Below are 57,671 nucleotides of genomic sequence, written 5' to 3' on the forward strand. Positions count from 1 at the left end.
CCCCAGTAGTTCAGTTGGTAGAACGGCGGACTGTTAATCCGTATGTCACTGGTTCGAGTCCAGTCTGGGGAGCCATTATTATTGGCAATATTTTATTCTGTTAAATCCTCGCGTTTGTTAAGCTACTCTTTACTTTCAATATCATAACCTTCCAAATTGCTTCATTTATCTTAGTTATCATCATTTATTTAAGACTGTTTCTTAGTGAAATATCGTTGATTTTTCTATATGAAATAATACCTTAGATTAATAATTAACTAATCTCATTTCTGCTATGATAATATTGATTATAATATACACTATTTAGATCATTATATTTTTGGTTAACATCTTGTTCGAACCTCTTCAGTACAAAGCTTGTGCCGGACTGAACAAATTTAGCCAAAAACACTCATGGGAATGGATGTTTTATGGGCTTATCGAAATCCTTTCAGCTGGTTCTTTTCCTTGTGTTCGGATTATTAATCTTCCAAATTTACACGGTCGAAAATAACCAAGTACAGGAACAAGGTGAAGTTGCGCGCGCAAGTTATCAACAAAATGTACAAACCATTGATGACTGGCATGGCAGCGGAGAAGCGTTATACCAACGCATGTCTAAAGACTTTTCTTTTCAGTTTTTTCAATATATCCATAATACCGACAGTAATAATAATTTTACCTATGGCAGTTTACTTCGCCCTTCAGACGATTTTGCCAGCCAAGTTTTTGATATTGAATTAGGTCACGTTCAAAACTTTGCCGACGGTCGCTTACAAGTGAGATTAGACACTGCCAGTGTGTTGTCACCTAGCTTTAATGACTTAAGGCAAACCGCGACCTTATTAATCGCGGCATATATCATTCTGATGCTGTTATTTGCCGCACTTGTGCAGTTACATCGTCGTAGAATCAACTATGCCGCTGAATACATTGCTCATATCCCTGACTTATCATTCCTCGCCATTGAAAAATCACGCTTCCCAGGCGTACTGAAACCATTGGGTAACGCAATAGAAACTTGCCGTGGTCAATTAAAGCTCAGCCTAGATCGGGTAAGTAAAGAAAATGAATTGTTAACCAAAGCCGCTTACCAAGATCCCGTCAGTGGCTTTTCAACGCGCCAACGCTTTACCCAGCATATTGAAGCGATAAGTAAAACGGATAAACAGCAATATGGTGTACTGGTTGTGGTTAAGGCGGCTGAACTTGCAAGCGTCAACCAATTACATGGCCGCGCTGCTGGTGATGATTATTTAGCAAAACTGGCAAGCTGCATTCGTAAATCGGCATCAAAGCTTGGCGCGAATAAGTGCTTTAGGGTTTCCAGTGGTGATTTTGCTGTTTTCATTGACAGTATTTCCCTAAAAGAGGGTGAGCGATTTTTAGAGCAACTTAAACGTTATCTTGACGAATATGCCCAAAGCACAAAAAGTGACTCTATAGCGCATGCGGGTATGGTGCCCTATCAGCAAGGAAACGAGCCATTAGCATTGATGGCATTAGCTGATACCGCTGTCAGCGTGGCACAAACTCTGGGGCCTAATCGTTACTATCAATTAGAGAAGCTATCGGGTGATGAGCAAGTCGGAACAGACCATTGGAAAATCACCATCGGCGACTTGATTAATCGTCGAAGCGTAAAATTTTATCAGCAACCTATTCAACCCTGTAACAATGCTACTGAAGTTTACCGCGAGTTACTGGCTCGCTTTTATAACGGCGAAGGTAGACATTTACCAACAACCACAGTGATTGCGATGGCTGAACGTTATGGGATGAGTATTGAATTAGATAAAATGATTGTCACACAAACCATTAAAATCTTGAGTGAAAACCCGAGTATTTCAGGTCATATGGGAGTGAATATCAGTGCGTCCTCAGCGCTTCAAGGCAGTTTTACGGTTTGGTTAAAAGATATATTGTCTAAACATCGTGGCACCGCTGCTCGATTAGTGTTTGAACTTAATGAATCAGGAATGCAGACCAATTTAGAGTCTAGCCATCAATTTGTTACCGAGATACACAAAGTAGGAGCAAAAATCGCTATCGAGCGCTTTGGTTTAGGCTTTACCTCATTTAAATTTTTCCGTGAGGTACGTCCTGACTTTATCAAGTTAGACAGCAGTTACAGTGACAATATAGAACAAGATAATAATAATAAGTTTTTTATTAGGATGATCGTTGATATCGCAAAACGCATCAGTATCCGCGTCATAGCCACGGGTGTTGAAAAACAGGATGAAAAGCTCACCCTAGAAAAACTCTTAGTGGACGGACTACAAGGATATTATATTGCTAAACCTGAATTGTTGTTGCTTAAACAGTAACAACAAGGTTAATAAAGGGTAAAAAAGGGTAAAAAAACACGCTTTTATTCTAAGGTTAAACATTTTATGTTTAACCTTATTTTTTATCCGTTGTTTATCGGCGTCAAACCTAAGATAATACTAACAACTATTGGTCAAAAAATTGTAGCAATGACAGATTACCTTCTCCTGTTAATCGGCACAGTGCTGGTAAACAACTTTGTTCTGGTAAAATTCTTAGGTCTATGCCCTTTTATGGGGGTGTCGAGCAAATTAGCGTCAGCAATTGGGATGTCGATGGCAACCACGTTTGTGTTGACCCTAGCGTCTATTTTGAGTTATTTAATTAATGAATTTCTGTTACAACCATTTGATCTCAGTTATTTACGCACCATGAGCTTTATTTTAGTGATTGCCGTCGTGGTGCAATTTACTGAAATGGTAGTGCAAAAAACCAGTGCCTCCTTACATCGCGCGCTGGGCATTTATTTACCATTAATCACCACCAATTGTGCCGTATTAGGCGTCGCTTTACTTAACGTCAATGAAGACCATAATTTTATTCAATCGGCTATATATGGTTTTGGTGCTGCGGTTGGCTTCTCATTAGTGTTAATTTTATTTTCTGCCATGCGTGAGCGATTAGCGGCCGCCGATGTGCCCTTACCTTTTAAAGGTGGTGCAATTGCCATGATCACTGCCGGGTTAATGTCATTAGCCTTTATGGGGTTTGCGGGGCTGGTTACTTAATGATTTCGAGTATATTAATTGCCGTCGCCATACTAACCGCCTTAGCATTGGTGTTTGGTGTCATTTTGGGTTTTGCGTCGAAAAAATTTAAAGTCGAAGGCAACCCTATTGTTGATCAAGTAGAAACCTTGCTACCGCAAACTCAATGTGGTCAATGTGGTTTCCCTGGTTGTCGACCCTATGCAGAAGCCATCGCCAATGGTGAGAAAATCAATAAATGCCCTCCAGGCGGTACCGCTACCATGGAAAAAATTGCTGAGCTCATGGGGGTAGAACCTGAAGCGTTAGGCGAAGAGGCTCAAGCTAATGTGAAAAAAGTGGCTTACATCCGCGAAGATGAATGCATTGGTTGCACTAAGTGTATCCAAGCCTGCCCAGTTGACGCTATTTTAGGTGCTGGTAAATTAATGCATACCGTTATTGTCAAAGATTGTACTGGCTGTGACTTATGTGTTGAACCTTGCCCTGTCGATTGTATAGATATGATCCCCGTTGCAACCACAATACAAAATTGGGACTGGAAGTTACACGCTATCCCAGTAAACGTGATCGATCCTGAGCAAGAGGAAAAACGGTGCTAACGTTATTAGAGCAATTAGATAAAGGTACTTTGTGGCGCTCTCCTGGCGGGATCCATCCACCTGAACTTAAATCATTATCCAATCAACGCACAATTTTACCTTTACCACTGTCATCGCGATTTGTGGTACCGGTTCCCCTTGTCGGTCAACAGGCCGCACTTAGCATTCGTGTTGGTGACAAGGTATTAAGAGGACAATCAATCACTGAAGGTGCTGGTTTTACCTATTTACCGGTTCACGCGCCTACCTCTGGGACGGTTGTGGCAATAGAAGAACACCATAGTAACCATCCCTCTTTATTACCTGTGTTGAGTTGCATCATCGAAGCTGATGGTCAAGATACTTGGTGTGAACTGGTACCAGGTCAGATTGAACAACTGTCAAAACCGGCTATTCTAGACAAAATCAAACACGCAGGGATTGCAGGCATGGGCGGCGCGGCGTTTCCTAGCCATGTCAAACTCAACCCCGCCAGCGAAATCGATTTAGTCATCATTAATGGTGTGGAATGTGAACCCTATATCAGTGCTGATGATCGATTAATGCGTGAATACAGTGATGAAATCTTAACTGGCATAAGTATTATTGATCATTTACTTAATCCACAGCGCATTATCATCGCCATTGAAGACAACAAACCTGAAGCCGCGCAGGCTATGGAATCGGCTATTCATCGCAGCTCATTGCCCAACGACATGATCCGCGTCACCGTTATTCCAACAAAGTACCCTTCTGGCGGTGAAAAACAACTTATTCAAATTATTACCGGTAAAGAAGTGCCAAGTGGCGCGATTCCAGCCCAACTCGGTATTGTTATGCATAACGTCGGTACCGCCTATGCAATACAAGATGCGGTATTACAAGGTAAACCACTCATTGAACGCGTGGTGACATTAACGGGTGAAAGCATCGGTAAACCCGGAAACTATTGGCTTAGAATAGGCACAACCGTAGCCGATGCCCTCAGTCAAGTTAGTTTCAAACCAGAGCGCGCGCAAAAAATCATTGTAGGCGGCCCAATGATGGGATATGCAATAGCCGAACTTGATGTGCCAATATTAAAAGGCACCAACTGTTTGCTAACACCAAGCCAAACAGAAATAGCACCCGATTCAGATGAGAAAGCCTGTATTCGATGTGGTGAGTGCGCTGTCGTTTGCCCGGCATTATTGTTACCACAACAGTTATTCTGGCACGCAAAAGCTGAAGAATACGATAAAGCAGCGAGTTTTAATTTAAAAGACTGCATTGAATGTGGTTGTTGTAGCTATGTCTGTCCAAGTGATATCCCCTTAGTTGAATACTATCGTATCGCTAAGTCGGCGCTGAAAAATACCGCTGAAGAAAAACTTCAAGCTGAAAAAGCTAAACTTCGTTTTGAAGCTCGCTTACAACGTCTTGAAGATGAAAAAAATGCGCGCGAAGAAAAATCAAAGCAAGCTGCCGCCAAGCGCCAAGCAAATATGAAATCGAGTGATAAAGATGCTGTTGCCGCCGCGATGGCACGTATCGCCGCGAAAAAAGCTCAAGCAACAGACTCAGTAACGCAAGGTTCCGCTGCCACAAGCCTTGCATCTTCGAGCAATGTAGCAATCGATACCACCGACGTAAATAAAACAGTCATTAACGCCGCCATTGAACGTGCTAAAGCTAAAAAAGCTGCATTAGCCAATGAGTCAACGCAAACAAACGCCCTCAACACACCCAGTGGAGCTGAAGTTATCAATGAGTCAGCCCAACCACTAGATGACAAAAAAGCTAAAATTGCCGCGGCGGTTGCACGTGCTAAAGCCAAAAAAGCTGCATTAGCCAATGGCTCCGCGACAACAAGTACTACCGATACAAAAAGCACTGCGGTGACTGAACATGCTGTCGTTAGCAAAAAGGAGACTATTACCGATAATGACAACAACACTGCGAGCGAAGCTGAAGTAACTCATTCAGCCACCACCCAAGCTGTAGATGACAAAAAAGCTAAAATTGCCGCGGCGGTTGCACGTGCTAAAGCCAAAAAAGCCGCATTAGCCAATAGCTCCGCGACAACAAGTACTGCCGATACAAAAAGCACTGTGGTGACTGAACATGCTGTCGTTAGCAAAAATGAGACTATTACCGATAATGACAGCAACAATGCGAGCGAAGCTGAAGTAACTCATTCAGCCACCACTCAAGCTGTAGATGACAAAAAAGCTAAAATTGCTGCGGCAGTTGCACGTGCTAAAGCCAAAAAAGCTGCATCAGCCAATGGCTCCGCGACAACAAGTGCTGCCGATACAAAAAGCACTGCGGTGACTGAACATGCTGTCGTTAGCAAAAATGAATCTATTACCGATAATGACAACAACAATGCAAGCGAAGCTGAAGCTGAAGTAACTCATTCAGCCACCACCCAAGCTGTAGATAACAAAAAAGCCAAAATTGCTGCCGCTGTCGCCAAAGCGAAAGCGAAAGCGAAAAAGCTCGCTAACAGTGCTAAGTAAGAGGAACAATAACTATGGCATTTAAAATTGCCTCATCTCCACATGTCAGCACAACATTGCACACCAATAAAGTGATGAAACGTGTCGCGCTATGCCTAATACCGGGTATTGCAGTACAAAGCTATTATTTCGGTTATGGTACTCTTGTACAGTTATTACTTGCCATTACAGTGGCTTATTTAGCTGAATCTGCCGTAATGAAGTTACGAAACAAAAATATTACCGCCACGTTATCTGATAATAGTGCATTGGTTACTGCAAGCTTACTTGCGGTTGCGATTCCGCCTTTAGCACCTTGGTGGCTCATTGTAATAGGCACAGTATTTGCCATTGTCATCGTTAAGCAGCTTTACGGCGGGCTGGGTAATAACGTCTTTAACCCGGCTATGGCCGCTTACGTTCTATTGTTGATTTCATTCCCAGTGCAAATGACATCATGGGTCGCACCGCAAACGCTCACGCTCAATAGCGCAGATTTAAGCAATACTATTAACAGTATTTTTCAATTAAACAGCGTCTATTCGGCAGATTTTTTTCGGCTTGCGATTGACGGCACCACAATGGCAACACCACTGGACACACTTAAGACCGATCTTTCAATGGGCATGACCACGACAGAAAGTTTGGCTAAAATCATCTTCAATGGCAGTGTCGGTGTCGGTTGGTTTTGGGTGAATTTGGCTTACCTTGTAGGTGGGCTAATCATGCTCAAGCTTCATGTTATACGCTGGCACATCAGCGTCTCTATTTTACTGACATTATTTATTTGCGCCAGTGGCGGATTTTTAATCAGTCCGGATACCTTCGTCAGTCCAATGATGCATTTATTTTCCGGTGGTACCATGTTGGCGGCATTTTTTATTGCCACCGACCCTGTCACTGCAGCAGCGAGTCCTCGCGGTCGACTGATATTTGGCGCCATGATAGGCTTACTCATTTACTTAATACGCACCTTTGGTGGCTACCCTGATGCCGTCGCATTTGCCGTATTGTTAGCTAACATGTGCGCACCTTTTATTGATTATTATGTTCGTCCGCGTAGCTATGGTCATCGAGCAGGAAATTAATTATGTCTATTTTAACAACTAACCCGATGATTAAAAATGGCCTGTTACTCGGCCTATTTGCCTTATGTTGCACCGGCCTCGTCGCTTTTGTGAATGCCTTAACCAGTGACACAATATTATTGCAACAGCAAAAACAATTAACCCTAACGCTTAACCAAATTATTCCGACCGAATTACACGACAATGTACTCAGTGAACAATGTATTTTGGTTAATTCTCCGCAGCTATTAGGCACTAAAGCCGATTTGCCGGCCTATCTTGCTTATAAAGGTGAACAACCTGTTGCCATCGCGATTGAAGCCATTGCTCCAGATGGTTATAACGGAGCAATAAAACTCATTATTGGCGTTGATAACACCGGGACAATATTGGGTGTTCGTACCCTTTTCCATCAAGAAACGCCTGGCTTAGGCGATAAAATTGATTTACGAAAGTCTGATTGGGTCACTCATTTCAGCGGCAAACGTTTTACTGGAAATTTAAGCGACTGGAAAGTGAAAAAAGATGGCGGACAATTTGATCAATTTACCGGTGCGACCATTACTCCGCGCGCTTATGTTAAAGCCATTGCAAATGCGATGACATTTGTTGAACAACATCGCCAAGCGCTCTACCAAAGTCATTATGCCTGTGAGGCCAACCATGAGTAATTATCGTGCAATCGCGGCTCAAGGGTTATGGAAGAATAACCCCGGATTAGTCCAACTATTAGGTTTATGTCCGCTGCTTGCTGTGACAGCAACAATCACAAATGCATTAGGTTTGGGGGTTGCCACTTTGTTGGTACTAATTGGATCCAATGTCTTAGTTTCCTTGGTACGCGATATTGTTCCTAAAGAAATTCGTATCCCAGTATTTGTTATGATCATTGCCGCACTTGTCACTTGCGTACAATTACTGATCAACGCTTATGCCTATAATCTATATTTGTCGTTAGGCATTTTTTTACCACTGATTGTGACCAACTGCGTCATCATCGGCCGCGCTGAAGCATTTGCCTCTCGTAACTCTGTAGCCCACTCGGCCTTTGATGGATTAATGATGGGGTTAGGTTTTACTGCTGTACTGGTTGTTTTAGGTGCCAGCCGAGAATTACTCGGTCAAGGGACCCTATTTGGTGGTGCTGATTTATTATTAGGTGATTGGGCGAGTGTGTTAACGATTCATGTGTGGCATGTGGACACACCATTTTTATTGGCGATGTTGCCGCCGGGAGCATTTATAGCGATGGGATTATTAATTGCCCTTAAAAATGTCATCGATAGCCGAGTAAAAGCACAGCAGCCTAAAGCTGAAAGTGTTGGCGTGACGCGTGCTCGGATCACTAAAGTCAACTAACAAGACTCCGCGGTTACTCTAAAACGGCCGTTAACTTAACGATGAATTGACTGATTAATATGAATAAAGATAAACGTATCCAAATTCTCAACCGATTAAGAGACAATAACCCTAAACCTGAAACTGAATTGAACTTTTCAAGTCCATTTGAGTTATTAGTTGCTGTGACATTATCAGCACAAGCGACCGATGTCAGTGTCAATAAAGCGACCAATAAGCTGTTTCCTGTTGCCAATACGCCTCAAGCCATATTTGACTTAGGGGTTGACGGGCTTAAGCAATACATTAAAACCATTGGCCTATACAATAACAAAGCTATTAATGTGATTAACGCCTGTAAAATGCTGCTGGATTTGCATAATGGTGCGGTACCAGAAAACAGAGACGCACTAGAAGCTTTACCTGGCGTGGGTCGAAAAACAGCAAACGTCGTTCTCAATACGGCATTTGGCTGGCTAAAAGATAATGAAGGTAGATACTTTATTGCTGTTGATACACATATTCAACGAGTAGCTAATCGCACAGGCTACGCTAAAGGTAAGACTGTTGAAGAAACCGAACAAGCCATCATTAAGAACACCCCTAACAAAACTGAATTTATGTATGATCTACATCACTGGTTAATTTTGCATGGTAGATACACGTGCATAGCACGAAAGCCTCGCTGCGGTTCTTGTATTATCGAAGACTTGTGTGACTTTAAAGAGAAGACTGAAGACTAAAGATTTACTTAACCCATTTATAATCTCATCGTCAGCTATGGTAGGTAATCATTATCATAGCTTGATCTATCTTCACTCTTGCCACGAAGAGTAAGTGGTTCTGTTATTACTTATTTAGTATTTTCCTGACACTGAAATGAACTTTCGAGATATCCAGAAAAATATTGAAAGTTTGAATTTATCGAATAAAAAGTTAAGGTTAGTAGCTGCCAAAGAGGAGACTCTTGCCTGAATGTAAAACGGATTCAAAATAGACTGTTTACATACTAAAGCTGACGTATCGAGTTCTGTTTAAATTTATATTGCAGCCCAGTTTTATTATGCCACTATAATTTTCTACTTATATAAGCACCGATAGGTATGCCAATTAATCTGCCCGCCTCTAAACCAAAAGTAGCACCAACATGACCTCGTGTTCCTGCACCTATTAAGCCCGATTTTTCTGCAGTTTTCCCCAAGCTATTGCGGTCATATGATCACCTGTATGTTAAGCAAATCAAAATTAGACAAAGTAAAAACATTGAACTATTTTTATATCACTGTGAACACTCATGTTCACGAGTCATTAGGAAATACAAAAAATGAAAACAAATTCAATCCAAGGATTATTGTTTTGTGTATTAAGCTTATTCGCTATTCAAAATGTATATGCAGCAGAAGAACCACCTTTTATTGGTGGTGAGTATTGGGAAGTTACAGGTATAAAAATATCCGATGGTGCTGGCCTTAAATATTCGACGTGGCTTGCGGGCGAATGGCGTAAAAACAGCGATTATGCCAAATCTCAAGGCTGGCTAATAGATGCTAAAGTTATTAGTAATGTACACCCAAGAATGGATGAGCCTGACCTTTACTTGGTTCGTGTATTCGAAAACATGGCATCCGTTGCTGAAAATGAAAAGCGTCGTACCACGTATATGGCGTGGGCAAAGAAAAGTATGGAAAAGATGGAATCTGAAAGCGGTAACCGTGCTGAGTTTCGAACCATCATGAGTACTTCATTGCTGCAAGAGATGAAATATCGAGATTAAGACTTAACTGTTACCAAAAAAGTAGGGGGAGCTTCATTACCCTACTTTTTTTATCGAGAAAACAACACTCACACATCACTCATTCACAACAGCAAACAAACCGTCAGCATCTATAAGGCCAAACAAGCTGCACATACCCAAATCTCCACCATAGAACATCGCCAACTAAACAAAAGGCCTACCGACTATCGTCAATAGAAAGCTTGCCCACTTAATGTTTGCTCTACGCCACAAAACGGATAGTTTCTGATACTAAAAATCTGCTTTTGAAAGAACTATTTAGATAGGATAAGAGAAGCTTTGGTGTTGCTACTAGTCACTTTCGCAATGAGCATGTTTGTCAGTTTTTTAGAGAGTTAACAACATTTCATTCCAAGATATGATGCTAAGCGTCACGATGACCTCAAAGCGGTCGATTTTTGTTATTCGACATAACCTCACCCAACGCTAACATAGAGACGAAAGTGGGCGTTAAAATATTGAGTTGGTAGTTTGGACTTAAGTAGTTTGATCTATTGATATATATAGGTAAGCAAGAGCAATAGAGCATTTTTCATTTCATTAAGTACAGCAGATAGATGTGGCTCGCTGTGATAACGGCTAGTGAATTTAACGGACAATTAGCATCTGAAATCGAGAGTGTAGTGACATCGTTAATTTGACATAGTTTGGTAGGCTTTTAAGTCGCAATGAGAGTGATGAGAGTGATGAGAGTTAGACTCGCGCTTACAACAAAAATCAGCAATTAAAATTACAGTATCAATAACTGTTTTAGCGATAAACGGAAGTTTTGATATTGCTGCTGTTAACTTCCGTTAAGCACAAAACAACCCAATAGTGTATTCTTTCCATATAAAATATATGCAATAATTAACACCACTTAAAGTTGGCCCACGATTGCGGTCGACACTCATATTTTTAGGTTAGCGAATCGCACTAAGTTTACTCTTGGCAAAAATGTTGACCAAGTTGAACTGAATATGCTTAAAGTGGTGCCAAGTGAGTTTAAAGTGGATGTAAATCATTGGTTTAATCTACATGGGCGTTACACTTGTTTAGAGCGAAAACCACGTTGTGGCAGCTGTATTATTGAAGACTTATGGCTATTTTTAGTGGATATAATGGCAATTTAAAGACAAGGTCTATCCAGAAGAATAACCCCAAATCACCTAGGGTGTTTTGGGGTATTTATATCAATGTATTGAATGTTAACTCATCAATTAACATGCAATACATTTATTTAGCGGTGGTTCAAATGGGGCTATCTATTTTATGATGGTGCTTAAAACATCGACACAAAAAACGCGCTAAAACAAATTGCGATTACGACAGTCGTGCCTAAGGCCATTTTTAATTCTGTATTCATTGTCTTGCCTCCATATGTGTATAACGAAATAATAACGCTTTTAGGCCAAATGCCCAAAAGATAACATCATAAATGTGAGCCAAAGCAAAATATGATTATTGTCTATTCGAGAACAACTGGCTATCCACTCGAGTAAAACAATGCAACCTCACCTTGTTCGTTTTAAGTTTTAATCAATCAGAACTGCAAAACTTTTCATTGTCATCTGAGCTTGTTAAAGTCAGATAAATTTTATAAGAGAGCATATCATGTCGCAATTACTTCATACGATGATCCGAGTAGGCAACCTTGAACGTAGCATTCAATTTTATACCCAAGTCATGGGAATGAAACTACTACGCCAATCTGAAAACCCAGAGTACAAATACACCCTCGCTTTTGTTGGTTTTGGTGAGGAAACAACAGGCCAAGCCGTTATAGAGTTAACTTATAATTGGGGTGTCGATACATATAATTTGGGTAATGGCTTTGGGCATTTAGCCATAGGCGAAGACGATATTTATGCCCGTTGCGAGACGATTGCTGCCGCTGGCGGTAACATTACTCGAGCACCGGGTCCGGTTGCCGGCGGCAAAACTGAAATTGCCTTTGTTGAAGATCCTGACGGATACAAAATTGAGTTAATTCAAAAGAGTTCGGCGACTGAAGCGTTAGGTTAGATCCATCCTTATCACCACAAGTTAAATAGCTAGGCCTGATCATATATCGCTCACCTAGTAAGATTAAAACCAGCGAAAGCTGGTTTTTTTATCTAAAACGATATTGGTCTAATTGCGTATGTTCACTAAAGCAAGTGGATAAGATTGGGCTTATTCGGGCTTAACAAGACTAAAATGATCATAAGCTCTTTGACTCGCAATACGGCCTCTTGGTGTGCGCTGAATAAAGCCTTGCTGAATTAAAAAAGGCTCCAGTACGTCTTCAATCGTTTCTCTATCTTCACCGATGGCCGCCGCGAGGTTATCTAATCCTACAGGGCCACCCATAAATTTATCAATAATGGCAAGCAAGAGTTTACGATCTAAGTAATCAAAACCTTGCTCATCAACATCGAGTAAATCGAGGGCATATTCGGCCACTTTTTGGGTCACTTTGCCATCATGTTTGACTTCAGCATAATCGCGAACCCGGCGTAATAAACGGTTGGCAATTCGCGGGGTGCCGCGTGAGCGCTTGGCTATTTCAATCGCGCCTTGACCATCTATCTCAAGTTCCATCACCTTAGCTGAACGGATCACTATGGTGGTAAGATCTTTCACATTGTAAAATTCTAACCGTAATGGAATACCAAAACGAGCCCGCAATGGTGAGGTTAATGCACCGGCACGCGTGGTAGCGCCAATAAGTGTAAATGGCGGCAAATCTAATTTAATCGAACGCGCAGCAGGACCTTCACCAATCATAATATCAAGTTGGTAGTCTTCCATCGCCGGATAAAGGATCTCTTCGACTACAGGGCTTAGACGATGAATTTCATCGATAAACAGCACATCCCCCTCTTCAAGGTTAGTCAGTAAAGCCGCTAAATCCCCCGCTTTTTCAAGTACAGGGCCAGAAGTGGATTTGATATTCACTCCCATTTCATTGGCTACAATCATCGCCAAGGTTGTTTTACCTAAACCTGGAGGACCAAAAATTAGCATGTGATCAAGTGCTTCGCGACGATTTATCGCTGCTTGAATAAAAATCTTAAGCTGGGCTCGAGTATCATCTTGACCTGTATACTCATCCAACATTTTAGGGCGCATAGCACGATCAATAAGTTCATCTTGACCTTGTTCCTGTGGCTGGATTAGACGATCAGCTTCAATCATTTTTACGTACCCTGTTTATGCATATCATCATATTTATAACATTGATTTTAATGCAGCTTTAATTAACGTTTCAGAACTCATACCTTGTTTAAAAGCCGCAGAAACTGATTTACTGGCTTGTGCAGGTTTATAGCCTAACGATAATAACGCGGAAATGGCATCTTCCTCTGCACTGTCTGCTGTCGGAGCCGGTGTATAATTACTCTGCAACATAAATTCGCGCTCAGAACCCGCTGATGCTTCAAGCAAGCTTTTAAGCTTATCACGCATTTCAATGACTAAGCGTTCAGCGGTTTTCTTACCCACGCCAGGTAACTTGACTAAGGTGGCAATGTCGTCACGTTCGACACATGAAACAAACTCCGATGCTGTCATACCCGATAAAATGGTTAACGCTAACTTAGGGCCAACGCCGTTGGTTTTAATCAATAAACGAAATAATGCCCGCTCTTGTTTAGTGATAAAGCCATAAAGTAACTGCGCATCTTCACGCACCACAAAATGGGTAAATAACATCGCAGCATGATTTAACGCTGGCAACTCATAAAAGCTGGTCATGGGCACTTGCAACTCATAACCGACACCATTGACATCGAGCACCACTTCAGGCGCGTGTTTTTCAACTAAAATACCACTTAGACGACCTATCATTTGTATCTTCCATATGTTCTGCTGCTAGCTTTACCACCCATAGCGATAAGGCTTTGATAAGTATGAAAATGGCATATTGCTACCCCTAACGCATCCGCCGCATCGGCTTGTGGTGAAGCAGGTAGTTTAAGTAATTGCTTAATCATATGTTGAACTTGTGTTTTTTGGGCTCGACCCGTCCCTACGACTGCACTTTTTATCTGTGTCGCGCTATATTCAGCAACAGGCAGTCCGGCACATGTTGCCGCGACAATCGCCGCGCCTCTTGCTTGACCCAGTTTTAGGGCAGAGTCGGCATTTTTTGCCATAAAAACCCGTTCAATGGCAAACTCATCAGGCTGATATTGAGTAATAATTTCGCATAGACCCGCATAAATTTGTTGTAATCGTTGGGGTAAATCATCGGCAGATGTTCGGATACAGCCGCTGCCAAGGTAAATCTGTTGACGGCCTTGGCATTGGATCACACCATAGCCTGTAATACGGGAGCCGGGATCAACCCCTAAAATAATGGCCATTGATGCCTCATGCGTTGTCTAATACTTGCATAACGTCATCTGAAATATCAGCATTATGATATACCTCTTGTACATCATCATTATCTTCTAAGTTATCGATTAAACGTAAAAACTTTTCAGCAGTGTTAGCATCAAGTTCAGCTTTTAATGACGCAACCATGGTCACTTCAGCATGAACAGAGTCAAAGGACGCGCTATCAAGTGCATCTTTGACTTTGCCAAAGGTATCTGGAGTGGTAAACACATCGATAGAACCATCGTCATGAGTGACAACATCTTCAGCACCCGCCTCTAACGCACTGTCTATTAAGCTATCTTCATCAATATCAGTGTCATAAGAAATAATGCCAGATTTAGTAAACAGATACGCCACTGAACCGTCGGTACCTAAGTTGCCACCAGACTTATTAAACGCATTTCGCACGCCAGAAACAGTACGATTACGATTATCCGTCATTGTTTCAACCATCACAGCAGTCCCTCCGGGACCATAGCCTTCATAAATAATGGTTTCTAATTGCTGACCATCCATTTCACCGGCACCACGTTTGATTGCGCGTTCAACGGTATCTCGGGTCATATTATTGGATAAGGCTTTATCGACTGCAGCGCGTAATCTGGGATTAGCATCAATATCAGAACCGCCTTCGCGGGCCGCCACATTGAGCTCGCGAATAAATTTGGTGAATAACTTACCGCGTTTAGCATCTTGTGCCGCTTTACGGTGTTTAATATTGTCCCATTTACTGTGTCCTGCCATTATATCTCCTTACTATTTAATAGAATTTTTCAAGTGAAACAGTCTACTTGTCAAAAACGTACCGAGGCAAAAGCCTCGGTATATAGTGCCCATTTAAGAGCGAGCAAATGGCTAACGTTAGCGTTTTACTCTTCTGTTTTAACCTTTTCAACCACAGCAATGCCTAACTCAGCGAGTTGAACTGGGTTAGCAAATCCTGGCGCATTGGTTAACGGACACGCCGCTGTGGTGGTTTTAGGGAAAGCCATCACGTCACGAATTGAGCTTGCCCCTGTCATTAACATAATAATACGATCTAATCCGAAGGCTAAACCAGCATGAGGTGGGGTACCATAACGTAATGCTTCAAGTAAGAATCCGAATTTTTCATTCGCTTCTTCTGCTTCAATGCCTAAAATGCCAAATACTGTGCTTTGCATTTCTGCGTTGTGGATACGTACTGAACCACCCCCTAACTCACAACCATTTAACACCATGTCGTAGGCATCTGAAATTGCCACCGCGGGATCGGCGGCCAATTGTTCAGCACTAATCCCACGAGGGGCGGTAAATGGATGGTGAACGGCGTGGAAACCACCATTAATTTGTTCAAACATTGGGAAGTCAACCACCCATAATGGGCGCCATTCACCTTCAAGTAGCTTGAAATCTTCACCTGCTTTTAAGCGCAGCGCGCCCATGGCTTCTTCCACGACGGTCGCTTTGTCTGCACCAAATAGAATGATATCACCGGTTTGTGCGCCAGTACGGCTAATAATGTCGTTAACGATAGCTTCGGTTAAAAACTTAAGTACTGGAGATTGAATACCTTCGATACCTGCTGCTAAGTCATTTATCTTCATCCACGCTAAGCCTTTAGCGCCATAAATACCAGCATACTTAGTGTAGTCATCAATTTGCTTACGTGATAATGATGCGCCCGTTGGAATACGTAACGCTGCTACGCGGCCTTCTACATCGTTTGCCGGGCCATTAAAAACGGCAAACTCGACATTGTTAACTAAATCGGCAATATCAACTAACTCAAGCGGGTTACGCAAATCGGGTTTATCAGAACCGTAACGCTTCATTGCTTCTGCGTATGACATGCGTGGAAAATCGCCTAAATCAACATTCAATAAATCTTGGAATAAACCGCGCATCATTTGCTCAGTTTTTTCCATGACTTGTTCAGAAGACATAAACGAAGTTTCAATATCGATTTGAGTAAATTCAGGCTGGCGATCTGCCCGTAAATCTTCATCACGGAAACATTTTACAATTTGGTAATAGCGATCAAAACCAGACATCATTAGCAGCTGTTTGAACAGCTGTGGTGATTGAGGTAAAGCAAAAAACTGACCTTTATAAGTCCGGCTAGGAACTAAATAGTCACGCGCACCTTCTGGGGTGGCTTTAGTCAAAATAGGCGTTTCGATATCTAAAAAGCCATTGCTGTCTAAAAAGCGACGCACTGAGCTGGTCACTTTTGCACGAAAAATAAGACGCTCGGCCATCTCTGGACGACGTAAATCTAAATAACGGTATTTTAAACGTTGTTCTTCGCTGTTATTTTGGTAATTATCCATGCTCAATGGCAACGGAGCAGAAGCATTAATAATGGTCAATTGCTTACCCAAAATTTCAATTTCGCCAGTCTTCATGTTTGAATTGACTTGGCTTTCTGGACGGGCACTAACAACCCCTTTGACCTGAACACAAAATTCACTGCGCAACGTGCTTGCTATATCAAAAACATCTTTTAGATCTGGGTCATAAACAACCTGCACTAGCCCTTCTCTATCGCGTAAGTCTAAAAATACGACTCCGCCTAAATCTCGACTACGGTTTACCCAACCGACTAAAGTTACTTCTTGACCTAGATGAGACTTATTAACGTCTCCACAATAATGACTGCGCATTGAACTCTATCCTTTATCCACAAAGCGGTATTTTGGAAATCGAAAACCACAAAAACGGCATTATATACCGTGACTCAAACTTATGCATTGAAGTATCAATCAGATTGGGTGAATTAACTAGACCTAGAGCAAATAATCTCGACCGATTGACTGAAAAACCATCAAGGTAAACTAATTCATTTTGTATTGATGACCGCCGACTTTTTTAGCCTGATACATTAGCTGATCTGATTTCTTCAATAATAAAGCCCCACTATCGGCATCATCAGGGAAGATAGCCACACCGATACTGGCCGAAATAGTGACACTGATATCATCGATTAATAACGGCTTCTTTAATGCGATTAAGATGTTATCAGCCACTTGACGGGCATTTTCTTTAGCTTCTATGTGATTTAATAACACCACAAACTCATCACCACCAAAACGAGCCACAGTGTCTGATTCTCTTACATGTCGAGTTAATAACACGGCTATGCGTTGTAGTAACTTATCACCCATATGATGACCGTGCTGATCATTTATCGCTTTAAAGCCATCTAAATCAATAAACAACAATGCAAATTTTAATTTATCTCTATGATGAGTCAGTGTTGCTTGCGTTAATCTATCATCAAGTAAACTGCGATTAGGCAGTGCGGTAACATTGTCATGATCTGCCATATACTTAAGCGTTTCTTCAGCTTTAAAGCGCTTTTGGATTTCGACATTTAAGCGTCGATTTGACATCAATATCACGATGGCGATCAGAGTGATAATTAACAAACCGATCACCAATAATTTAAGCCAACGCTGGTAACGTAATGTGTCACTATTGAGATCTAATGATACCCATTTTTGATACATGTTTTGTTGTTCTGTTTCATCTATAGTCGCAATCGCTCTATCAATCAAAGGAACTAAATTTTTGAGCCCGGGGAATAGACCAATGTGGCTATGCTGCTCAGTAAACTCGGTTAACAACGACATTTTTAAACTCGGATATTGACCACCTTTTAAAGTAGTCGCCAATGTCGCCACTTGTTCAACAAACATATCCGCGCTGCCATTAATCACCGCTTCCGTACCCTGCTTGGTATCTGACACAACCACTAACTTTATTTCTGGGTATTGTTGACGAAGCTGATCCACAATATGGTAGCCATCAACAACAGCCAGTCGTTTACCCGCAATTTGTGAGACATTAAAAATGGGAGGTTGAGTTAATGAAGTGATTATCGCCCAAGGTGACGGCCAATATGCTAATGAGAATGCAAGAGTGTTTGCCCGATCCGATGTTTTAGCCATGCTGGCAACTAAATGAATTTCTCCTTTAACAAGGTCACTGACCATTTTACCAAAATCATCATAAGCCACTGGGATAATGGTTAAATTGAGTTGTTTAACCAGTAAATTTTTAATGTCTGCATTCACCCCTAAAAATTCACCATTTTTCCCTTGAAATTCCATAGGAGCCCAATTTTTTAGGTAACCCATTTTGATAGCACCTAAGGTACTTATATATTGCTTTTGTTGAGTTGTTAGTTTTATTTTATTGGCAGAACCTGCAAAATAACGATCGTCTGGATTAATTAACCATTTACGTTCGATTTGAATTTGTTCCTCGACAGAAATTAAACTAAATCCTGCTTGAATTCGATCCGCTAATCCACTGTCGTCAACACGTGTTAACGCATACATATCTGTCGAAAATTCGATATCAGTATATTGTCGAAACTCTGCCCATAATTTATTAGCCAACAAATAATGTGACGTCATGGCGGCAGACGACACAAAACCGCTAATTTCGTCATTGCGACCCGCTTTCACCATACTTTCTAAGGTGTCATAAAAACGTAACTGTGCCTTAGGAAACGTTTTTTTTATATCACTAATATACGGTGCTGTAGGAAACACCCCGATGCGCATGGCAATATCTTCAATATGAGTTAATTTCGGGTTTGAACTAAAAAAACGACTTTTGACTGAAATAATATGCCAAGCTTGCTTGAGACCCGTTCGCATATCTTGGCTTTCAGGGTACCCAATGTGAACGTCTGCCACGCCACGTTTGACGTCATCAATACTGCTGTTCATGTCGCCTGCAACAAAATCAATTTTGATACCGGTTTTTTCTGACCATAATGTCCATAAGTCAACTAGCATGCCATGTGGAAAACCATCAGCATCGATATCTACGTAGGGTTCGACACCATTTTGCATCGCAATAATCACACCCGATGTTTGTCGATGATAACCTAACCAGTGACGCTCTATTTGCTGGATAACCTCGGCGGGTATTAATTCAAAACCATTATTTATTTTGTTAACAAGCGCTTGATCCCCTTTCACTACTGCCGGTGCAAGGTTGATTTTTTTAATTAAGATACGTGATGAGCTGTAAAAATTTGCCGCGATATCTTGCTCTAGTGCTAAGTTGCGTTGGTATCCTTCAATACCGGCGAAAACAAACAACTCTCCGTTAACCGCCGCTTGTAACAATTGTTCACGATTTTGATAACGCTTAAAACTAAGCTTAGGTTCTAACGCTGATAATGTTGCTTCATGGGATGAGCCCGTCACAATACCGACTTGATAGGGAATTAAATCGCTAATTTTCTTTTTACTATTTATCGACTTATGAATGTATAAATAGGTATTTAATGAGGTAAATGATTTAGCAAAATCAAACTTTTTTAACCGTGCTTGGTTTTGAGACATACCAATATGAACATCTGCTTTTTTCTGTTCGAGTTGATTCATTGACTGCTGCCAGTGCCGAGACACAAATTGCACTTTAGTGTCAGTGATGATTGACCACTCGCGCCATAAATCAACTAAAATACCGGCAGGAGTCCCCCTCTCATCTAAATATTCAAACGGATACGTATCTTCCCCCATAACAATGATCAAGGGTTTATTTTCAACGGGCTTATCGATTTTATCTGAGTGTAATGCTTGCGCAGGTATTGAAAAACACGCAAATACTAATGCTAATATCCAAGGTATAAATTTCAAGTTTTTTCCCTAATACTTTCACTTTTTATACTGTATTCACCGAATAAACGGGTTCATAGTAATTGACTGATAGAACAGCAGAATGTGGTAAAAGATCAATATTGATGATGTTAGCCAAAGATGGTTGAGAATGGTTTAGCAGACATCTATTGTTATTACTTTGTAACAAGGCTAAATAATATCATTTTTCCAGCTTGTGTCGTGCTAATTTTATGAATAGAAATTAATTTTTGAACATATTGTACATAATGCCAGCAAAAATAAGCAGTTTAAGCCTATCTTATTGACATCATCGTGATCTATTTGAAAAAAAACTCATAAATTGCCCGTTAGATACTTGCTGTGGTTCACCATGATTAGCTAAAATACAAACTTAATTTTTTCACATTGCAACTCATGAACTCTCAACAAGATACGATATACGCTAATGCAACAAACCAAATAGCAGATTTTCAATTTGATCAACGTGTTGCAGGTGTCTTTAATGACATGATCCGCCGCTCTGTTCCTGGCTATGCACAAATCATCAATACCATAGGTGATTTTGCTAATCGATTTGTCACACCTCAAAGCAATATATACGATCTTGGCAGTTCGTTAGGCTCGGCAACATTAAGTATTCGTCGCCAGATTGAAGGACGAGGATGCCAGATTTATGCGGTAGACAACAGCCAATCAATGATTGAACGTTGTACCGAAAATCTCGCGGCTTATGTGAGTGATATTCAAGTTAACCTGCTGTGCGCTGATATAAGAGATGTAGACATTAATAAAGCATCGATGGTAGTGCTAAACTTTACCCTACAATTTTTGCCTACTCACGATCGTGATGCCTTGATAAAACGCATTTATGACGGAATGTTGCCTGGTGGTATATTAGTCATTTCAGAGAAGTTGTTTTTTGAAGATAATCATATACATCAATTACTGGATCAACAGCATTTAGATTTTAAGCGTGCAAATGGGTATAGTGAACTCGAAATAAGTCAAAAACGCAGTGCGTTAGAAAACGTGATGCGCCCAGATAGCTTGAATGTACATGAACAGCGTTTTACTGAAAATGGTTTTTCGCACTTTTCAGTCTGGTTTCAATGTTTTAACTTTGCATCTATGGTAGCGATTAAATGATCAATTTTAGCTCTTTTTACAAAGATATTGCCGATTCAAACCTGCAACATTGGCTGGAAACATTACCGGCAATTTTGGGGCAATGGCAACGAGATCATAAACACGGCAATTTGCCTAAATGGGAAAAGGTTCTCAATAAATTACATTACCCACAACCTGATCAAGTTGATTTTACTAGCAGCGTAACCATTGGCAGTGGAGAACAATTAAGCCCTGGTCAAGTAGAGAAACTGACTAATTTATTAGCCGTTTTTCAGCCGTGGCGCAAAGGGCCTTTTTCAGTACATGGTATCCAAATTGATACTGAATGGCGCAGTGATTGGAAATGGGATCGAGTTAAAGCGTTTATTTCGCCTTTAAATAATCGTACCGTTTTAGATGTGGGCTGTGGAAGTGGTTACCACATGTGGCGGATGTATGGTGCGGGAGCCTCTCGCGTAGTAGGGATAGATCCTTCACCATTATTTTTATGCCAATTTGAAGCCCTAAAACGAATCGCAGGTAATCAGCACCCAGTGCATTTACTGCCTCTTGGCATTGAAGAGTTACCGGCTTTAGATGCCTTTGATACTGTATTTTCAATGGGCGTGCTCTATCACCGTCGCTCACCCATTGATCATTTACTACAATTACGTGACCAACTGCGAGTCGGTGGTGAACTTGTACTTGAAACTCTGGTGATCGATGGCGATGAAAATGCGGTACTGGTTCCACAAGATAGATATGGAAAAATGAACAACGTTTGGTTTTTGCCTTCAGTTGCCGCCTTAATGTTATGGTTAGAAAAATGCGAGTTTACCGATATTCGTTGTGTTGACATTGATATCACCTCATTAGCAGAACAACGCAGCACCCAGTGGATGAAAAATGAATCTCTAGTTGATTATCTCGATCCAAATGATGTGAGTTTAACCGTAGAAGGTTATCCTGCGCCTAAAAGGGCGATCATTATTGCGACGAAAAACCAACCTAACCACGATTTGGTATAAATAATACTATTCAACAGGAATTGACATGTTAAAGCAGGTAATTGCTCTATCCGTTGTAGCGGCCCTCATCGCAGGTTGCAGCGTCACTCAAAAACCGATAACACCTCCGCTCACCAATGCTGATTTTAATAACGGTCTGCAAGTTTCGCAAACCGTTATTATTGATGCAATTAATTCAAATAATAGCCAACAGACAAACGACATTAGCGCGCTTTCCACCGAAATCAGAAAACTGAAGACTCAGGTAAGTACTGCGATGAGACAAAAATCGGAAACGATTATGGTTCAACCACCAATGCCAAAGATGGCCGAGGTTAAACAATGCCCAGAAAGCATTATGGGTGAAAAATTTCTACTCGGTGAAGTCGAAAGTGTCTTTATTGATGAATTGAAAGTCAAGTTTGCGACCCGTATCGATACCGGTGCAGAGTCATCATCTTTAGATGCGCGCAATATTGTATTATTTGAACGAGAAGGCGAACAATGGGTTCGTTTTGACGTAATGACTAATGGGTTTGATCAACCTGGCAATACGTTTGAATCAGAAGTTGAACACTTCATTCGTATTAAACAAGATGTTGATACCGGTAATGATCGTCGTCCCGTTATCCATGCCCATTTAAAAATAGGTAAATATTCCGCTGAAACAGAATTAAACCTAACAGATCGAAGCCACCTAGATTATCCTTTATTACTAGGTCGCAAGTTTATGAAAGACATTGCCATTGTTGATGTGGGCCAAATGTACATTCATGGCAAAGCTAAAAACCAAATTACCACGTTAATTAAGTAGGATCCGTAATGCATTCTCGTAAACCGTTTTACATATTCGTTGTACTGCTGTTTATCGCAGGGATAAGTGCCAGTATTTACCGTGGTATTGAGCACAATGTGCCTTTTTTACCGGGTGAACAAGTGCAAAGTTGGGCCATAGATGCCAAGGTCAGTTTTAATGGTACAAACCAACCCGCCGAAGTTAATTTTTCATTACCTAACGATCCTGCCTTTGACATATTGGTCGAGAATGCTTCGTCATCAGGTTATGGCTTAAATATTTCCGCTGACACCGATAATCGCCGTGCCGTTTGGTCAATTCGCGAAGCTTCAGGCCCACAAGCACTGTATTATCGAGTCACGCTAGTCCCAACAGGCAAACTCAATATTGAAACAGATGAAGAACCCCTTACGCCTGAACCTTATTTATGGCCTGCAACAGAAAAATCAGCAGCAGACCAAATAATTGAAGAAGTATGGATCCGCAGTGCAACAAACTTGTCTTTTGCACAGCAGTTAATGAATTTAATTAATGATAATGATCAAAGCCAAAATATGGCGTTGTTGTTATCAGCCAACACCTCAACAAATTTGTTTGTGCATATGTTGCACTCAAAAGGCGTGCCGGCACGGATCATTAATGGTTTGCAACTCGAAGATCAACGACGTCGTCAGCAGCTCACATCATACGTTCAGATTTATAATGATGGTGAATGGATACTTTTTGACGTTCCAAACAACAAGAAAGGCCGTGATAATACGCTAGTGTTATGGGAATATTCCGGACACTCAGTGCTTGATGTTATGGGGGGGACTAATTCATTAGTGAATTTCTCAATGTTAAAGGATACTCGCTCCGCATTGGCAACCTCTATTGACATGATGATGAATGACGATGCTTGGGACTTTTCCTTGTATCAGTTACCGCTTGAAGAACAAAGCACCTTTAAAGGCATTCTATTAATTCCTATTGGGGTATTAGTGGTGGTTTTCTTGCGCGTCATTGTCGGCATCAAAACATCGGGTACTTTTATGCCGGTATTGATTGCCATGGCCTTTATTCAAACCACCTTATTAACAGGCTTAATTGGTTTCTTACTGATTATAGCCTGTGGATTAATGATCCGTTCCTATCTGTCGACCCTCAACTTACTACTGATCTCCCGAATATCGGCGGTGATTATTGTGGTGATTTTCATTATTGGGTTATTTACCTTAATCTCATTCAAATTAGGCTTAAATGAAGGACTCACTGTAACCTTCTTCCCAATGATCATCCTAGCGTGGACCATTGAGCGTATGTCGATTCTCTGGGAAGAAGAAGGCCCTAATAAAGTCTTTGTCTCAGGTGGCGGCAGCTTGTTTGTAGCAACATTGGCATACCTAGCCATGGACAATCAAATAGTCCAATATTGGGTATTTAACTTCTTGGGTATTCATTTAGTGATCTTAGCCTTGGTATTAGTGATGGGCCAGTACACTGGTTACCGTTTAACTGAGCTAAAACGCTTTAAACCATTAGTTGGAGAGCAATAATGAAGTACGCCTGGCCCTGGGAATTGAGCCGTAGCGGTGTACTCAACATGAACAGGCGCAATATTAGCTATATTGGTCGTTACAATCAGCGCAAGTTTTATAAGCGCGTTGATGACAAACTGATTACTAAACAACTTGCGCTGGCTAATGGCATTGCGGTTCCCGATTTAATTGGGGTTGTTCACCAACAACATAAAATCCAAGAAATTCCAGCTATGGTCCTAGACCGTAGCGGTTTTGTGATAAAACCGGCAAAAGGTTCTGGCGGTAAAGGCATTATGGTGATCACCAGAGTGAGCAATGGCTGTTATTACAAGTCCAATGGTCATGAAGTGACGCATAGCGAAATTTATCGTCATGTATCAAATATTTTAAGTGGATTATTTTCACTGGGTGGTAAGCCAGATGTCGCGATTGTAGAAGGGTTAATTGAATTTGATCCGGTGTTTGAAGGCCTAAGCTATGAAGGTGTCCCTGACATCCGCTTAATTGTGTTTAAAGGCTTTCCTGTCATGGGAATGTTACGTTTATCGACTTCAGCATCTGATGGCAAGGCAAACTTACACCAAGGCGCTGTGGGTGTGGGTTTAGATATCGCCACCGGAAACAGTTTACATGCAGTGCAATTTGACTTACCCGTTGATAAACATCCTGATACTCACTTCCCTCTGTCGGACATCACAGTTCCTCATTGGGAAACTTTACTTCATACGGCATCGAGTGCCTATGAAATGTGTGAGTTAGGGTATTTAGGTACTGACATGGTGTTAGATAAAAACAAAGGCCCATTATTACTTGAATTAAATGCTCGCCCAGGTTTAACCATTCAAATTGCCAATGGTAGAGGGATGTTACCTCGACTTAAGCATGTTGAAGCGATGAAAAGCTCAGCAATGTCAGTTGAGGAACGTGTGGCTTATGCTAAAAAGCATTTTTGTAGCAACCCTATTTTTTAATCTATTAGCCACCTCAAACGCGGTGGCGGGTCCATTAGCACTGTTCATTGAACAGTGCTTACAATATCAACCTGACTTAGGACAAGATAGCCTTGTCACTTTTCAGTCGTTTGAACAACAAGCTGTTGAATTTGAAAAACGCACAATTGCGTTAAATAATATCAACGACAGAATTCAATACTACCGCCCTTTTGCCAATGATAACCTCAGTAGACAAGGCTTATTATGGTGCCAACTCCACCTTGCCGATGAATTTTATGCTTTAGCTACAGCCCCGAAAACCCAATCCCTAATCGATCAGTTACAACACCTTGCACCACCTTATAATCAGTTTGCACAACGTTTAGTTGCGATAAAACGGTCGCAATGGACTTTAATCAAAAAGTCAAAACTGCACAGCGCCCAGGCCAGCATTAATCAAGCATTGTCATCGCGGCAATTTACATTGCAATTTAATCAGCAAGATTGTGTATTAACCAATGCAGCCAATACTGATGAAGCAATTAAGCATGAAAGTACTACCAATATCGATATTAGTATTGCCAAGTATTTAATTAAACAACCTAATGAACTCTGCAGAAAACAAGCCTGGCTCGCCTATCAAGTTCGAACTAAAGACCAACAAGCCCCTGCACTGGCATTGATCCATCAACTGCAACAGCAGCATGCAATGCTTCAAGAATATGGCAATACAGCACAGGCACAGCTGTCATCTCATGGTTTAACCCCTCTATTATTAGCGCAATTTTTAGCCGAGCAAACAACCAATCTAAATATCGCGCCATGGAATATTGCCCAAGCTTTAGGCCGTGCCAGTAAATCATCGAACATGGATACGGTAACTGCGAATGCATTTTTACAGCAAATATTGCAAAGCCTTAAGCCTTTAGATCTCAAGTTTGAGCTAATCATTGTAGAAAAATCGACTATAGACAAAGATCCCTCCACTGATGATAGTCAACATAGGGCCTTGAGTGACACGCAAATTATTCGAGTTTGGCATCAACAAAGATTATTGGGTGAGATTTTTACCTACCCACCAGGTAAGTTACAACCTGGTGTCAACGTAGATGGTCAACTGATAAAACAAACTGTGGTTGGTCATCAATTTGGTCAATATGTGCTCAGTTTTCCACAACAATTAACTCGCACAACACAACAACACGAATTAATTAACGCCTTGAGCCAAGCAATAGTATCCTTAGCTCAAGGTGGCCAGTTTTATTTTCTCAACCATCGAGGCCAAAACAGCGATGCCCATGCTATTGCAACGCAATGGTTAGTTCACTACATTAAGCAGCAACTTAGCTTGCCCTTACAGTCTGAACGTAGCGAACTCGCCGCAAATTACCAGAAACAACTGTGGGTATTTAGAGCAAAAGTCGCGCTGGCATTTTATCAGTATGAAGGTGATTTGAAGCGGACTGATCAAGATATTTGGTTAGCTTATAATCAGCAACTATCAGACAAATTTGAACAAAGTTTTGGCCAGCCATGGCCTAATGCTACTGATGCAATATATAGTTATCAAGCTATTGCTAATGAAGGCATTAATCATTATCTTCCTCTATGGCAAACTGCATTGGCTCAATTAGTCATTGCCCAGACCCCCCCTACAATATCGACCAGGGATATATTTAATTTATTAGTTGTCAACGAAACAGATTTAACCTTAAACGATAAACTTGAGCAGCTTATTGGCCCACCGATTGACCCACATTCACTCATCAGGAGATTTAAACATGCTGGTACTACACAAGAGTAAAGCACTCTGGTACTTACTATTGTCAGCTACGTTGTTTAGTAGTGTGGTTTTCGCAACAAAGCCCGTTGAAAAAGTAGCTCATAATTTAACGTCTGAACAAGTTTATCATGGGATTAAAGCCAATTTAGAGACCAATCTTTATTCGTTACCCCCACGAGTCCAAGGACATTATGCCATTCGTCAATTCCGTATGACGGGTGAAACCAAATATGCCAACGGGTCATTAATCGACCTACTCACCATTGCTGAACGCCAAGCCTATTATTCCTGTAATCTGGATAAACCAGGTTTTATTAAAAGTGAATCAAAAATTGCAGTGGATAAATTAGGTAACGGCCCACGTGGCCAAGCACGTAAAAAAGCCATCGCCCCCTACCCTAACTTTATGTTGTATAGCAATGTCTTATTACGTTATGCCAGCCGTGTCGATGAGTTTGGCTTTACCGGACCTTGTCATGATTTAATGATAAAAACCCTAAAAAATGCCAACTTAGCACCCGCGTTAACCGATAAACAGATGATCCAAGCTTGGGCTGCACAATTAATAAACTATGTGTACTGGGCGAAACAAATTGGTGTTGGCGACTATTATGAGGCTTACAAAAAGGCCTTTATTAACACATACCCAAACAGCAAAGATGATCAGCTTGAAAAAGGCCAATACAAAAATAAAATTTATGGCATGACTCACTTTATTTTTTCAGCCAGCGGGTATTATCAATACCCAGTTGATCCAAAAGAACATCAGTGGATTTTAGATTACTTCGAAAAGAATATCGATCGTATTTTAACGGACACTACAGAAGATATTATTACTGAAGTGGGTATTAGTTTCTTGATCACTGGCAATGGTTCAAATCCTGTTGTCGATAAAGTGAAAAAACATGTCATTGCAGCCTACGATCCAAACACTATGATGATCCTATCACCTCATGGTAAAGCGGACTTATCCAGCGGCGAACACAGAAATGTGTTGGCAATGATGTTACTAGATTGGCCTGACACATTACATAAAGGCCCATATTTAAATGATATTGCTAGTACTAAGAAACATCTACCTAAATTAGTTAAGCCTAAAGCATCTGCGAGTGATACTAAATTACACTAAATAAGACCTGTATATATTGAAGACAAATGTGCCCCATTTGTCTTGTTTACATAAAAAGATGTTATGGTTTTTTCCTTCAATTTCTGTCACCTGTAAAGAGAACACTTAATGAGCCGAGCAAAATCAACGCTAGAGCAATGGCGGATCGTCCAAGCAGTCGTTGATTTTGGAGGCTATGCGCAGGCAGCAGAGAAACTCAATAAAAGCCAATCGTCACTCAACCATGCCGTGTCCAAGTTACAGCACCAATTAGGCATTAACCTACTCGAAGTAAAAGGCCGCAAAGCCTATTTAACTGAACAAGGTGAAGTATTACTGCGTCGTTCCCGTCATTTAACTCAATCGGTTGAAGAGCTTGAACAATTAGCCAGCAATTTAGGCCAAGGTTGGGAACCTAACCTAACCATTGCCAGAGAGATTGTTTATCCGATGGACGATCTTGTTGGATCATTAACAGCATTTTTACCTGAAAGTCGCGGCACTCGTGTAACGATTATTGATTCGGTGATTTCAGGCACTCATGAATTAGTAAAAAATAATCAGGTCGATATTGCTATCTGTGCCACCCCCCCTAAAGGCCATATTGCTGAACCGTTATGTGAATTAAGTTTTGAACTTGTGTGTCATCCCGAGCATCCACTGTCACAACTCGCGTTAATTGAAGATGACAAGCAATTAGCCCAGCACTTGCAAATTGTGATTAAAGATACAGGAATAAATGCCACCAATGATATTGGTTGGTTAAAAGCAGAACAGCGTTGGACCGTATCTAACTTTCATGAAGCAAAAATAATTTTGGCACGTAATATAGGTTTTTGCTGGATACCCAGTTTTTTAGTCGAACAAGAAATTGCTAATAAACAACTCATCCGATTACATTTGCGCGGCAGTTATCAGCGAAAAATAATGCTTAACTTAGTAATACCGAATCGCGATCAGCAAGGGCCGGCCTGTAAATTATTAGAAAACTTAATTTTAAAACAACATAATTTACCATTTAATGATTAATTATCAGCAGAAGATGTTTTCTTCCCATTAAGTAAGTCTAAATGTCACTTTAATCTAGTTAACCTCGGTCGGGATAATAAACGGTTATCAAACAGCCACTTGTTCAGCTACTTATGTTGCATTGACTTGCAATAGACTCACAATACGCAACATAATCTAACCACTCAGCATGGTAGCTTTTCTAGGCTTAGCGAATGTTAACTTAATACCTGATGAGGCATAGATAAAGGTGGGTATTACACGTAAATTTCGATTTGACGAGCTGAGTTTATTTCAGCCTTATGGGTACCCTTTACAACCGTTTCATTTGCAACAGTAAGATGGCCCTGCTCTGCTGATAATGGCCGCCTGGAGGATAATAAATTCATATTAGTCTCATCGGCACCAAGGGTGTCATTTATCGTTAAAGTACGGCTATTAGGCGTGATAGGATTGTGGGAATGAGTTATTGAAGTGGATCCTGACTGATTATCTGAGGCCGTAAAAAGGTTACCGGACTCAGAGGTATTTTGACTTTTTTGTGTAGACCCAGTGTTTTGTTGGCTTTGTTGAATTAACTCTTGGTTTGCATCATTGATGTTTTTTAATGCTTGCGCCGCAACATGAATGTCCGCCATTGACGGTTGCACAGGGGCCATTGCTGCTGCATACACTTTCTGCATTTTACTTAACGTTGCTTGGGAATCGCCATCTACGGTCGACACATCAATATTGACTTCACCATCGACAACATAGCGACGCCCATCTGGGCCTTTTTCATATTGATAACTTGGACTTTGGGCTAAACTGCCACCTATTGCTGCGTGGGCTTTTTCGTGCGTTTTAACCTCGGTATCTCGCTGCGTGAGTTGGTCGATCTGTATTGTTTCAGCTCGCTCTATTTGCTGTTGTTTTGTTGCTACCTTTTGCTCAACTTGTTTTGCTGCGGCCTCATCTTGGGTGTTTGATGCTTGAGGCTCTGCAGTTGCTTTGGAATCATCTAACAATGCAGTTCCCGCAGTGTCATTTATGGGTGTAGCTGAACTGACCGATGGCTTATTAATATGATTAACCGCTGGTTGTTGTGTATTAGCCGTATCACTTTTACTCGTGCTGGTTGATATCCCTGTACCAACTGATGTTGGTGCAACAACGCCCGGAGCCGGCACTTGAGTTTGTGAACGATTCAATACACCAGCCAGATTGAGTGGGCCACTTTTAAAATGGTAACTGTGGAGTGGATCAGCACCGACGTTTTTTTTAGACTGAATGTCATTTTTGTCTGAGATGCTAGACGAAAAACCCGGCTGAGTATCCGTACTGGGTAAATTAACCTTGAGGTCTTTTGACGCGTTAAATGTCGATGTAGCCGCTGCTTGAATTGAGTTAGAGCTGGATTTAAGCGAACTATTGTTAACCAAACTATTGTTAACCCAATTAGACTGAACGGCTGCAGATTGGGTGTCTATGGATTTAGTTGTTATCGCTTGGGTAGTATTGACTTGAGCGTTATTGATTTGAGCGTTATTTGTTTGAGTGCTACTTATTTTAGAACTACTTATTTTAGTGCTACTTATTTTAGTGCTACTTACTTGAGAGCTAGTTGCTTGAGAGCCAGTCGTTTGAGCCTCTGGTGCGGATAATGAATTGCGATGGTTTATTTGGGCAGCATTGATAACTGACCCTGTGTTAGCGGAAACCATTAACGCACTCATGATTACACTTGGATATCAATCAAGCTACCAACTGTCTCAGATGCCACTTCAATCACTTTCGAGGATGCTTGAGCTTGATTGGATGATTCAGTCGCAGACACTAAGGCCGCTGTGGTATCTGTTTGTCCAACAGCACGAGAGCTTAATGTCACAGTCTCTTGTGTCGATGAGCTAGGCACCGCCGGTTTTTGTTGATCTGGCATTGCAACAGATGTTGTCGCTTGGGCTAAACCTTGTTGAGCACTTTGCAATCCTTGTACACCTGATGCATACGCTGATTGAACTTGCATAATAACCGCTCCTGATCCTAAAAAGTCGATTTAGTATGGGCTAAATCGACTAATATGTATAGTTTTCAAACACAACTAACCTATATTTTAGCCTTTAACCCAACCCATCTCCCAATCTTTCCATACGGGATTAATCCCCCGTAGTTTCATTTGAGTAACAACTTGTTCAACAGAGCGACTATCACTGATCTCAAATTGGTCAAGCTGACTGTCTGGTGTCATGTAACCACCTGGTTGAGTTGAGCTTCCTGCACTCATGTGGGTAATGCCTAAAGGGAGTAAATTATCCCTCAACGACGGTAGCTCGCGAGTCGACAAACTGATTTCAAGCTGCGGATTAAACAATCTAAATGCACAAATCATTTGTACTAAGCCTGCATCGGTTAATTCAACTTTCGGCGTAATACCGCCAGTACAGGGGCGTAAACGAGGTAACGAGATACTGTATCGGTTGCGCCAATAGGTTTTCTCTAAGTAATCTAGATGAAAGCCCATGAGTAATGCATCTAATCGCCAATCATCGAGTCCTAGTAACACCCCTAAGCCAATTTTATCAATCCCCGCTTTTGCCACTCGGTCTGGGGTATCTAAACGGTAAATGAAATCTTGTTTTTTACCGCGAGTATGGTGTTTAGCGTAAGTGTGTGGCCGGTAAGTTTCTTGGTACACCATAACGGCATCGACCCCTAACTGTCCTAGACGTTGATACTGATGAGTATCCAGCGGCTGAACTTCCATCGCCACGTAATTAAAAGCCGAGTTAACTATCGGTAACATCGACTCAAAATATCCCATTCCAACTTTGGTTTCATGCTCGCCAGACACCAATAATATCGAATCAAAGCCTCGTTGTTTAATAATCGCAATTTCTGCGGCTAACTCTTCCTGAGTAAGCGTTTTACGCTTGACCTTATTGCTCATACTAAAACCACAATAATCACATTCATTAGCGCACAGGTTAGACAAATACAAAGGCAAAAAAAGACCAATATTGGCACCAAATCGTTGCCGTGTAAGCTGGGCAGCTTGCTGCGCCATTGGTTCAATATATGCCATTGCCGCCGGCGATAATAACGCTAAAAGACTGTCTATATTGCCGCTAGGGTTACGTAACGCTAACTCGACCTCTTTGGCGGTAGTCGAATACAGCTTCATCGATAACGCATCGGGAGCCAATTGCGAAAAGACCGTAGAATACGTCATGTTGAATCTCTCATAATATGAGCTGTCGGGATTGGTACCTTTATTGATGAATCAGTCAAAAAAGCCGTTAATGGGCTTGTCGCATCAGCGTGATGGTTTACTGCGCCTAATCCGGCAAGATATGCTTGTCTTCCGGTAGCAACCGCATCAGCAAAGCATTTGGCCATTTTCTGAGGATAAGCACTACTGGCAATCGCGGTATTAACCAATACTGCAGCGGCGCCCATTTCCATGGCCCTGCAAGCTTGTGATGGCGCGCCAATTCCAGCATCGATTATCACTGGTATAGTGGCTTGTTCGATGATGATGCGTAAAAAGGTTTCCGTCGCTAAGCCTTGGTTGCTGCCAATGGGACTGCCAAGAGGCATGACTGCGGCGCAACCGACTTCTTCTAGTCGCCGACATAACACAGGGTCGGCATGCACATAAGGCATAACAATATAGCCTTGCTCACACAAGTATTGGGCCGCTATCAGTGTTTCAATGGGATCGGGCAGTAGATATTTAGGATCGGGATGAATTTCGAGTTTAATCCATTTAGTACCGAGCATTTCATAAGCCAGCTCAGCGGCAAAAATAGCTTCTTTTGCATTACGCGCCCCAGCAGTATTGGGCAGTAATTTTACCCCCAGACTTTGCAATGGCCCGAGTAAATTATCATGGCCGCGTGTTAAATCGATACGCTTCATGGCCAAAGTCACTAACTGCGACCCCGAACTGGCTATCGCTTGTAACATAGTGTTGTGATCTGCAAACTTTCCCGTTCCGGTAAATAAACGCGACGAGAATTGATGATCGGCTATCGTCAACATTATTAACCTCCAGCAACGGCAGAAAAGACCGTAATATTGTCGTTCGCTTGACACAATATATGCATCCAACGGCTTCGTGGTACAACACTATCATTGACGACGATGGCAACAGACTGAGTGGGTAAATCACATAAAATCAATAATTCGGCTACATTCAAATTAGCCCGAACGATTTGTTCGACCCCATTGAGTTGCAACGTTATCTGAGAGTGGCTATCAATATGTGTCATTAGGCTGCTCCGCATGCTGAGTTAATGCCTGCTGATGACACATTTCACAGTCTGGGTCTCGAGTCATATTGGCATGCTGCCAGCGTAAATCCTTAGCATTAAAATGATGTAAAATACCGTATTGGGTAAAGGTATTACTGATATGTTGTATGCCCACCAGCGCTTGCATACTGGCAATAATACCCACAGCAGGCCCAAGCACGCCTGCTTGGGTACAATTTTGCGCCATGTCCATATCAAGTGGATATAAACAACGATAGCAACCGCATGGTGAATTTGAGCCTGGGTCTGAATATGGGTCTGAATCTGAGCCTGAACATGAAAAATCAATACAAAACACTTGTCCTTGATAACCACTGATCGCCCCACTAACCAGTGTCAATTGATGCTCAACACACATTTGGTTAATAAGCTGCCTAGCACTGACATTATCAGTGCAGTCAAACACCACGGTTTTACTCATCTGTTGCTTGGCAAGCTTATTAAAATGCTGGGCCGTGACTTTTCCCGCTAGCACATCGATGTTGATCTCAGGGTAAGCAGCACTTAGCACCTTTTTTGCAACCTTGACTTTTGCTTGGCCAATATCTGCGGCCGTGAACAACAGTTGCCTTGGTAAGTTTGATAACTCAACAACATCGTGGTCAATTAACAGCATGTGCTGAACACCTGCTGCCGCGAGGTAATGCGCCACTACATGGCCTAATCCACCAACGCCGACAATCACCACCGCGCTATTCATAATGGCAAGTTGACCCGCTTCCCCTATATTGCTCAGTAACATGGTGCGCGAGTACTGGATATAGTGCCTATCAGATAAAGTGTTCATACGCCCTCCGCAGATAAATTCACTTGCGGTAACGACCGTGTAAGCTGTAGCCATTTGTGATGCAAGGCTAGATAAGCCTTGGCGGGATCTACAGCAGTGGTCACAGCCCTGACAACCGCAGCATCACCCACCCCTGTCTTAGCAATTAACGCAAGGTTACTGAGATTGATTCCGCCAATCGCTACGGTTGGATAATGACGCGAAAATAAGCTGACATAACGAGTCAGCTTATTGACCCCTTGGGGGGCTGATGGCATTTTTTTAGTGGTGGTGGCAAAAATATGCCCGAGGGCAATATAGGATGGTGAATACTGGTGGGCTAACAAGGCTTCAAAATAACTGTGACTGGATAAGCCTAATGCAAGTCCACCATCGGCAATCGCGCTTAAATCTGCACTTGCCATGTCTTCTTGACCTAAGTGAACCCCAAAAGCACCGTGTTTAAGCGCTAATTGCCAATGGTCATTGATAAATAACTGAGCATGAAACTCGCGACCCAGTTTAATCGCAGTGATGATATTGTTTTCCAGTGGTAATCGCGGCTGACAGTCTGCATCTGGATCGAGCTTAGTGCGATATTGGATTGTCTTGCAACCTACTACTAGCAGTTGTTTTAGGATATTAAGATCATCAACAACGGGATAAATACCTAACGGTTGAAGCAAGCCTGTAAAGCCATTATGCGCCGCGCGCTTAACCGTAAAAGCTTGAGCTAGATTGCCTGATGTGATTAAGTTGATTAACGGCATAACCTCTAGATCATCGGGCCAACCCGTTCGGGCTAACACACCAGCACCTTGCCCAGGACAGAAGCCTAATGCTAAGCCTTTACTGACATAAGCTTTTGCCAATACGATAGCGTCATGCACCACCAAATCATGGGCGATAAAGCATGCAATAGCAGATGATAATGTACAACCACTGCCATGATTATTGCTCAAGGTTATCCGCGGACTGGTTAATGTAAATGATGCATTATCGTGGGCAATACTGGCGCCCTTTACGGCTTTACTCACATAAATATCTATCGCAAATTGGTGCTGCCACAGGGCATCACCTCCTTTGGCGAGTACATGGCAGTTAAAGCTATCTGATAACCACTTAGCGTTGTTGATCATCTGCTGTTGCAAAGTGCTAACGGTGTTTATTTCAATAGATGATCTATTAGATGACTCAACAGGCGGTTCAACATCTATCTCATCAGTTCGATGTTGTGCCAAAACGGAATGACGACATAAGCGGCGTAATTCATGTTGATTAGGGGTTAATAAGTCAATTAAGCCAATAAGAGGACTAAAATCGAGATCCATAGGATTAAAGCTAGCACCACTGCTGGCGACCATCACAGGATCAAGTATCACAAACGGCCTAATCTTTCGCGTCATTCGCATTTGAGTCAAACACTCCGCCAATAGGTCTACCTGAGCTTGGGATGCCAACAGTCCGATTTTAATCGCAACTGGCGGTAAGTCAGCCAGTAAACTCGCAAATTGTGCCAATAGCATAGGTTCAGAAACAGGCTCAACCAGGCTTACACTAACGGAGTTTTGCGCGGTTAAGGTGGTTATCACGCTACACCCGTGACACGATAAATCCTGCATGGTTAATAAATCAGCTTGAATACCAGCCCCACCACCACTGTCTGAACCGGCTATAGTCCAAACAATAGGTGGTGTTGGCGTTATGTATTCACTGACAAGCGTCGTTGAATTCATAGTGATTATTCAACCTCAGCCGTTAAGTCGATATCGGCTTTTACAACCGGTTTAACCTCATGATAAATCGCCGATCCAGCGGCTTTAAATTCCGCCGACTTTTGCGCCATCGCCTCAGTTTGGCTCAAGGTTTGAGTTTGATCTGAATGTTGATCTAGAGGGTGGCTTTGATAAGCGCTAGCTGAAGCAACTTCAATCTTAAGCGCTTGTGCTTGCTCAAGATTAGCGGCATATTCGCGCACTTCATGGGTGATTTTCATTGAGCAAAATTTGGGTCCACACATCGAACAAAAATGGGCCACTTTAGCTGACTCTTGCGGTAATGATTCATCGTGATAAGCCCGTGCGGTATCAGGATCAAGACCTAAGTTATATTGGTCTTCCCAGCGAAATTCAAAACGTGCTTTTGATAAGGCGTTATCTCGCACTTGAGCCCCAGGATGTCCCTTAGCCACATCTGCCGCATGGGCAGCAATTTTATACGCGATGAGTCCTTGCTTTACATCATCTTTATTAGGTAAACCCAGGTGCTCTTTGGGGGTGACATAACACAACATTGCCACGCCGTACCAGGCCATCATGGCAGCACCAATCCCCGAGGTGAAATGATCATAACCAGGAGCAATATCGGTGGTTTGTGGGCCTAAGGTATAAAATGGCGCTTCGTCACAATGGGCTAATTGTTTTTCCATATTGACTTTAATCAGCTGCATCGGCACATGACCAGGGCCTTCAATAATCGTTTGCACGTCATATTGCCATGCAATTTTAACTAACTCACCTAGGGTTGCTAATTCTGCAAATTGGGCTTCATCATTGGCATCGGCAATAGAGCCGGGGCGCATGCCATCGCCTAATGACAACGACACATCATATTGAGCACAAATTTGGCAAATATCGCGAAAATGTTCATATAAGAAACTTTCTTTATGGTGGCTTAAACACCACTTAGCCATAATAGAACCGCCACGCGACACAATACCGGTTAAGCGTTTAGCCGTCATCGGCACATAACGCAATAACACGCCGGCGTGGATAGTAAAATAATCCACTCCCTGCTCAGCTTGTTCAATTAAGGTATCTCTAAACACTGACCAATTAAGATCTTCAGCAACCCCATTAACCTTTTCTAATGCTTGATAAATGGGGACTGTGCCAATAGGCACTGGAGAATTACGAATAAGCCATTCACGCGTTTCATGAATATAGCGCCCTGTCGATAAGTCCATTACCGTATCTGCGCCCCAACGAGTGGACCACACCAGTTTTTCAACTTCTTCTTCAATTGAAGATGTCACTGCTGAATTGCCAATATTGGCATTCACTTTAACCAAAAAGTTACGCCCAATAATCATAGGTTCAGTTTCTGGGTGATTAATATTAAGCGGAATAATCGCTCGACCTCGAGCCACTTCATCGCGAACAAATTCAGGGGTAATTAACTGGCCGATATGCGCGCCAAAAGCTTCCCCAGGTGCTTTTTGAGTCAGTACACTGTCTGTAACCTCACTGCGAGCCATGTTTTCACGAATGGCAATATACTCCATTTCTGGGGTGATAATGCCTTGGCGAGCATAGTGCATTTGGGTCACACATTTGCCTGTTTTAGCGCGTTTCGGGGCAACAAGAGCATCAAAACGTAAATGGTCTACACCATCGTCGGCGAGTCTTTGCTGCGTAAAACCAGAACTTGCTGCGGATAATTGTTCGGTGTCAGCACGTTCATCAATCCAAGCTTGGCGAATTTTAGCCAAACCTTGGCGGACGTTGATATTGGCTCGGGGATCAGAATAAGCACCGGCACAGTCGTACACCATAATAGGCGGATTAGCTTGCTTGATGGGCTCGGCATCGCTGCCACCCATCACGGTATCAGATTGATTAACTTGGCGCATAGCAACATTAATGTCCGCGCGGCTGCCGGGTAAATAGACTTTTTCAGAATTAGGGTGTTGTAACGGTTTAAGGGTATCTATAAATTGTTGAGCGTTAGCTCGAGTTTGACGACGGTTTGGATTTGACATTAGCAACCTCATTATTAAGAGTAGAGTTGCTTGTCTGGAGAGGTGTTGATAGCAGCAGTGAACAATACAAACGCTATTGTTCACGTTAATAATCATATGTAAAAAATAGTAAAATAATAACCTAACAGGATATCAAAACCGATAAATAGACCCGGGATTAAGCATCACTTATTCTGTTGTTAATACTTTATTTATCTTCCTCAATAATCATGATTATTACGCTTGTTTCCTTCGCAGGTTCTAGCCTGATCAGGTTCAACGGATCCCGAATAAACGGTCTCAGCCATAATGGCACTCCGACAAGATGTCCGCCAGTATAAGCAAGCTTGTATCAAAATAACAAGACCTTAATGTGTAAATAGTACCAATATCATCACTTATCGGCGTAGTGGATAGCCTGACTCATGTGTCATTAAAATATTAACTCATCCTATGACGCAAGTTTAAACAAAGGTGCGACAATATGCCGCATTTATTAAGTTTATTAGCAGGTTATAATTTTTTCAAATCTCATATGTACCATTAATAGCATTCATCAATGGTACATATCCTTGACCGAAAAAGGTGATCGTTTTGACAAAATCGACTGAGCAAACACTTAATGTATTAAGCAATACTCCTTGGCTTTACTCATCAATCGCATTGGCGATCAGTGTTGCCATTACGCCACAAGTGATAGCTAAGCAGTACACTGCACAAGATAGCTCTCGCATTGAACACGTCACGGTACACGGACAACAAACTGCACATAAAGACCTGTTAGGCTCAGCAGAAAATCTACTCAAAAAACAAGGCGTCGATTTTTCACAAGCCGGTGGCGTATCAGCCTTACCTATTTTAAATGGCATGATGGGCGATCGCATTAAGATACTTATTGATGGCAGCGACATTACCGCATCATGTGCCAATCACATGAATCCGCCGCTCTCCTATGTGTCTGCAAATCAAATCAGTTCTGCGCAGGTGGTCGCGGGGGTATCTCCTGTCAGTGCTGGCGGCGATAATATTGCCGGTGTGATAAAAATCAGTAGCTTAAATCCCATTTTTGCGAATAGCGATACGGTCACATGGCACAGCGGTAATGTGGCTGCAGGTTATCGCAGCGCTAGCGACGCCTTTTTAGCTGGTGTCAATGCGACCCTAGCAAGCAAAGAACTCAGTGTTAGTTATCAAGGCTCATTTGAAGATGCAAACAGCTATACCGATGGTCATGGCGATAAAGTATTAGACACGCTATACCAATCACAAAATCATGCCTTAACCGCAGCTTGGCAAGACGATAGCCAACAAATTGCCATTAAACTCACACATCAGCATATTCCTTATCAAGGTTTTGCCAACCAATATATGGACATGACTAACAATGACAGTTATGGCGCTTTAGCCCGCTATCAATTGCAACTCGATAACGAAGGTCTGTTCACGTCCCAAGTCAATTGGCACAGTGTTGAACATGAAATGGGATTTTTTACTGACGAAAAAATCGGCATGATGCCAATGGAAACCACAGGTAAAGATTACAGCTACCAACTGCATTGGCTATTACCCATAAGTTCAGACAGTACCTTGCTGATTGGGCAAGAATATTATGTTTATCAACTTGATGATACTTGGCCTGCTATTAATGGTTCTACCATGATGGGGCCCAATGATTATATCAATATTAATGACGGCAAGCGTCAACGCGCAGCTCTTTATGGTGAATGGCAGCAAACCTTAAATCGTCGTTGGTGGCTGTCGGCTGGTGTACGCTATGAATATGTGTCAACAAGCACAGGTGAAGTACAACCCTACAACACCATGAGCATGATGGGCATGACAAATGTGAATGCTACCGCAGCTAACGAGTTCAATGACCTTTATCGTAAGCGCAATGACAATATTATCGACGCTACCCTGCTTGCGCGTTATCAATTGAGTGATACCGAAGTCATTGAATTAGGCTTAGCGAGAAAGAGCCGCGCGCCTAATTTATATGAACGCTATAGCTGGGGTCAAAGCACCATGGCCACGACTATGATTGGTTGGTACGGTGATGCAAATGGCTATATTGGTAATCCTGATCTTAGCGCCGAAACGGCACATACCTTAAGTGCAGCATACAAGCTGGTACAAGACGATTTAGCTTTTAGTGCAACCGCCTGGTATAGCACCATTAAAGACTATATCGATGCCGATGTGGTAGGTCATTTTAACAAAACCACAATGGCCAATACTCGGCGTAATATTTTACAATTTGCCAATGTTGACGCCACCCTGTTTGGCGCACGTATGGATGCTGAATATCAACTAGCAGAAAACAGCAGTGGTAAGTGGCTAATGGTCGCTAATGTCAGTGCGACTCGCGGGGAAAGAAATGACAGTAACGAGCCCTTATATCAAATAAAGCCTTTGCAAACTGAGTTGGCTTTACAGCAAGAACGGGGGGATTGGCAAAATAGTGTTAGCTGGCAATGGGTTGCAAGCAAAGATCGCGTTGATAGTCAGCGTTTAGAAAACTCAACAGACTGTTACTCACGGCTTAACTTAAGCAGCAGTATTCAATGGCAAGATGTGACAATGACCATCGCAGTGAACAACCTACTCGATGACTATTATCAATTGCCGCTGGGCGGTGTCAGTGTTGCACAATACAAAGCAGACAGCAGTAACGGCTTTGAACCAATAGCCGGTGCAGGCCGCTCATTGGAGCTCAATGTTAGTTTCGCATTCTAATTGACACCAGAGGCGTGCTAAAAAAATCAAGTTTACGTTTGGTTAAGTCGTGGCATCCTCATACGTTAGTAACACTTTTTTGAAGCATTACCAATCTGCCACTGATTTTTAAATGAATGACCCCGCAGAGCCCTTAGTGACAGACCGCGGCCCATTAATAATGAAGCGAAAAAACCACGAATGGAATTCACTAATGGAATTCACTCATGGAATTAGGGCCAAACAATATAAATCACATTGTGGGCCCAACTGAGCTACTGCTGCTGTTGGTGTTAAAGCAAAAACGTCTATCGTGATGTAGAGATTTTAGTCTTATTTTGACGGAGCTTATGGGACTACACATTTGTCTTCGATACTTGTGATAGACCGACTATCTCTAATAAAGCGTCCTAACCTTTCACGGAGTGCTAGATAGACACAAAACATATTGTCCATTGTCAGCCGCTAATATTTGGTAAAACAATACTCGAGTTGGCGGCTTAGGTTTTATCGTCTGGGATACTCAAATCAATATCATCTAAGTCGACGCTTTGAAGAATACTGTCTTTGGGCTTATCTTCATCGACTCGATTTTTGTTTAACCTTTGTTCTGCCGCTGCCATCGCCTTTGCCAATGTCTGCTTTTTACGCCACACCACCAAACCAACAACGCCGACTAAAAAGAGTACCCCGTTAATGGTAATAATCCAAAACATGGCATTATCCTTGGCCACTTGTTCTTCAATGGCAGCCTGAATGGCCGCTTTTTCAGCCAGCGCTTGGGCTGTTGGCGCAGGCGCAGCCGGTTCGATTAAATTGAAAAACATTTCTGGTAAATTAAGGACGATTTCACGGCCATCGACTGTTGTCGACACCACATAACCTTTAACCCGATAACTACCAAACTTGGTCACTTTAGGTAGATATAAAATTTGATCTGGACTGGTCACGGTTTGCAATGTGATCGGCAGTTTTAACCCGGCAGGCCCCACTAATTCAAACTCAAAATGAGTTTGTGCTAACAAAACAACAGATTCATCAACCGATAATTGTATTTGCCATATGTCTTTTAATGGGTCGCTATTGGGCTCCATTTTAACGTTTATCGGTTGTGGCGAAAGCTCAAAAGGCATCACATATTCGCGTTCGAACACATCATTTCGTGCAGTGACATTGAGCACATAATGGCCGGTGGGTTGTTGTAAATTAGGGTTACCGGTAAATATACCATCGTCTGGCACTTCATCTAACTTTTCACCATTGTCTTGATACGCGCCAACAATAATGGTTCCTGTTGCAAAATTATTATCGCTAGCAAGGCGCTCACTGGTAAAACGAGCCGTCCACTCAACCATGTAATCTAAACCCGGCATTCTCATGGTTAACTTATCACCCAAGAGTCTAGCGGTCACTTTCAGCCTTTCCCCTTGATATAGGGGTTGTGGCAAGGGTTGTACCTCAATGTCCAACTTAGAGATTTTTTTGATGGTCGAGCCTTGGACCACATTACCGAGTAACTGCCAAGGCCCTGGCATCGGCTTTTCGATATAAATCATATCGGCAGCAAGACCATCCACCCATTTTACGGTCTGGGGATGACGATTTGAATACCATTTACTGCCATCAGGTAAAATCACCACCACAGGAGCAGAACCATAGGTGCGTTGAATCACCAAGGTTAGATTATCAACCATATGATCGATTCGAAAACGATTTTTAAGTTCTGCAGCTTGGGATGCTATGACCATTGAAGCTTGGGCATAAGGTTGCCAAGCCATGATGAGACCAAGCGAAAATAAACAAGCAATTGCAAGATAACCGGTGCGAGTGGCAATCATATAAGGTTGGTTTACCCTCTCCAGAGACATTTACCTGACTTCGCAATGAGATCAAGTCGTTGTTCATGTAATAGTATTTCATCGGCAGACGCACCGACGACTTTAAGATTAAACGCAACTGGATCGATTTTTTTTATTCCGCCAGCTTCATAGCCTGCTTTTTCATTAGACAAATTAAACTTAATTTGTCCACCCGTCATGATTAAGTAAACATCAGCAAGAATTTCTGCATCGAGTAACGCGCCGTGGTACGTACGGCGACCGTTATCGATACCATAACGTCGACACAGTGCATCTAGATTGTTTTTTTGGCCTGGATGTAAACGTTTCGCAATCGCCAAACTGTCTAAAATACTGCAAATATCTTTGGTTTTCGGCCCGATAGGATTGAGTTTCGAAAACTCATGATCCATAAAGCTCACGTCGAAGCTGGCGTTATGAGCCACAATTTCAGCGCCATCGATAAAATCGATGAAATCTTTCGCTATTTGGTGAAACCGCGGTTCGTTAGCAACACGATCATTGCTAATACCGTGAACTTGAATAGCTTCCTCATCAATCGCTTGACCAGGATTAATATATTGGTGATACGTTCGACCCGTTAAGCGACGATTAATCACTTCAACACAACCAATTTCGATAATTCGGTGACCAATATGTATTGGCCCACCAGCTTGGTTCATACCGGTTGTTTCGGTATCGAGAATGACTTGACGACTAGCACTGGAAATTATGTTCATATTTTTTACTCATTCAGCCCTCGCCTTGGTATAAATTGAGTATACTGGCGCGAATATTTCGCTATGGTAACAATTTGATGGCCGAACTCAAACAGCTGAATATCTTTACTGATGGCTCTTGCTTAGGAAATCCCGGACCTGGCGGTTATGGCGTGGTAATGAAATATAAACATCAACACCATGAAATAGCCGATGGGTTCTCATTAACGACCAATAACCGCATGGAGCTTTTAGCCCCGATTATTGCCTTAGAAGCTTTATATGAACCATGTAATATTATTTTAACCAGTGATAGCCAGTACATGCGTCAAGGCATTATGACTTGGATCCATAGTTGGAAGAAAAAGGGTTGGATAACCTCAACCAAACAACCGGTCAAAAATGTCGATTTATGGAAGCGTTTAGATGCGGCCAGTCAATTACACAAAATTGACTGGCACTGGGTAAAAGGCCATGCAGGCCATATTGAAAACGAGCGTTGTGACGTATTGGCTCGAAAAGCCGCCGAAGCTAAGCCTCAACAAGCCGATACGGGTTATAAGCCAGAGTAATGGCTTAACTATGATTTATGTATTGCTAATATTTTGTCGGTTTTAACAATGGTTTTTTAATACGTTGGGTATGAGTTAATCCAGTGCGGCCTGCTGTTGGTGCGGTTGACCAATTAGGTGCTTTTAGCTTTGATTTATCTTTTATTGGCGTAAGCGGTGTGGTCATTTTTCGAGCCACGATTAAATAGACACTGCCGGTACTGGGCAACCAATTAGCAATACTTTTTTGCCACCATGGTGTTTGTTGAGGTTTGTTGGCTTGATAAGGCATATTGACACCGCTTTGCCCTAATAACGAATGGTACATTAAGCGTTCATCCGCTAAAACTTGATAACCCAGTAATCCGAGCCAATCTTTAACTCTTGATGGCATAAAAAATTGCCCATTCCAAGGTAATTGAGTTTGATATTTTGGCAGGATTTTGCCGATAAAAGCTGGACTGATAGGATTAAACCCAACAATAAAAATATAACCACTGCTAATGAGCACCCGATCGAATTCACGTAAAATTTGATAGGGATCCGATTCAAATTCCAGTAAAAAACAACTTAGCACAGCATCAATGGCACTTTGCTGTACCGGTAAATGATGAGGATCGGCCTGAATACTGGCATCCGCACCGTCATAAACACTAAAGTGTCGTGCAATATTGCAATGTAGACTGTTTAGCTGGCTGCTTAACGCCCCTGCTTTAAGTAAATGATAGCCAAATATGCGCGGCCACCAAGGTGCTAATTTAGCTTCTATCTCGGCTTGTAACAATTCACCAAAAGGTAAGTCTTGCCAAATATGGGGTTTTAACATGGAGCCCGCCAACTTTAAAAATGTCAGATTTACTGAGTCAACTCTACCATAGCTTATTTAATTTTCAGCTACCGATCATTAATACTGTCTAACATGGCATAAATTAACACTATACCAACATGATTAACGTTGTTATCACTCAGAGTCAATCAAGCTTTTTAGTTCACTCATGGTTGAAATAATAGTGACGCCTTTATCAAACAAGACAACAAGGAAGCGGTTACCTAGGATAACGGTGCCTTCAATCCAGTGATGTCGTGACATCACACTAAATGGCCGAAGTGTTACCCGATAACCCATGAATTTGGTATTGTCTCACGATATCCGTTACCCTAACTGATAGTCAATCATCACTTGAGTAAGATCATGCTTAACGTTCATACTATTACTGCATTTAACGATAATTATATTTGGTTAATTCATCAAGAAAACAGTCGCTATGCTTACGTCGTTGACCCTGGCTGTGGTCAAAGTGTTATTGATTATATCTCAACAACAGATCTTAAATTAGTCGGAATTTTAATCACTCATCATCATGCTGATCATACCGGCGGTATTGAAATGTTACAGCAACATTTCAAGCATGCGCTTAATGTATATGGTCCTGATAATGAAAAAATTGCAGCGTTAACTCATCCTCTTAACGTTGGATCACAATCCACTCTCAATGTTCCCCATCTCGATCCAATAACCATAATGGCGGTTCCGGGACATACCTTAGGACATATTGCTTATTATCTACAGGAAAGCCTGTTTTGTGGTGATACTTTATTTAGCGCGGGCTGCGGACGTTTATTTGAGGGAACCGCGGAACAAATGCTTAAATCACTTTCAATGCTTGCACAGCTGCCCGATAGCACCAAAGTGTATTGTGCCCATGAATATACCGAGGCAAACCTTAAATTTGCGCTACATGTCACACCAAATAATCAGCAATTAATTGATTATGCAGACAAGGTCAAACGATTAAGAGCACAAAAAAAACCTACTATTCCGAGCTCAATAGGCACAGAAAAAGCCATCAATCCTTTTTTACGTTGCCACCTACATGAGACTCAGAACGCAATTGCGGCCCAACTAAAAGAAAAAGAAATAGATACTATTCAAACATTTACACAAATTAGATTATGGAAAAACAACTTTTAGATCAACATGAAAACAGTTTAATAAGACAAGTTAAAATAATTAATCTACAATGCGAAATTGAATTAGCATGACCAAAAAAGTCTTGAAGGCATTTGGTATGTTCCATTTTAATGCCTGAAAACTTGAGGAAGTGTATCTTCAAATGAAAGCTAACTTATTTATTATAGCTGGCAGTATGCTGGCTGTAGCAGGGTGCCAAACACTCTACACTTCAGAGCCAAGTTCTGATAGTACAACCCAGACGGTTACATCTAACGCTAAAAGTAAAAAATCGGCGACGGTATCCCTTGATCAAATTGAAGAACAAGTTGCTGAAGTTAACAACTTATGGTTCAGGATCAGCAATCAAATGCGTTTCCCTATTGTCGAGAATACATTGGTGGATCATTACCGCCAATGGTACATCGATAATCCGCGGCATTTGGAGATTGTGACCCAACGTGCTAAGCCATATCTGTATTACATCGTTGAACAGCTTGAACAACGCAATTTACCCTTAGAGCTCGCATTATTACCGATTATTGAAAGTGGATTTGACCCACTAGCCTACTCTCCAAGTCACGCATCAGGTCTATGGCAATTAACCTCACCGACCGCGATTTCTTTTGGAGTGAAAACCAATTGGTGGTCCGACGGACGCCGTGATATAGCCTCGTCCACAAAAGCGGCTTTAGATTTAATGGAATACCTCTACGCCAAAATGGATCACAATTGGTTATATACCATTGCCGCTTATAATTCTGGTGAAGGCCGAATATTCAATGCAATAAAACATAATCAAGCTCGCGGAAAATCTACCGATTTCTGGTCATTATCTGTTCCACGAGAAACCGCTCACTATGTGCCTCAATTATTAGCATTGGCAGATGTGATTAAACATGCTGACAAATACGGTATCAATTTAATTGCTATCGATAATTCGCCACAAATAGAAGTGGTCAATATTGAAAGCCAATTAGACATTAACTTAGCGGCAGATCTCGCTCAAATAGACATCAATGATTTAAAAGCGATTAATCCGGGTTTAAAGCGCTGGGCAACGGCACCACAAGGGCCACATCAATTGATTGTGCCTAGTGATAAAGCGGCAACCTTTAAACGAGCATTAGCCACTATTGAACCAAACTCTCGCATTAACTGGGTTCGTTATAAAATTAAGTCTGGTGACAGTATCAGCGAAATCGCCGATCAATTTGAGACGACTGCAACGTTAATAAGAAGCAGTAATGGCATTAAAGGCAATAATATTATTGCCGGTAGGTTTTTAATTATTCCTGTTGCAGCAAAAGATCCCGATTTAGCGACGATGATCGCGGACCAAGTGCTGGCTCGCCGAACTGTGGTTAAATCTAGCCCAAATAAACAAGTTTATACCGTTAAGTCTGGTGATTCGTTATGGAAAATTGCACAGTCACAACAAGTGAACGTGGCACAATTAGTTAAATGGAATAATCTTAAGAAAAAATCGACATTAACCATAGGTAAATCGTTAGTTATTTTTCCTAATGAAGTCGCCAATAGCAACGCTAGCAATGAGAAAACCGTTAACTATCGAGTCAAATCAGGTGATTCATTATCGCGTATTGCCCTTAAATACAAGGTTACCGTTGCTGAATTAATCGAATGGAACAGTTTACAAAGCAGTTCCTTGATCCAACCTGGACAAATATTAAAACTGATCATGACCAATAGCTAGTCACTGTAGCGAATGGGTGATTGTGGTGATCTTAGCTTGAAAATTTGACACAGTGCTGATTTCAAGCCTCACATAAAAAAACGGACAAGTGATAACCTGTCCGTTTTTTTTATGCAGTAAAATGTGGGCAGATAAATGCTAATCTGTTCATCGTGCTCAATGACGTTTTGATGCTTTATCTGCACTGTCATTACCGCGACTTAAGTACATCTTGCTTACCAAGATAACCAATTGTATATCATAAGCGCTAGTCGCCTTCACAAGGCTGTAGTCGTAAAGAAGACCTACAGCCACTAGTATCCAAAGACGATCAATTAAATGCCAAGCTTTTTAAACAATCCTTCTTTTAGCTTTTCTTTGGCTTTGTCGGCCTCATCTTTAAATTGGCCTTCTAATAACGCTTTGGTATCAATACCAAACTTAGGATCTTGGAATGTGCCTTTAATGGTTAATGGAATATCAACACCTTTGAGTGATTCATCAACAGCATCACCTTGACCCGATAAGGAACCCACCACACTGGTGGTTAACGTGTAATCCAAGGCTTCAGTAGCAATGTTTGCCGTACCATTACCTTTTAAACGTATTAACGGTGAAGCCATCGTTAAGTCAGGGTTGTTAACGACAGCGTCTTTAAGCGTAAAGCTGCCGGTTAAACTGGTAAAATCGGTTTTTAAGGCTTCTTTTTTATCTGCCGATAAATCACCTTTTAATTTTTGCTGTGCACTGCGGATCATCTGCGGAATATTAACCCCATAGAGCGCGCCATCTGCCACTTCAAACTTACCCACGGCTTCGAGATTTTTTTTCATATTATCGGGGATCAAACTAGCGCCACTGCCGTTAACTTCAAAGCTCGCTGTACCAGAAATCAAATCCACTTCTGCCGCATCCGTTAATAATGGAAGAATTTGCACGCCAGTCAATTTTTTATCAAACTGATACGTCGGCACCGCTTTACGAGCGTCTAACTTAGCGCTAAGCGCTAGTTTACCTTCATATAAATTGGCAGTGAGCGACGATAAGGTTAATACACCTTTATTAATAGCCAGTTTCATTTGCCAATTTTGCGTCAGCATATTACTGACTTTTATTGATTTAGCGGTCAAATTTAAGATTAAATCCATACTCTTTAATGCTGATAAATCAGGTTCTTGGCTCGGCGCAGTGTCGGTTTTCTCCCCTGGCTTGTCGGCCTGGTCTTCTTGCTGTGGCAGTAGTGCATCCACATCAATATCACCAACGTCTAGATTCATCGCAATTTTCGGAATGCTAGTGCCATAGTTGACCTTAACATCACCGGTTGCGGCTAAGTCCATAGCTGATATTTTGGTCAATTGCAGCGCTATGGTTTTGGCATCTAATGCCAGCGTCATTTGTGTAGTGAGCTCTGCGGTAACCGCTTTTCCCGGTAAGCTGTCGCCTTGGGCTTTGTGTACCATAGCAAAATCATTAATAGTGACATTCTTTAATGCTTGGTCGACTTTAACTTTACCCTGGCCAGATGATGTTAACTGCATATCAGGAAGCGTCGCAGAAAACTCGTAAGCAAAATCAGCGAATTGACCTAGGCTGAATTGACCTAAGGTAAAGCTTTTTAAACTGAAGGTCTGGGTGGTATTGCTGGCCATATCAATGAGATTAATATTGGTATTGGTCAGTTCAATGCCGCCAATGTCCAACGTCTGCAACAATTTTGCTTTTGTGTCGCTACTTGCTGTCGCTTTTGGCTTGTCTGCAGTGGTTTTTGCCGCCAATCCATCAAAACTGGTTCTGCCGTCTTTTTGAGTCACTAAATGTAGTGTTAATCCGTCTAGCTTTAATAAATCAATTTCAATCTGTTGGCTAAACAATGGCATCAGTGCCACACTGGCCACTGCCTCATTAACATCAAGCATTGATGCAGGCGTAAACCCATCTGGATTAGATAACGAAATACCCCCGAGCTTTATTCCTAAAGAGGGAAACACACTCCAACTTAAGTCTTGGGTGATTTGTAAGTCGCGGCCAGTTTGTTTCTTTACGGCATCGACAATTTGCGGTTTAACATTATTTAAATCGAAAAACATTGTCAGATAGACTGTCACACCTACCACTAAGGTTAGCACTATCGCTAAAAACCACTTTATTACTTTCATTTTGCTCTTCCTTGTCTGTCGCTATTTTAAGCTAAAATAGTTAAATCCAATGCCTGTCTACTGACAGCAACACCATTTAAATCAGCGTAGATCATCATTCCAGGAAAAATACTGACACCCGCAATCTCAATTTTTACATTGACTTCACCTACGTCTTTTTTATCCGTTTTAATTGGATTAGTGCCTAAAGCTTGCACGCCAATTTGCATGGTGTTGATGGTTCCAGCGTCACGAATACAACCATTAATAATGATACCTTCCCAGCCATTCTTACATGCATTTAGAGCGATCATGTCACCAAGTAGCGCACGTCTGGTTGAACCACCACCGTCAACAACCAATACTTTTCCTTGCCCATTTTTAGCTAATTCAGATTTTACCTTGGAATTGTCTTCAAAGCATTTTACGGTCACCACTTCACCATAAAATATAGGCTTGGCACCAAAGGATTGCCATGGATTAGACAATAATATTAATTGTTCAGGGTAATGATCGAATAAGTTCGGTAATAGATCTAACATAAGTCCTCCTTGAAAATCTGAATCTTAGATTACTAATTATTAGGCAATTCAACAAGTTTTGTTAACGATACATTATTATACTCAAAAAAGTACTGTTAACTTAGTCTATGAACCTATCCACAAACTAAGTTAAAGAGTGACTTATTCGATAAAAATGCATATAATTTGCAAAAATAACGTAAAAAATCATACTTATGAGTGAAGATTTAAATTTACAACAAATGATGGATGCGTTTGATGAGTTAGACTTCGAACAACGCACCACAACAAACCTTGGAAATGCGCGTAATAAACAGCAAATGACGGCGTATATTGATTCGTTGGACTTTAGTTTGCGCCGCTTATTAATCTTGCAAGATACGGTAAATTCTATTGTTGAACAAAAACAAATAGGCTTACTTAAACAAGAGCATATTCAAACTTATAAAACTAAAATCATTAATCTTTCACGCAAATACAATATCTCGTATCAAGATGTCATCAATATTATGGTGCAATTATCACGTTAATATTGATGAACTAACTGTGTCAATTTCGTTATAGAATATCACCATATCAATCGGGCTAATTGAATCAATCAGCCCGATGAGCAAGCTGTTATTTTACCTTAAATTGATCCACAAGCTCATGCAACTCAATCGCACCTTGTTCAATATCCATACTGCCATTATTAATGAGCTCATTTTGAGTTCTATTTTCTAATGACATGTCATTAATACGGGTAATATTCATATTGAGCTCTGCTATAACCGTACTTTGCTCTTCTGTCGCAGCAGCGATTTGAACATTCATTTGCGATATTTGCTCAATTGAAGACTTAATATTATCAAGCGCACCAACAACTTGCTGAGCTTCATTGACCGTTTCGGATGATTTTATTTTGGCTCTGGCAACAGAGGCATTAACACTGTTAATGGCACTTCTGATTGCGTCAATGATAAGATTAATTTCACTTGTTGAAGCTTGGGTTCGGCTAGCAAGAGTACGAACTTCATCTGCAACAACCGCAAAACCCCGACCCGCCTCGCCGGCTCTAGCCGCTTCGATAGCGGCATTCAAAGCGAGTAAATTAGTTTGATCGGCAATGCCCACAATCACATCAAGAATTTGCCCAATTCGACCGGAACTCACTTGTAAGCCTTTTGCAACATCTTCTGTTGTCGCCAACTCATTGGATAGTTCTGAAATTTTTTGCATCGCGTTATCAACCACGGTAGCAGATTTATCTGCTTCAGTGTCAGCATGATGGGTGCTGTCTGCGGCTAATTGTGCATTAGAAGCCACTTCAGATGCGGTCATTGACATTTGATTAATGGCGGTCGCAACATTTGCCGTTTCGGCTTGTACATTGGTCGAAATTTGATTGGCTTGTTGTGCAATGATTGACATGTTTTTGGCTAAACGGCTTGATTCATCAACCGACTGACTCACCGATACAATAACGTTCTGGATTTTATTAATAAATACGTTGAAATGATGCGCAATATGTTTGAGTTCATCATTTCCCTCTTCAGATAAACGTAAGGTCAAATCCCCTTCACCTTTAGCAATATTTTTAAACGCGTTGATGGTTTCCATCATAGGTACAGAGATACTTCGAATAATAAAAAACAGTAGCAAAATGACTGGTAACCAAACTAACGTGAGTAATATTAAGTATTGGGTAATAAAATGGTTTTTGTCGGCTTGAATATCATCAACATAAATACCTGTACCGATGATCCAGCCCCAAGGTCTAAAACGCTTGACCACGGACATTTTCGGGCTAGCTTGCTCTTGCTGTGGTTTGTTCCACATGTAATCCACCCGGGCAAAATCCTGTTGCTCTGTCCGTTGGATCATCTGTGCGAACAGTTTTACACCGTTTGGGTCTTTCATTGATAACACGTTGGTATCGACAAGTTTCTTGGCAAAAGGATGTTGGATCATTACCCCTTGAGTATCAATGCTGAAATAATATTCATTGCCCGAATATCTCAACTTATCGATTGCCGCCAAGGCCATGACTTTAGCCTCATCTTCAGTGATGATCCCAGACTGCGCATCTTGATAATATTTGTCTGCTATGGTGGTAGCGACGTCAACCAAAGCATTCAGTTTGGCTTCTTTTTCGTTAATTAACACGTTTTCAACTCGGGTTAATGAAAACCAAAAAACCACAATCGTGGCAATAATAGCTAATGCCAACATCCCCAGTAAACGGTTAGCAATGGTCGTTTTGCGAAAAAACATATTGGTTGGGTTCATATAGGCACCATTTGATTATTATTATTAGGCTGGTTTGATATTAGAATTGGAATTTATGTTGGTTCAGGCTAGGCAACAATAGTAGAAGCCTAAAGTGTACTCAGTCGGTTAATTGTTGTTTACAAGGCAATTATCAATATTTATATAAAAATAAATATAATAATCAGTTATTTAATTTTTTATCATCTAAGGGTTACCGTATTCTCCTTGCCCGTTTTCGGGCATGATACCGTGCCGCAGTGGCGGGTTCAATTAGCCGATAGTCGACTATATCACTACTGTGTCGTGACGCTAACCCAACAGATCTAGTGACCTTAACATCAGCAATCGGCCAATCGAGTTGATAACGGTCATTCAACAAAGCATTGGCAATTTCACACCTTGTCACTCAGTCACCTTCTGCTACAGTCTTATAAATGATTCACCACCACATCGATACTATGACATTGATACTATGACATCGGCGGTCAATCAACACACAAAAAGGATCAGAAAGGAGCTTTTATGGGCTAAAAGGAAATTAACAGTTCGAGTCACATCAATGGCAAAATCCACTTCCCCATTGGTTAACTGTCGCGCTATATCTGTTATCACAAGCCGCCTTAACCTCCCCCATTCCTTTTATGTCGAACTATAACGTCTCAAAAGCCGCGGTGGTGCCGCAGTCAGAAACATTGCACTTAGAGCTTTGCGATGACAATATCAATGTATGCAGATTATGCCCTGTTTTTTTAAAACGAATATTGGCAGTAGTTTACGTACCCAATTACCCCCATGGAAAATCATGGACAAGCGCTTTGATAAGTCACAGATTAATGCATCGCAAGTGACTGACATAACCTTTAAAGGCGAAAACAATAAGCCGTTTTGGTTACTGACACAATCACAAGGTAATGACCTAAAGGCTTAAAAGTCGATAAACAACAAACCACAACGATGTGCACCAATGTGAATGTTTGATCGAATTGCACAACGTTGACATTGAGGCCGCTGGTCTTAATCACATAGGAAAAGGCGAAGGGTACACCCTGCGCCAAATTGATGGTTGGAGCCAGCACTATGCTCAAGCTAAAACATGGAATGCACCCTCAGGAAACGTGTTATGGCTTGGTTACAACAGCATAAACCCGCACAAACAACCATTTGTTTAACCCACAATGATTTTCGGTTTGATAACGTAGTGTTAGACCCCGATAACATAGGCAAGGTGAAAGGAATATTAGACTGGGAGCTTGCCACGCTCGGCAATCCGTTGATGGATTTAGGCAACACCCTAGCCTATTGGGTTGAAGCGGATGATGATTTTTTAGCGCAGATGACCCGCCGCCAACCGACACATCTTGACGGCATGCTAACGCGTCAACAAGTGGTTGCATATTATTGCGATAAAATGGATATCATCATTGATGATTTCCGCTTTTATGCAGTGTTTGGTTTGTTCCGTTTAGCGGGTATTGTGCAACAAATTTATTATCGCTACCTCCACAAGCAAACTCGTAATCCGGCGTTTAAACCGTTTTGGATTTTGTCTCATTATTTAATGTGGCGTTGCAAACGTGCAATGAAACAAAAAGGATAACCATGGCGAACATTTATTTAATCCGTCACGGCCAAGCCAGTTTTGGCGCCCATAATTACGACAACTTGTCGAACTTAGGACGTACCCAAGCTAGGCTCTTGGCCGAACATTTTAATCAACGCACTATTCGCCCAAATCGTGTTATTTGTGGCAACATGACCCGCCATCAACAAACTCGTGATGCGTGCTTAGCCACCTTATCACCCCCCTTTTTACACGACCCATTACAGATCAGTGCAAAGTGGAATGAGTTTAATCATGAAAACGTGATTGCAGTCTATCGCCCAGAATTAGCCAAACCAGAAGCCATGAAGCAGTATCTTCACCAGCAAGCTTCACCTACGAGAGCATTTGTTGAGTTATTTAGCCAAGCCATTTTACAATGGCAACAAGCACCTAATGCTCATGATTACAGCGAATCTTGGCAGCACTTTAGCCAGAGAGTGGCCAGTGGCTTACAACAACTCACCACTCAGACAGAACAAGATGACACGGTATTTGTGTTCACCTCTGGCGGCGTAATAAGTACTGCTATTATGCAGGTTTTATCAATACCAGAAATCCAGTTCTTTAATATCAATAAACAATTAGTTAATTGCAGCGTGACTCAATTACAGCTAAAACAACAACGATTAAGCTTAATCACTATGAATGAGCATAGTTTTTTTGGTGGTGAACAGCGACATTTACACAGTTTGATTTAATAATTAAATCACCTAGAGTTTTATTTACCCAGAGCCATAAAGATTAAAGACAATCATTAACGACAATCACTATATAAATAACTATTATAAAATAAAAAGAGCAGATGATGAAACGGACAAATATATTGATAACAGGGGCGAGTTCGGGTTTAGGGCGCGGCATGGCAATTGAATTTGCCAAGCAAGACTATAATTTAGCCTTGTGCGCCAGACGAATGGACCACCTTGAACAATTAAAACAAGAACTATTGGCCATTAACCCTAATATCAAGGTGTTAATTAAGTCCCTTGATGTGAACAACCACCCACAAGTCTTTGAGGTGTTTAGTCAGTTTAAACAAGAGTTAGGACAACTGGACCGTGTTATCGTTAATGCAGGTATGGGCAAAGGGGCTTCAATTGGGACGGGTTTTTTTGAAGCCAACTTACAAACTGCGCAAACCAACTTTATTGCCGCTATTGCCCAATGTGAAGCCGCAATGGCTATATTCCGTGAACAAAATAATGGCCACCTAGTGACCATGTCATCCATCAGTGCAGTACGTGGTTTTAGACGTGCCATGACCGTTTACGCCGCCACCAAAGCAGCCTTAACCTCATTGTCTGAAGGTATGCGCATTGATGTTATGGATACCCCAATAAAAGTCACTTGTGTTCATCCCGGTTTCATTCGCAGTGAAATTAACCAGAAAGTGAAGACAGTCCCCTTTATTGTCGACACTGAGACGGGTTGTAAAGCCTTGGTAAAGGCCATCCAAAAAGAAAAGGCTAATGCCTATGTGCCAAGTTATCCGTGGGCAATGTTACATTGGCTGCTGCGTATTGCTCCGATCAGCATGATCCGTAAAATGAGCTGAGTTTAGCCAAAAATCGCAGCATCGTGATAACAAGCCCAGATGATGCTGCAAAGATTCAATAATTTTCCGAAATCATTAATCAGCACAATGTTAACCCAGTAAAAATGTGAATTAGGTCGCGGATGCGGATCATCATGCTATAACTAGCTTATATATTCATCTGACACTCTCAGTATAATGGCATTATTTTAGCCACTACCAAAAGGCTTATTACACAGCATTAATCCAACACTATTTAGTCAACAAGGCGTAAAAAAACCAGTAAATTGTTTTGGTAGTCTACCGATACGCAAGCTCACTGAGTAATAGATGACAGATATAACATCGAATTTAGTATTGGTCATACAAAAACACTCTGATTTAATAACCAATAAATCAGTCTGCTATCAAATGATGATCCTAAATCCGCCACAATTGATTATCAATAGAGCGAGACTAAAATTTGATGCTGAATAGAATATATTGGCGGCAGTTTATGTTATTCATAATAGGCGGGTGTAATTAACGTGCCTATTAGTATTCATCCCATAATGGATCAAGATTAATGAAGGGAGTGCAAAGGGCACTATCAGCTCAAGCAACAAGAGCTCATTTTAGATACAATTAAATCTGGCCTAAGTTGCAGAATGTTAGGGCATTACATGTTGGACAAACACATCAATGAACGTGGATTGATGCAACTATTGCAAGGCTATCAAATTAAGTGATTATGATGGCGCTGGTAATGCTATCAATCCAAATAGAAACACAACATCACTATTGAATATATTTGTTGAGACAACAAAAATGAGACTAGGCGAAGAGCCTGTTTGGGAAAGTAATGTAGAGCATGTTGCCATTGAAAATGGTAATTAGCGGTAATAAATCAAACCAATAAACTTAACTATGCTGCGACAACTTGTTTAGCTTTACGCAGTGGATGTAAACGATTATGCATCACTTTTATAGTATCAAATTGCACTAATGATTTATTTTCTGATAACTGACAGTATTGCGATAAAATCATCACGGTTGCAGCTTGTAAGCCATTTTCAACCACTAATCCTAATACTTTAGAGTAGCCACAATTAAGTTGAAATAACTTACCCACATCGCAATAAACACATTCATCACTCACGTCAAAAAACCAAGACTTTGGCATTTGCGATTGTAATAAAAAATGGGCGGCGGTGGCATTTAGTGCGGTTTGTACAATACCTGCATCAGAGATATGTAAAACCTTAGGTAAGGTTTCGAGCATGTTAATATAAAATTTTGCGTGTTCAAGGGTAAATTCCTTAGCCGTTAGTGCATCAGGAATTAATAATTTTGTTTTATATGGGGTTAAGAACTCCATCTCGGAACCTAATGAAATACTTAATTGGTTTAAGCTTTCATTGTATTCCCAATGCCAGTCCTTATTTGGCATTAATAACATGACTATTTACACCTAAATGTTAAACACATATTTATAATAGATTATATTTCACGCAATATCAAAATTTAAATAAAAAATATAACATAAATTTCATAGTGTTAGCGCGATCGAACGATCTAAAATTCGATCGCGGCATGATTTTTGATCAATAACCTAGTGTTTTAGATGCTATTTTGTACAGTAAGCCCTAGCGATCTGATCAATCAGTTTAGGTCCTTGATAAATAAAACCCGTGTATATCTGCACCATGGCTGAACCCGCGTCAAATTTGGCTAAGGCATCTGCCGCACTATTGATCCCACCCACACCAATGATCGGGATCTTATCTTGTAAATAGATCGATAATTGCTTGATCACTTGAGTTGATAAGTCAGCCAAAGGTTTACCACTCAATCCGCCTGTTTCTTGTGCAT

The 57,671-nt window shown here is 41.4% G+C and carries 48 protein-coding genes, 2 pseudogenes and 1 riboswitch (1 of these 51 running past the window's edge); of the genes and pseudogenes, 28 read left to right on the top strand and 22 right to left on the bottom strand.

The window, feature by feature from the left end; all coding sequences use genetic code 11:
- Nucleotides 1-410 precede the first annotated feature (410 nt).
- From AAEZ00_RS13045 to gloA, 11 genes and pseudogenes are all read left to right on the top strand, one after another.
- Nucleotides 411-2,309, top strand: a complete 1,899-nt coding sequence (locus tag AAEZ00_RS13045; protein WP_351088738.1) for an EAL domain-containing protein — start codon at nt 411-413, stop codon at nt 2,307-2,309.
- A 150-nt stretch (nt 2,310-2,459) separates the two neighbouring features.
- A complete protein-coding gene (rsxA, locus tag AAEZ00_RS13050) occupies nt 2,460-3,038 on the top strand; it encodes an electron transport complex subunit RsxA (protein ID WP_101034661.1) in 579 nt (192 codons plus the stop codon).
- A gap of 2 nt (nt 3,039-3,040) precedes the next feature.
- Nucleotides 3,041-3,619, top strand: coding sequence for an electron transport complex subunit RsxB (gene rsxB / locus AAEZ00_RS13055; RefSeq protein WP_124013157.1), 579 nt, complete (start codon nt 3,041-3,043; stop codon nt 3,617-3,619).
- On the top strand, nt 3,613-6,099 hold the full coding sequence (gene rsxC, locus AAEZ00_RS13060) for an electron transport complex subunit RsxC (protein WP_351088739.1): 2,487 nt from the start codon (nt 3,613-3,615) through the stop codon (nt 6,097-6,099). Before rsxB ends, rsxC begins: the two co-directional genes overlap by 7 nt.
- Nucleotides 6,100-6,113: 14 nt before the next feature.
- Complete coding sequence (gene rsxD / locus AAEZ00_RS13065; RefSeq protein WP_351088740.1) at nt 6,114-7,166, top strand: electron transport complex subunit RsxD; 1,053 nt, start codon at nt 6,114-6,116, stop codon at nt 7,164-7,166.
- Nucleotides 7,167-7,168: 2 nt separating this feature from the next.
- Nucleotides 7,169-7,816, top strand: coding sequence for an electron transport complex subunit RsxG (gene rsxG, locus AAEZ00_RS13070; RefSeq protein ID WP_502959330.1), 648 nt, complete (start codon nt 7,169-7,171; stop codon nt 7,814-7,816).
- The gene (locus AAEZ00_RS13075; protein ID WP_101031120.1) at nt 7,809-8,504 is read left to right on the top strand and encodes an electron transport complex subunit E; all 696 of its coding nucleotides are present in this window, start codon (nt 7,809-7,811) and stop codon (nt 8,502-8,504) included. The genes rsxG and AAEZ00_RS13075 overlap by 8 nt, the downstream gene beginning before the upstream one ends.
- A 59-nt stretch (nt 8,505-8,563) precedes the next feature.
- A complete protein-coding gene (gene nth, locus AAEZ00_RS13080) occupies nt 8,564-9,226 on the top strand; it encodes an endonuclease III (protein WP_124013059.1) in 663 nt (220 codons plus the stop codon).
- Between the two features lie 581 nt (nt 9,227-9,807).
- Nucleotides 9,808-10,257 carry a hypothetical protein gene (locus AAEZ00_RS13085; RefSeq protein ID WP_101031116.1) on the top strand — a complete coding sequence of 150 codons (450 nt, stop codon included), beginning with the start codon at nt 9,808-9,810 and terminating at the stop codon, nt 10,255-10,257.
- A gap of 887 nt (nt 10,258-11,144) precedes the next feature.
- Nucleotides 11,145-11,415 (top strand): annotated as a pseudogene (locus AAEZ00_RS13090) (endonuclease III); the annotation flags it as partial.
- A gap of 456 nt (nt 11,416-11,871) precedes the next feature.
- Complete coding sequence (gene gloA, locus AAEZ00_RS13095; protein WP_124013057.1) at nt 11,872-12,282, top strand: lactoylglutathione lyase; 411 nt, start codon at nt 11,872-11,874, stop codon at nt 12,280-12,282.
- Nucleotides 12,283-12,432: 150 nt separating this feature from the next.
- On the opposite strand, the gene ruvB is transcribed toward gloA, so the two are convergent.
- The 6 genes from ruvB to AAEZ00_RS13125 form a co-directional block, all read right to left on the bottom strand.
- The gene (ruvB, locus tag AAEZ00_RS13100; RefSeq protein WP_101031112.1) at nt 12,433-13,437 is read right to left on the bottom strand and encodes a Holliday junction branch migration DNA helicase RuvB; all 1,005 of its coding nucleotides are present in this window, start codon (nt 13,435-13,437) and stop codon (nt 12,433-12,435) included.
- 33 nt (nt 13,438-13,470) lie between these two features.
- Nucleotides 13,471-14,088, bottom strand: a complete 618-nt coding sequence (gene ruvA, locus AAEZ00_RS13105) for a Holliday junction branch migration protein RuvA (RefSeq protein ID WP_124013056.1) — start codon at nt 14,086-14,088, stop codon at nt 13,471-13,473.
- A complete protein-coding gene (ruvC, locus tag AAEZ00_RS13110) occupies nt 14,085-14,606 on the bottom strand; it encodes a crossover junction endodeoxyribonuclease RuvC (protein WP_059743772.1) in 522 nt (173 codons plus the stop codon). The genes ruvA and ruvC overlap by 4 nt, the downstream gene beginning before the upstream one ends.
- A gap of 7 nt (nt 14,607-14,613) precedes the next feature.
- Entirely contained in the window at nt 14,614-15,366 is a 753-nt protein-coding gene (locus AAEZ00_RS13115; RefSeq protein WP_101031108.1) for a YebC/PmpR family DNA-binding transcriptional regulator, read from the bottom strand.
- A gap of 125 nt (nt 15,367-15,491) precedes the next feature.
- Complete coding sequence (gene aspS, locus AAEZ00_RS13120; protein WP_351077496.1) at nt 15,492-17,267, bottom strand: aspartate--tRNA ligase; 1,776 nt, start codon at nt 17,265-17,267, stop codon at nt 15,492-15,494.
- Between the two features lie 171 nt (nt 17,268-17,438).
- Nucleotides 17,439-20,264 carry a diguanylate cyclase domain-containing protein gene (locus AAEZ00_RS13125; RefSeq protein WP_351077499.1) on the bottom strand — a complete coding sequence of 942 codons (2,826 nt, stop codon included), beginning with the start codon at nt 20,262-20,264 and terminating at the stop codon, nt 17,439-17,441.
- 396 nt (nt 20,265-20,660) lie between these two features.
- Between AAEZ00_RS13125 and cmoA the strand changes: the two genes are divergently transcribed.
- The 8 genes from cmoA (at nt 20,661) to AAEZ00_RS13165 (ending at nt 29,528) form a co-directional block, all read left to right on the top strand.
- Entirely contained in the window at nt 20,661-21,392 is a 732-nt protein-coding gene (gene cmoA / locus AAEZ00_RS13130) for a carboxy-S-adenosyl-L-methionine synthase CmoA (protein WP_124013052.1), read from the top strand.
- Complete coding sequence (gene cmoB / locus AAEZ00_RS13135) at nt 21,389-22,381, top strand: tRNA 5-methoxyuridine(34)/uridine 5-oxyacetic acid(34) synthase CmoB (protein WP_124013051.1); 993 nt, start codon at nt 21,389-21,391, stop codon at nt 22,379-22,381. The genes cmoA and cmoB overlap by 4 nt, the downstream gene beginning before the upstream one ends.
- A 25-nt stretch (nt 22,382-22,406) precedes the next feature.
- On the top strand, nt 22,407-23,174 hold the full coding sequence (locus AAEZ00_RS13140; RefSeq protein WP_351077504.1) for an ATP-dependent zinc protease family protein: 768 nt from the start codon (nt 22,407-22,409) through the stop codon (nt 23,172-23,174).
- An 8-nt stretch (nt 23,175-23,182) separates the two neighbouring features.
- A complete protein-coding gene (locus AAEZ00_RS13145; protein ID WP_351088741.1) occupies nt 23,183-24,691 on the top strand; it encodes a UUP1 family membrane protein in 1,509 nt (502 codons plus the stop codon).
- Nucleotides 24,691-25,647, top strand: coding sequence for an alpha-L-glutamate ligase-like protein (locus tag AAEZ00_RS13150; protein WP_101031094.1), 957 nt, complete (start codon nt 24,691-24,693; stop codon nt 25,645-25,647). The genes AAEZ00_RS13145 and AAEZ00_RS13150 overlap by 1 nt, the downstream gene beginning before the upstream one ends.
- Nucleotides 25,610-27,412, top strand: coding sequence for a hypothetical protein (locus tag AAEZ00_RS13155; protein WP_124013047.1), 1,803 nt, complete (start codon nt 25,610-25,612; stop codon nt 27,410-27,412). The genes AAEZ00_RS13150 and AAEZ00_RS13155 overlap by 38 nt, the downstream gene beginning before the upstream one ends.
- The gene (locus AAEZ00_RS13160) at nt 27,390-28,520 is read left to right on the top strand and encodes a DUF3541 domain-containing protein (RefSeq protein ID WP_124013046.1); all 1,131 of its coding nucleotides are present in this window, start codon (nt 27,390-27,392) and stop codon (nt 28,518-28,520) included. The genes AAEZ00_RS13155 and AAEZ00_RS13160 overlap by 23 nt, the downstream gene beginning before the upstream one ends.
- A gap of 108 nt (nt 28,521-28,628) precedes the next feature.
- Nucleotides 28,629-29,528: a LysR family transcriptional regulator gene (locus tag AAEZ00_RS13165; RefSeq protein WP_124013045.1), complete on the top strand. Its 900-nt coding sequence runs from the start codon at nt 28,629-28,631 to the stop codon at nt 29,526-29,528.
- A 236-nt stretch (nt 29,529-29,764) separates the two neighbouring features.
- Here the strand turns inward: AAEZ00_RS13165 and AAEZ00_RS13170 are convergent, their stop codons facing one another.
- From AAEZ00_RS13170 to thiC, 8 genes are all read right to left on the bottom strand, one after another.
- Nucleotides 29,765-31,222, bottom strand: coding sequence for a putative metalloprotease CJM1_0395 family protein (locus AAEZ00_RS13170; protein ID WP_351077517.1), 1,458 nt, complete (start codon nt 31,220-31,222; stop codon nt 29,765-29,767).
- Between the two features lie 2 nt (nt 31,223-31,224).
- Nucleotides 31,225-31,512 carry a chemotaxis protein gene (locus tag AAEZ00_RS13175; protein ID WP_101031084.1) on the bottom strand — a complete coding sequence of 96 codons (288 nt, stop codon included), beginning with the start codon at nt 31,510-31,512 and terminating at the stop codon, nt 31,225-31,227.
- A gap of 87 nt (nt 31,513-31,599) precedes the next feature.
- Nucleotides 31,600-32,715, bottom strand: a complete 1,116-nt coding sequence (thiH, locus tag AAEZ00_RS13180) for a 2-iminoacetate synthase ThiH (protein ID WP_124013043.1) — start codon at nt 32,713-32,715, stop codon at nt 31,600-31,602.
- Entirely contained in the window at nt 32,712-33,527 is an 816-nt protein-coding gene (locus tag AAEZ00_RS13185) for a thiazole synthase (RefSeq protein ID WP_124013042.1), read from the bottom strand. Before AAEZ00_RS13185 ends, thiH begins: the two co-directional genes overlap by 4 nt.
- 2 nt (nt 33,528-33,529) lie before the next feature.
- Nucleotides 33,530-33,757 (bottom strand): sulfur carrier protein ThiS, encoded by a 228-nt coding sequence (thiS, locus tag AAEZ00_RS13190; RefSeq protein ID WP_124013041.1) that lies wholly within the window; start codon nt 33,755-33,757, stop codon nt 33,530-33,532.
- On the bottom strand, nt 33,744-34,586 hold the full coding sequence (locus AAEZ00_RS13195) for a HesA/MoeB/ThiF family protein (RefSeq protein ID WP_164839475.1): 843 nt from the start codon (nt 34,584-34,586) through the stop codon (nt 33,744-33,746). Before AAEZ00_RS13195 ends, thiS begins: the two co-directional genes overlap by 14 nt.
- Nucleotides 34,583-36,301, bottom strand: coding sequence for a bifunctional hydroxymethylpyrimidine kinase/phosphomethylpyrimidine kinase (locus tag AAEZ00_RS13200; RefSeq protein WP_124013039.1), 1,719 nt, complete (start codon nt 36,299-36,301; stop codon nt 34,583-34,585). The genes AAEZ00_RS13195 and AAEZ00_RS13200 overlap by 4 nt, the downstream gene beginning before the upstream one ends.
- A 5-nt stretch (nt 36,302-36,306) precedes the next feature.
- Nucleotides 36,307-38,325 carry a phosphomethylpyrimidine synthase ThiC gene (gene thiC, locus AAEZ00_RS13205; protein ID WP_351088742.1) on the bottom strand — a complete coding sequence of 673 codons (2,019 nt, stop codon included), beginning with the start codon at nt 38,323-38,325 and terminating at the stop codon, nt 36,307-36,309.
- Between the two features lie 209 nt (nt 38,326-38,534).
- Nucleotides 38,535-38,634, bottom strand: a riboswitch (TPP riboswitch).
- Between the two features lie 264 nt (nt 38,635-38,898).
- Between thiC and AAEZ00_RS13210 the strand changes: the two genes are divergently transcribed.
- Nucleotides 38,899-41,040 carry a TonB-dependent receptor gene (locus AAEZ00_RS13210; RefSeq protein ID WP_124013037.1) on the top strand — a complete coding sequence of 714 codons (2,142 nt, stop codon included), beginning with the start codon at nt 38,899-38,901 and terminating at the stop codon, nt 41,038-41,040.
- A gap of 479 nt (nt 41,041-41,519) precedes the next feature.
- On the opposite strand, the gene AAEZ00_RS13215 is transcribed toward AAEZ00_RS13210, so the two are convergent.
- Together AAEZ00_RS13215 and dnaQ are read right to left on the bottom strand one after the other, a co-directional pair.
- Nucleotides 41,520-42,797 carry a TIGR03503 family protein gene (locus AAEZ00_RS13215; RefSeq protein WP_233768678.1) on the bottom strand — a complete coding sequence of 426 codons (1,278 nt, stop codon included), beginning with the start codon at nt 42,795-42,797 and terminating at the stop codon, nt 41,520-41,522.
- A gap of 71 nt (nt 42,798-42,868) precedes the next feature.
- The gene (gene dnaQ, locus AAEZ00_RS13220) at nt 42,869-43,597 is read right to left on the bottom strand and encodes a DNA polymerase III subunit epsilon (RefSeq protein WP_101031066.1); all 729 of its coding nucleotides are present in this window, start codon (nt 43,595-43,597) and stop codon (nt 42,869-42,871) included.
- A gap of 77 nt (nt 43,598-43,674) precedes the next feature.
- On the opposite strand from dnaQ, the gene rnhA reads away from it, so the two are divergent.
- Nucleotides 43,675-44,148 carry a ribonuclease HI gene (gene rnhA, locus AAEZ00_RS13225; protein WP_124013035.1) on the top strand — a complete coding sequence of 158 codons (474 nt, stop codon included), beginning with the start codon at nt 43,675-43,677 and terminating at the stop codon, nt 44,146-44,148.
- 25 nt (nt 44,149-44,173) lie between these two features.
- On the opposite strand, the gene AAEZ00_RS13230 is transcribed toward rnhA, so the two are convergent.
- Complete coding sequence (locus tag AAEZ00_RS13230; RefSeq protein WP_124013034.1) at nt 44,174-44,953, bottom strand: methyltransferase domain-containing protein; 780 nt, start codon at nt 44,951-44,953, stop codon at nt 44,174-44,176.
- Nucleotides 44,954-45,319: 366 nt separating this feature from the next.
- Here AAEZ00_RS13230 and gloB point away from each other — a divergent pair, with 366 nt between their 5' ends.
- Complete coding sequence (gene gloB / locus AAEZ00_RS13235) at nt 45,320-46,099, top strand: hydroxyacylglutathione hydrolase (protein ID WP_124013033.1); 780 nt, start codon at nt 45,320-45,322, stop codon at nt 46,097-46,099.
- 142 nt (nt 46,100-46,241) lie between these two features.
- Nucleotides 46,242-47,795 carry a lytic transglycosylase gene (locus AAEZ00_RS13240; RefSeq protein ID WP_124013032.1) on the top strand — a complete coding sequence of 518 codons (1,554 nt, stop codon included), beginning with the start codon at nt 46,242-46,244 and terminating at the stop codon, nt 47,793-47,795.
- 314 nt (nt 47,796-48,109) lie between these two features.
- Here the strand turns inward: AAEZ00_RS13240 and AAEZ00_RS13245 are convergent, their stop codons facing one another.
- Nucleotides 48,110-49,933 carry an AsmA family protein gene (locus tag AAEZ00_RS13245; protein WP_351077533.1) on the bottom strand — a complete coding sequence of 608 codons (1,824 nt, stop codon included), beginning with the start codon at nt 49,931-49,933 and terminating at the stop codon, nt 48,110-48,112.
- A 26-nt stretch (nt 49,934-49,959) separates the two neighbouring features.
- Nucleotides 49,960-50,454, bottom strand: a complete 495-nt coding sequence (locus AAEZ00_RS13250) for a putative 4-hydroxy-4-methyl-2-oxoglutarate aldolase (protein ID WP_124013030.1) — start codon at nt 50,452-50,454, stop codon at nt 49,960-49,962.
- Nucleotides 50,455-50,648: 194 nt separating this feature from the next.
- Between AAEZ00_RS13250 and AAEZ00_RS13255 the strand changes: the two genes are divergently transcribed.
- Complete coding sequence (locus AAEZ00_RS13255; protein ID WP_101031052.1) at nt 50,649-50,963, top strand: hypothetical protein; 315 nt, start codon at nt 50,649-50,651, stop codon at nt 50,961-50,963.
- An 88-nt stretch (nt 50,964-51,051) separates the two neighbouring features.
- On the opposite strand, the gene AAEZ00_RS13260 is transcribed toward AAEZ00_RS13255, so the two are convergent.
- Nucleotides 51,052-52,701: a methyl-accepting chemotaxis protein gene (locus AAEZ00_RS13260; protein WP_351088743.1), complete on the bottom strand. Its 1,650-nt coding sequence runs from the start codon at nt 52,699-52,701 to the stop codon at nt 51,052-51,054.
- 718 nt (nt 52,702-53,419) lie between these two features.
- On the opposite strand from AAEZ00_RS13260, the gene AAEZ00_RS13265 reads away from it, so the two are divergent.
- The 4 genes and pseudogenes from AAEZ00_RS13265 (at nt 53,420) to AAEZ00_RS13280 (ending at nt 55,841) form a co-directional block, all read left to right on the top strand.
- On the top strand, nt 53,420-53,611 hold the full coding sequence (locus AAEZ00_RS13265; RefSeq protein ID WP_124013028.1) for an SDR family oxidoreductase: 192 nt from the start codon (nt 53,420-53,422) through the stop codon (nt 53,609-53,611).
- Nucleotides 53,599-54,280: pseudogene (locus AAEZ00_RS13270) on the top strand (phosphotransferase family protein); the annotation flags it as partial. The gene AAEZ00_RS13265 and the pseudogene AAEZ00_RS13270, both read left to right, overlap by 13 nt.
- Before the next feature lie 2 nt (nt 54,281-54,282).
- Nucleotides 54,283-54,984 (top strand): histidine phosphatase family protein, encoded by a 702-nt coding sequence (locus AAEZ00_RS13275; RefSeq protein ID WP_101031048.1) that lies wholly within the window; start codon nt 54,283-54,285, stop codon nt 54,982-54,984.
- Nucleotides 54,985-55,091: 107 nt separating this feature from the next.
- Nucleotides 55,092-55,841, top strand: a complete 750-nt coding sequence (locus AAEZ00_RS13280) for an SDR family oxidoreductase (RefSeq protein WP_351088744.1) — start codon at nt 55,092-55,094, stop codon at nt 55,839-55,841.
- Between the two features lie 883 nt (nt 55,842-56,724).
- Here the strand turns inward: AAEZ00_RS13280 and AAEZ00_RS13285 are convergent.
- On the bottom strand, nt 56,725-57,258 hold the full coding sequence (locus AAEZ00_RS13285; RefSeq protein ID WP_101031044.1) for a cell division protein ZapC: 534 nt from the start codon (nt 57,256-57,258) through the stop codon (nt 56,725-56,727).
- A gap of 168 nt (nt 57,259-57,426) precedes the next feature.
- Nucleotides 57,427-57,671: the 3' portion of a quinone-dependent dihydroorotate dehydrogenase gene (gene pyrD, locus AAEZ00_RS13290; protein ID WP_101031042.1), read on the bottom strand. 775 nt of this gene lie beyond the right edge of the window; 245 of the gene's 1,020 nt are visible here — the last part of the coding sequence; its start codon lies off the right edge, out of view — the gene reads right to left on this strand; the stop codon is at nt 57,427-57,429.

The sequence above is a fragment of the Shewanella sp. S1-49-MNA-CIBAN-0167 genome (assembly GCF_040310145.1).
Taxonomy (GTDB): domain Bacteria; phylum Pseudomonadota; class Gammaproteobacteria; order Enterobacterales; family Shewanellaceae; genus Shewanella; species Shewanella psychromarinicola.

Excerpts from the sequence above, each read along its gene's own strand:
- AAEZ00_RS13045 (WP_351088738.1), top strand. The coding sequence starts at position 411 with ATGGGCTTATCGAAATCCTTTCAGCTGGTTCTTTTCCTTGTGTTCGGA.
- rsxA (WP_101034661.1), top strand. The coding sequence starts at position 2,460 with ATGACAGATTACCTTCTCCTGTTAATCGGCACAGTGCTGGTAAACAAC.
- rsxD (WP_351088740.1), top strand. The coding sequence starts at position 6,114 with ATGGCATTTAAAATTGCCTCATCTCCACATGTCAGCACAACATTGCAC.
- rsxG (WP_502959330.1), top strand. The coding sequence starts at position 7,169 with ATGTCTATTTTAACAACTAACCCGATGATTAAAAATGGCCTGTTACTC.
- AAEZ00_RS13075 (WP_101031120.1), top strand. The coding sequence starts at position 7,809 with ATGAGTAATTATCGTGCAATCGCGGCTCAAGGGTTATGGAAGAATAAC.
- nth (WP_124013059.1), top strand. The coding sequence starts at position 8,564 with ATGAATAAAGATAAACGTATCCAAATTCTCAACCGATTAAGAGACAAT.
- AAEZ00_RS13085 (WP_101031116.1), top strand. The coding sequence starts at position 9,808 with ATGAAAACAAATTCAATCCAAGGATTATTGTTTTGTGTATTAAGCTTA.
- gloA (WP_124013057.1), top strand. The coding sequence starts at position 11,872 with ATGTCGCAATTACTTCATACGATGATCCGAGTAGGCAACCTTGAACGT.
- ruvB (WP_101031112.1), bottom strand. The coding sequence starts at position 13,437 with ATGATTGAAGCTGATCGTCTAATCCAGCCACAGGAACAAGGTCAAGAT.
- ruvA (WP_124013056.1), bottom strand. The coding sequence starts at position 14,088 with ATGATAGGTCGTCTAAGTGGTATTTTAGTTGAAAAACACGCGCCTGAA.
- ruvC (WP_059743772.1), bottom strand. The coding sequence starts at position 14,606 with ATGGCCATTATTTTAGGGGTTGATCCCGGCTCCCGTATTACAGGCTAT.
- AAEZ00_RS13115 (WP_101031108.1), bottom strand. The coding sequence starts at position 15,366 with ATGGCAGGACACAGTAAATGGGACAATATTAAACACCGTAAAGCGGCA.
- aspS (WP_351077496.1), bottom strand. The coding sequence starts at position 17,267 with ATGCGCAGTCATTATTGTGGAGACGTTAATAAGTCTCATCTAGGTCAA.
- cmoA (WP_124013052.1), top strand. The coding sequence starts at position 20,661 with ATGAACTCTCAACAAGATACGATATACGCTAATGCAACAAACCAAATA.
- cmoB (WP_124013051.1), top strand. The coding sequence starts at position 21,389 with ATGATCAATTTTAGCTCTTTTTACAAAGATATTGCCGATTCAAACCTG.
- AAEZ00_RS13140 (WP_351077504.1), top strand. The coding sequence starts at position 22,407 with ATGTTAAAGCAGGTAATTGCTCTATCCGTTGTAGCGGCCCTCATCGCA.
- AAEZ00_RS13145 (WP_351088741.1), top strand. The coding sequence starts at position 23,183 with ATGCATTCTCGTAAACCGTTTTACATATTCGTTGTACTGCTGTTTATC.
- AAEZ00_RS13150 (WP_101031094.1), top strand. The coding sequence starts at position 24,691 with ATGAAGTACGCCTGGCCCTGGGAATTGAGCCGTAGCGGTGTACTCAAC.
- AAEZ00_RS13155 (WP_124013047.1), top strand. The coding sequence starts at position 25,610 with ATGCTAAAAAGCATTTTTGTAGCAACCCTATTTTTTAATCTATTAGCC.
- AAEZ00_RS13160 (WP_124013046.1), top strand. The coding sequence starts at position 27,390 with ATGCTGGTACTACACAAGAGTAAAGCACTCTGGTACTTACTATTGTCA.
- AAEZ00_RS13165 (WP_124013045.1), top strand. The coding sequence starts at position 28,629 with ATGAGCCGAGCAAAATCAACGCTAGAGCAATGGCGGATCGTCCAAGCA.
- AAEZ00_RS13170 (WP_351077517.1), bottom strand. The coding sequence starts at position 31,222 with ATGAGTGCGTTAATGGTTTCCGCTAACACAGGGTCAGTTATCAATGCT.
- AAEZ00_RS13175 (WP_101031084.1), bottom strand. The coding sequence starts at position 31,512 with ATGCAAGTTCAATCAGCGTATGCATCAGGTGTACAAGGATTGCAAAGT.
- thiH (WP_124013043.1), bottom strand. The coding sequence starts at position 32,715 with ATGACGTATTCTACGGTCTTTTCGCAATTGGCTCCCGATGCGTTATCG.
- AAEZ00_RS13185 (WP_124013042.1), bottom strand. The coding sequence starts at position 33,527 with ATGTTGACGATAGCCGATCATCAATTCTCGTCGCGTTTATTTACCGGA.
- thiS (WP_124013041.1), bottom strand. The coding sequence starts at position 33,757 with ATGACACATATTGATAGCCACTCTCAGATAACGTTGCAACTCAATGGG.
- AAEZ00_RS13195 (WP_164839475.1), bottom strand. The coding sequence starts at position 34,586 with ATGAACACTTTATCTGATAGGCACTATATCCAGTACTCGCGCACCATG.
- AAEZ00_RS13200 (WP_124013039.1), bottom strand. The coding sequence starts at position 36,301 with ATGAATTCAACGACGCTTGTCAGTGAATACATAACGCCAACACCACCT.
- thiC (WP_351088742.1), bottom strand. The coding sequence starts at position 38,325 with ATGTCAAATCCAAACCGTCGTCAAACTCGAGCTAACGCTCAACAATTT.
- AAEZ00_RS13215 (WP_233768678.1), bottom strand. The coding sequence starts at position 42,797 with ATGGCTTGGCAACCTTATGCCCAAGCTTCAATGGTCATAGCATCCCAA.
- dnaQ (WP_101031066.1), bottom strand. The coding sequence starts at position 43,597 with ATGAACATAATTTCCAGTGCTAGTCGTCAAGTCATTCTCGATACCGAA.
- rnhA (WP_124013035.1), top strand. The coding sequence starts at position 43,675 with ATGGCCGAACTCAAACAGCTGAATATCTTTACTGATGGCTCTTGCTTA.
- AAEZ00_RS13230 (WP_124013034.1), bottom strand. The coding sequence starts at position 44,953 with ATGTTAAAACCCCATATTTGGCAAGACTTACCTTTTGGTGAATTGTTA.
- gloB (WP_124013033.1), top strand. The coding sequence starts at position 45,320 with ATGCTTAACGTTCATACTATTACTGCATTTAACGATAATTATATTTGG.
- AAEZ00_RS13240 (WP_124013032.1), top strand. The coding sequence starts at position 46,242 with ATGAAAGCTAACTTATTTATTATAGCTGGCAGTATGCTGGCTGTAGCA.
- AAEZ00_RS13245 (WP_351077533.1), bottom strand. The coding sequence starts at position 49,933 with ATGAAAGTAATAAAGTGGTTTTTAGCGATAGTGCTAACCTTAGTGGTA.
- AAEZ00_RS13250 (WP_124013030.1), bottom strand. The coding sequence starts at position 50,454 with ATGTTAGATCTATTACCGAACTTATTCGATCATTACCCTGAACAATTA.
- AAEZ00_RS13255 (WP_101031052.1), top strand. The coding sequence starts at position 50,649 with ATGAGTGAAGATTTAAATTTACAACAAATGATGGATGCGTTTGATGAG.
- AAEZ00_RS13260 (WP_351088743.1), bottom strand. The coding sequence starts at position 52,701 with ATGAACCCAACCAATATGTTTTTTCGCAAAACGACCATTGCTAACCGT.
- AAEZ00_RS13265 (WP_124013028.1), top strand. The coding sequence starts at position 53,420 with ATGCCCTGTTTTTTTAAAACGAATATTGGCAGTAGTTTACGTACCCAA.
- AAEZ00_RS13275 (WP_101031048.1), top strand. The coding sequence starts at position 54,283 with ATGGCGAACATTTATTTAATCCGTCACGGCCAAGCCAGTTTTGGCGCC.
- AAEZ00_RS13280 (WP_351088744.1), top strand. The coding sequence starts at position 55,092 with ATGAAACGGACAAATATATTGATAACAGGGGCGAGTTCGGGTTTAGGG.
- AAEZ00_RS13285 (WP_101031044.1), bottom strand. The coding sequence starts at position 57,258 with ATGTTATTAATGCCAAATAAGGACTGGCATTGGGAATACAATGAAAGC.